Annotated in this window: 44 protein-coding genes (1 of these 44 running past the window's edge); 17 read left to right on the top strand and 27 right to left on the bottom strand. The window is 71.6% G+C overall.

Annotated features, from left to right (window positions below; genetic code table 11):
* From glgB to AB0D53_RS00210, 4 genes are all read right to left on the bottom strand, one after another.
* Positions 1-658: the beginning of a 1,4-alpha-glucan branching enzyme gene (gene glgB, locus AB0D53_RS00225; RefSeq protein ID WP_362437703.1), read on the bottom strand. The gene continues 1676 nt to the left of window position 1, outside the view; only the first 658 of its 2334 coding nucleotides appear in the window; its start codon is at positions 656-658; its stop codon lies off the left edge, out of view.
* A gap of 55 nt (positions 659-713) precedes the next feature.
* Positions 714-2114 carry a maltokinase gene (locus AB0D53_RS00220; RefSeq protein ID WP_362437700.1) on the bottom strand — a complete coding sequence of 467 codons (1401 nt, stop codon included), beginning with the start codon at positions 2112-2114 and terminating at the stop codon, positions 714-716.
* A gap of 228 nt (positions 2115-2342) precedes the next feature.
* Positions 2343-4049, bottom strand: a complete 1707-nt coding sequence (treS, locus tag AB0D53_RS00215; protein ID WP_362437697.1) for a maltose alpha-D-glucosyltransferase — start codon at positions 4047-4049, stop codon at positions 2343-2345.
* Positions 4046-6085 (bottom strand): alpha-1,4-glucan--maltose-1-phosphate maltosyltransferase, encoded by a 2040-nt coding sequence (locus tag AB0D53_RS00210; protein WP_362437694.1) that lies wholly within the window; start codon positions 6083-6085, stop codon positions 4046-4048. The genes treS and AB0D53_RS00210 overlap by 4 nt, the downstream gene beginning before the upstream one ends.
* A gap of 658 nt (positions 6086-6743) precedes the next feature.
* Between AB0D53_RS00210 and glgP the strand changes: the two genes are divergently transcribed.
* On the top strand, positions 6744-9347 hold the full coding sequence (gene glgP / locus AB0D53_RS00205) for an alpha-glucan family phosphorylase (RefSeq protein ID WP_362437691.1): 2604 nt from the start codon (positions 6744-6746) through the stop codon (positions 9345-9347).
* A gap of 78 nt (positions 9348-9425) precedes the next feature.
* Here glgP and AB0D53_RS00200 read toward each other — a convergent pair whose 3' ends face one another.
* From AB0D53_RS00200 to AB0D53_RS00175, 6 genes are all read right to left on the bottom strand, one after another.
* On the bottom strand, positions 9426-11459 hold the full coding sequence (locus tag AB0D53_RS00200; protein ID WP_362437688.1) for a M4 family metallopeptidase: 2034 nt from the start codon (positions 11457-11459) through the stop codon (positions 9426-9428).
* Between the two features lie 686 nt (positions 11460-12145).
* On the bottom strand, positions 12146-13177 hold the full coding sequence (locus AB0D53_RS00195) for an alcohol dehydrogenase (protein ID WP_329815001.1): 1032 nt from the start codon (positions 13175-13177) through the stop codon (positions 12146-12148).
* Positions 13178-13282: 105 nt separating this feature from the next.
* A complete protein-coding gene (locus AB0D53_RS00190; RefSeq protein ID WP_362437684.1) occupies positions 13283-15055 on the bottom strand; it encodes an ABC transporter ATP-binding protein in 1773 nt (590 codons plus the stop codon).
* On the bottom strand, positions 15052-16680 hold the full coding sequence (locus tag AB0D53_RS00185; protein ID WP_362437681.1) for an ABC transporter ATP-binding protein: 1629 nt from the start codon (positions 16678-16680) through the stop codon (positions 15052-15054). Before AB0D53_RS00185 ends, AB0D53_RS00190 begins: the two co-directional genes overlap by 4 nt.
* A gap of 53 nt (positions 16681-16733) precedes the next feature.
* Positions 16734-17198, bottom strand: coding sequence for a hypothetical protein (locus tag AB0D53_RS00180; RefSeq protein WP_362437678.1), 465 nt, complete (start codon positions 17196-17198; stop codon positions 16734-16736).
* Positions 17195-17455: a hypothetical protein gene (locus AB0D53_RS00175; RefSeq protein ID WP_362437675.1), complete on the bottom strand. Its 261-nt coding sequence runs from the start codon at positions 17453-17455 to the stop codon at positions 17195-17197. The genes AB0D53_RS00180 and AB0D53_RS00175 overlap by 4 nt, the downstream gene beginning before the upstream one ends.
* A gap of 107 nt (positions 17456-17562) precedes the next feature.
* On the opposite strand from AB0D53_RS00175, the gene AB0D53_RS00170 reads away from it, so the two are divergent.
* A complete protein-coding gene (locus tag AB0D53_RS00170) occupies positions 17563-18390 on the top strand; it encodes a helix-turn-helix transcriptional regulator (RefSeq protein WP_362437672.1) in 828 nt (275 codons plus the stop codon).
* Positions 18387-18596 (top strand): DUF397 domain-containing protein, encoded by a 210-nt coding sequence (locus AB0D53_RS00165; RefSeq protein WP_362437669.1) that lies wholly within the window; start codon positions 18387-18389, stop codon positions 18594-18596. The genes AB0D53_RS00170 and AB0D53_RS00165 overlap by 4 nt, the downstream gene beginning before the upstream one ends.
* Positions 18597-18678: 82 nt before the next feature.
* On the opposite strand, the gene AB0D53_RS00160 is transcribed toward AB0D53_RS00165, so the two are convergent.
* Together AB0D53_RS00160 and AB0D53_RS00155 are read right to left on the bottom strand one after the other, a co-directional pair.
* Positions 18679-19461 (bottom strand): isoprenyl transferase, encoded by a 783-nt coding sequence (locus AB0D53_RS00160; RefSeq protein ID WP_329815008.1) that lies wholly within the window; start codon positions 19459-19461, stop codon positions 18679-18681.
* A 282-nt stretch (positions 19462-19743) separates the two neighbouring features.
* The gene (locus tag AB0D53_RS00155) at positions 19744-20406 is read right to left on the bottom strand and encodes a helix-turn-helix domain-containing protein (RefSeq protein ID WP_362437665.1); all 663 of its coding nucleotides are present in this window, start codon (positions 20404-20406) and stop codon (positions 19744-19746) included.
* 199 nt (positions 20407-20605) lie between these two features.
* Between AB0D53_RS00155 and AB0D53_RS00150 the strand changes: the two genes are divergently transcribed.
* Positions 20606-21811, top strand: coding sequence for a cytochrome P450 (locus AB0D53_RS00150; protein ID WP_362437662.1), 1206 nt, complete (start codon positions 20606-20608; stop codon positions 21809-21811).
* A gap of 3 nt (positions 21812-21814) precedes the next feature.
* Positions 21815-22042, top strand: coding sequence for a ferredoxin (locus AB0D53_RS00145; RefSeq protein WP_362437659.1), 228 nt, complete (start codon positions 21815-21817; stop codon positions 22040-22042).
* A gap of 177 nt (positions 22043-22219) precedes the next feature.
* Here the strand turns inward: AB0D53_RS00145 and AB0D53_RS00140 are convergent, their stop codons facing one another.
* Together AB0D53_RS00140 and AB0D53_RS00135 are read right to left on the bottom strand one after the other, a co-directional pair.
* Positions 22220-24091, bottom strand: coding sequence for an ABC transporter ATP-binding protein (locus AB0D53_RS00140; protein WP_362437656.1), 1872 nt, complete (start codon positions 24089-24091; stop codon positions 22220-22222).
* Entirely contained in the window at positions 24088-25938 is a 1851-nt protein-coding gene (locus AB0D53_RS00135; RefSeq protein ID WP_362437653.1) for an ABC transporter ATP-binding protein, read from the bottom strand. Before AB0D53_RS00135 ends, AB0D53_RS00140 begins: the two co-directional genes overlap by 4 nt.
* A 172-nt stretch (positions 25939-26110) precedes the next feature.
* Here AB0D53_RS00135 and AB0D53_RS00130 point away from each other — a divergent pair, with 172 nt between their 5' ends.
* Genes AB0D53_RS00130 through AB0D53_RS00115 form a run of 4 tightly spaced genes read left to right on the top strand, consistent with a single transcriptional unit; the run spans position 26111 to position 29794 of the window.
* Positions 26111-27013, top strand: a complete 903-nt coding sequence (locus AB0D53_RS00130) for an ABC transporter ATP-binding protein (protein WP_362437650.1) — start codon at positions 26111-26113, stop codon at positions 27011-27013.
* A 1-nt stretch (position 27014) separates the two neighbouring features.
* The gene (locus AB0D53_RS00125) at positions 27015-27806 is read left to right on the top strand and encodes an ABC transporter permease (RefSeq protein WP_362437647.1); all 792 of its coding nucleotides are present in this window, start codon (positions 27015-27017) and stop codon (positions 27804-27806) included.
* A gap of 31 nt (positions 27807-27837) precedes the next feature.
* The gene (locus AB0D53_RS00120; protein WP_362437644.1) at positions 27838-29127 is read left to right on the top strand and encodes a sensor histidine kinase; all 1290 of its coding nucleotides are present in this window, start codon (positions 27838-27840) and stop codon (positions 29125-29127) included.
* Positions 29128-29146: 19 nt separating this feature from the next.
* Entirely contained in the window at positions 29147-29794 is a 648-nt protein-coding gene (locus tag AB0D53_RS00115) for a response regulator transcription factor (protein ID WP_362437641.1), read from the top strand.
* A gap of 18 nt (positions 29795-29812) precedes the next feature.
* Here AB0D53_RS00115 and glgX read toward each other — a convergent pair whose 3' ends face one another.
* Positions 29813-32017, bottom strand: a complete 2205-nt coding sequence (glgX, locus tag AB0D53_RS00110; protein ID WP_362438773.1) for a glycogen debranching protein GlgX — start codon at positions 32015-32017, stop codon at positions 29813-29815.
* 182 nt (positions 32018-32199) lie between these two features.
* Between glgX and AB0D53_RS00105 the strand changes: the two genes are divergently transcribed.
* The 6 genes from AB0D53_RS00105 (at position 32200) to AB0D53_RS00080 (ending at position 38861) form a co-directional block, all read left to right on the top strand.
* Positions 32200-33423, top strand: coding sequence for an Ig-like domain-containing protein (locus tag AB0D53_RS00105; protein ID WP_362437638.1), 1224 nt, complete (start codon positions 32200-32202; stop codon positions 33421-33423).
* Between the two features lie 213 nt (positions 33424-33636).
* Positions 33637-34881, top strand: a complete 1245-nt coding sequence (locus tag AB0D53_RS00100) for an Ig-like domain-containing protein (RefSeq protein ID WP_329815019.1) — start codon at positions 33637-33639, stop codon at positions 34879-34881.
* 90 nt (positions 34882-34971) lie between these two features.
* Entirely contained in the window at positions 34972-35739 is a 768-nt protein-coding gene (locus tag AB0D53_RS00095; protein ID WP_362437633.1) for an enoyl-CoA hydratase-related protein, read from the top strand.
* Between the two features lie 249 nt (positions 35740-35988).
* Positions 35989-36504: an ATP-binding protein gene (locus AB0D53_RS00090; protein ID WP_362437630.1), complete on the top strand. Its 516-nt coding sequence runs from the start codon at positions 35989-35991 to the stop codon at positions 36502-36504.
* A gap of 360 nt (positions 36505-36864) precedes the next feature.
* Positions 36865-37683 (top strand): polysaccharide deacetylase family protein, encoded by an 819-nt coding sequence (locus AB0D53_RS00085; protein WP_362437627.1) that lies wholly within the window; start codon positions 36865-36867, stop codon positions 37681-37683.
* Entirely contained in the window at positions 37683-38861 is a 1179-nt protein-coding gene (locus AB0D53_RS00080) for a beta-propeller fold lactonase family protein (RefSeq protein WP_362437625.1), read from the top strand. Before AB0D53_RS00085 ends, AB0D53_RS00080 begins: the two co-directional genes overlap by 1 nt.
* Before the next feature lie 37 nt (positions 38862-38898).
* Here AB0D53_RS00080 and AB0D53_RS00075 read toward each other — a convergent pair whose 3' ends face one another.
* Positions 38899-39537, bottom strand: coding sequence for a GNAT family N-acetyltransferase (locus tag AB0D53_RS00075; RefSeq protein ID WP_362437622.1), 639 nt, complete (start codon positions 39535-39537; stop codon positions 38899-38901).
* Positions 39538-39701: 164 nt separating this feature from the next.
* Between AB0D53_RS00075 and AB0D53_RS00070 the strand changes: the two genes are divergently transcribed.
* Positions 39702-39917 carry an EF-hand domain-containing protein gene (locus AB0D53_RS00070; RefSeq protein WP_329815025.1) on the top strand — a complete coding sequence of 72 codons (216 nt, stop codon included), beginning with the start codon at positions 39702-39704 and terminating at the stop codon, positions 39915-39917.
* Positions 39918-39970: 53 nt separating this feature from the next.
* Here AB0D53_RS00070 and AB0D53_RS00065 read toward each other — a convergent pair whose 3' ends face one another.
* Positions 39971-41458 carry a carboxylesterase family protein gene (locus AB0D53_RS00065; protein ID WP_362437620.1) on the bottom strand — a complete coding sequence of 496 codons (1488 nt, stop codon included), beginning with the start codon at positions 41456-41458 and terminating at the stop codon, positions 39971-39973.
* A 107-nt stretch (positions 41459-41565) separates the two neighbouring features.
* Positions 41566-43062 (bottom strand): long-chain fatty acid--CoA ligase, encoded by a 1497-nt coding sequence (locus AB0D53_RS00060; protein ID WP_362437617.1) that lies wholly within the window; start codon positions 43060-43062, stop codon positions 41566-41568.
* Positions 43063-43237: 175 nt separating this feature from the next.
* Here AB0D53_RS00060 and AB0D53_RS00055 point away from each other — a divergent pair, with 175 nt between their 5' ends.
* A complete protein-coding gene (locus AB0D53_RS00055) occupies positions 43238-44569 on the top strand; it encodes a helix-turn-helix domain-containing protein (RefSeq protein ID WP_362437615.1) in 1332 nt (443 codons plus the stop codon).
* A gap of 77 nt (positions 44570-44646) precedes the next feature.
* Here AB0D53_RS00055 and AB0D53_RS00050 read toward each other — a convergent pair whose 3' ends face one another.
* The 9 genes from AB0D53_RS00050 to AB0D53_RS00010 form a co-directional block, all read right to left on the bottom strand.
* Positions 44647-45624: a terpene synthase family protein gene (locus AB0D53_RS00050; RefSeq protein WP_362437614.1), complete on the bottom strand. Its 978-nt coding sequence runs from the start codon at positions 45622-45624 to the stop codon at positions 44647-44649.
* Between the two features lie 537 nt (positions 45625-46161).
* Positions 46162-47580 (bottom strand): DUF6177 family protein, encoded by a 1419-nt coding sequence (locus tag AB0D53_RS00045; protein WP_362437611.1) that lies wholly within the window; start codon positions 47578-47580, stop codon positions 46162-46164.
* A 67-nt stretch (positions 47581-47647) separates the two neighbouring features.
* A complete protein-coding gene (gene eccCa / locus AB0D53_RS00040) occupies positions 47648-51619 on the bottom strand; it encodes a type VII secretion protein EccCa (protein ID WP_362437609.1) in 3972 nt (1323 codons plus the stop codon).
* Positions 51620-51683: 64 nt separating this feature from the next.
* Positions 51684-53174 (bottom strand): MinD/ParA family protein, encoded by a 1491-nt coding sequence (locus AB0D53_RS00035; protein WP_362437606.1) that lies wholly within the window; start codon positions 53172-53174, stop codon positions 51684-51686.
* Positions 53175-53227: 53 nt separating this feature from the next.
* Complete coding sequence (gene eccD, locus AB0D53_RS00030) at positions 53228-54601, bottom strand: type VII secretion integral membrane protein EccD (RefSeq protein ID WP_362437603.1); 1374 nt, start codon at positions 54599-54601, stop codon at positions 53228-53230.
* 103 nt (positions 54602-54704) lie between these two features.
* Positions 54705-55016 (bottom strand): hypothetical protein, encoded by a 312-nt coding sequence (locus AB0D53_RS00025; RefSeq protein ID WP_362437600.1) that lies wholly within the window; start codon positions 55014-55016, stop codon positions 54705-54707.
* Positions 55017-55270: 254 nt separating this feature from the next.
* Positions 55271-56065, bottom strand: a complete 795-nt coding sequence (locus tag AB0D53_RS00020; RefSeq protein WP_362437597.1) for a DUF6508 domain-containing protein — start codon at positions 56063-56065, stop codon at positions 55271-55273.
* A 33-nt stretch (positions 56066-56098) separates the two neighbouring features.
* A complete protein-coding gene (locus AB0D53_RS00015; RefSeq protein ID WP_362437594.1) occupies positions 56099-56497 on the bottom strand; it encodes a hypothetical protein in 399 nt (132 codons plus the stop codon).
* A gap of 14 nt (positions 56498-56511) precedes the next feature.
* The coding region (locus tag AB0D53_RS00010; protein ID WP_362437591.1) for an ADP-ribosyltransferase at positions 56512-57671 on the bottom strand (1160 nt) is incomplete at its 5' end.

Raw genomic sequence — 57671 nt, 5'->3', positions numbered from 1 at the left:
GGAACAGCTCCCACACCCCGGAGGAGCCCAGCGAACGCATCGGGAAGCCGGTGCCGTCCCAGTAGTTGAAGTCCCCGACGACCCGCACCCCGCGGGCGTTGGGCGCCCAGAGCGTGAACCGGGTGCCCGCCACCCCCTGGTGCTCCATGGGCTGCGCGCCGAGGGCGGTCCACAGCTCCTCGTGCCGTCCCTCGCCGATCAGATGCAGATCGAGATCGCCGAGCGCGGGCAGGAAGCAGTACGGGTCCCGGACCTCGATCTCGTTGTCCGCGTACGCGACCAGCAGCCGGTGGTCGGGCAGTGCGGGCATCGGCAGCAGCCCGGAGAAGAAGCCGTCGCCGTCGTCGTGGAGCCGCGCCCGCAGCCCCTTGGCGAGCACGGTCACCGACCGGGCGTACGGGCGCAGCACCCGGAAGGCCACACCGCCCCGGACCGGGTGGGCGCCGAGCAGGTCGTGCGGGGCGTGGTGCTCGCCGGCGAGCAGCCGGCCCCGGTCGCCGTCGTCGAGGGGACGCGCCCGGCGCACGCCCTGGCCGGCGGCGCTCCGGCGGGGGCGCCGCGCGGGCGCGGCGGCTTTCGCCGTCCCGGGTGCCGGTGGTTCGGCTCGGGGGGCCTCGGCGGGGGCGGGTGTTTCGCGGGACGGCTTGCGGGCGGTCACGGGGACAGCCTCCTCGGAGGGTGTTGGGGGAGAGAGGGGAGCGCGTGCCTGGCCGTCAGTCGTCGGCGGCGGCCAGGCGGTGGATCGCGGCCATCGGGACCGGCAGCCAGTCGGGCCGGTGCCGTGCCTCGTACAGCACCTCGTACACCGCCTTGTCGGTCTCGTGGGCGCGCAGCAGCTCCGGTTCGCTGCGCGGGTCGAAGCCCGCTGCGCGGGCGTACCCCTCGCAGTAGGCGGTCCGGCAGCGGGCCGCCCAGTCGGCGTTCCACGGCCGGTGCGAGCGGGCCGCGTAGTCGAAGGAGCGGAGCATCCCGGCGATGTCGCGCACCGGGAGCTGCGGGCGGCGGCGTTCACGCAGCGGCCGGGCCGGTTCGCCCTCGAAGTCGATCAGTGACCAGAAACCGTCGGCCGCGCGCAGGGTCTGGCCGAGATGCAGATCGCCGTGCACCCGCTGGGCCGCCCAGTCGCGTCCCCGGTCACCGAGTGCGGCCACCGCGTCGAAGGCGGTACGCAGTCCGGGGACGTACGGCACGAGTTCCGGCACCGACTGGGCGGCGGCCTCCAGCCGGCGCACCATCGAGGCGGCGAGGCGCTCGGTCTGGGCGCGGTGCAGGGCGGGCGTCGGCAGGGCGGCGGCGAGCGCGTTGTGCACCTCGGCGGTGGCCCGGCCCAGCGCGTGGGCCTCGTCGGTGAAGTCCCGGCCCCCGGCCAGGGCGCGCAGGGCGAGCTGCCAGCCGTCCTCGGCGCCGCTCAGGAACGGCTGGAGGACGCCGAGGGTGAGCGGCCGGGAGGTGGTGGTCTCGAACCAGGCGACGGGGGCGGGCACCCGTCCGCATCCCTCCTGCGCGAGCGCCAGCGGGAGCTCCAGATCGGGGTTGGTGCCCGGGAAGATCCGGCGGAAGATCTTGAGGATGTAGGCGTCGCCGTAGACGAGCGAGGTGTTGGACTGCTCGGTGTCGAGGAGCCGCGGTGCGAGTCCGGCGGCGATGGCCGGTCCGCTCCGGGCGAAGAGCAGGGAACCCAGGGTGCCGGGGGTACGGAACCGTTCCAGCAGCAGTTCGGCGAGGCGTGGGTCGTGCAGCCCCTCGTAGACGGTGCGGCCGGCCAGCGGCCCCTCGGTCACCTGGCCGATGAGCGCCGGCGCCAGCCGGGGCGGCAGCGCGGCCCTTACGCCGAGCAGCAGTTGGTAGCAGTCGTCCGGCGGCTGCGCGGGCGTGGCCGGCTGGTGGACCCGGACCAGCAGGTGGAGCAGCCCGGTTCCGGTTCCGGCGGCGACGGATTCGGTGCCCACCGGCAGTATTTCGGTCGCCGACACCAGCGAGAACGCGGTGACCGGCCGCCCCTTGCCCGCGAACCACCGCTGCCTGGGCAGCCATTGGTGCAGCAGGGGTGCGAGAGACGGGAGCAGGGTTGTGCTGTCGGTCAGGGCGACCCGAGTGGATGCAGCCTCCGACATGGCATCGCGTCCTTTCCCCGGGCACACCACAGGATGCGAAGAGTGTCCCGGATTGCGGCAATAGCTGTCCGGCTGTGCGGGACGTGTCGGGTCAGGATGGTCCGTACGGACTCGACTCGATGGGATCGAAACGCCAGATGGGACCCGGAAGGGGCCGTACGTGTGCGGTGTGGGGGAAGGTGCCCCGTGCGGGGCGGCGGAAACCGCCCCGCGATGGATGGTGTCCGGTCAGCTCGGCGGCGCGTCCTTGCGCAGCCGGAACCAGTAGAAGCCGTGTCCCGCGAGCGTCAGCAGATAGGGCCACCGGCCCACGGCGGGGAAGCGCACCCCACCGATCAGCTCCACCGGATGACGTCCGTCGAAGGAGCGCAGATCGAGCTCCGTGGGCTGCGCGAACCGCGAGAAGTTGTGCACGCACAGCACGAGATCGTCCCCGTGCTCACGGGTGAAGGCGAGCACGGCCGGGTTCGACGACGGCAGTTCGTTGTACGAGCCGAGACCGAAGGCCGGGTTCTGCTTGCGGATCTCGATCATCCGCCGCGTCCAGTGCAGCAGCGACGACGGGGACGCCATCGACGCCTCGACATTGGTGACTTGGTAGCCGTAGACCGGATCCATGATGGTGGGGAGGTAGAGCCGCCCCGGATCGCTGGAGGAGAAGCCGGCGTTGCGGTCGGGCGTCCACTGCATCGGGGTGCGCACGGCGTCCCGGTCACCGAGCCAGATGTTGTCGCCCATCCCGATCTCGTCCCCGTAGTAGAGGATCGGGGAGCCGGGCAGTGACAGCAGCAGCGCGGTGAACAGCTCGATCTGGTTGCGGTCGTTGTCCAGCAGCGGTGCCAGCCGCCGCCGGATGCCGATGTTGGCCCGCATGCGCGGGTCCTTGGCGTACTCCGCGTACATGTAGTCGCGTTCTTCGTCCGTGACCATTTCGAGGGTGAGCTCGTCGTGGTTGCGCAGGAAGATGCCCCACTGGCAGTTCTCCGGGATCGCCGGTGTCTTCGCCAGGATTTCGGAGACCGGGTAGCGGCTCTCGCGCCGCACGGCCATGAAGATCCGGGGCATCACGGGGAAGTGGAACGCCATGTGGCACTCGTCGCCGCCGGCCTGGTAGTCGCCGAAGTAGTCGACGACGTCCTCCGGCCACTGGTTGGCCTCGGCGAGCAGCACGGTGTCCGGGTAGTGCGCGTCGATCTCCTTGCGGACCCGCTTGAGGAAGTCGTGCGTCTCCGGGAGGTTCTCGCAGTTGGTGCCCTCCCGCTGGTACAGGTACGGCACGGCGTCCACCCGGAAGCCGTCGATGCCGAGGTCCAGCCAGAAGCGGAGCGCGGAGATGATCTCCTCCTGGACCGCCGGGTTCTCGTAGTTGAGATCCGGCTGGTGGGAGAAGAACCGGTGCCAGTAGTACTGCTTGCGCACCGGGTCGAAGGTCCAGTTGGACGTCTCGGTGTCCACGAAGATGATCCGGGCGTCCGGGAACTGCTTGTCGTCGTCGGCCCAGACGTAGTAGTCGCCGTACGGACCCTCCGGGTCGGTGCGGGACTGCTGGAACCAGTCGTGCTGATCGCTCGTGTGGTTCATGACGAAGTCGATGATCACGCGCATCCCGCGCTGGTGCGCGGCGTCGACGAACTCCACGAAGTCGGCCAGGTCGCCGAACTCCGGCAGTACGGCGGTGTAGTCGGATACGTCGTATCCGCCGTCGCGCAGCGGCGACTTGAAGAACGGCGGCAGCCAGAGGCAGTCGACGCCCAGCCACTGCAGATAGTCCAGTTTGGCGGTGATCCCCTTGAGGTCGCCGATGCCGTCGCCGTTGGAGTCCTGGAAGGACCTGACGAGGACCTCGTAGAAGACGGCGCGCTTGAACCAGTCGGGATCGCGGTCCTTGGCCGGGGTGTCCTCGAACGTGTCGTGGACAGGCTCATTGACGATCATGGTGTGGGTGACCCTCCGGTCGGCGGGGACGGTCGCAGGACGACGATGTGCGCGGGCGTGACGCCCGGCTCCAGACGCACATAGAAGGTCCTGCCCCAGTGATAGGTGTCGCCGGTGAGCTCGTCGCGCACCGGCACGCGCTCGTGCCGGTCGAGGCCGAGTCGCGGCATGTCCAACGAGACCGTGGCCTCGTGGGTGTGGTGCGGGTCGAGGTTGGCGACCACCAGAACGATGTTCGAACCCGAACGCTTGCTGTACGCGATCAACGCGTCGTTGTCGGTGGAGTGGAAGTGCACGTCGCGCAGCTGCTGCAGAGCCGGGTTGCGGCGTCTGACGCGGTTGAGCGTGGTGATGAGCGGGGCCAGCGAACGGCCCTCGCGCTCCGCCGACTCCCAGTCCCTGGGCCGGATCTGGTACTTCTCCGAGTTGAGGTACTCCTCACTGCCGGGCCCGACCGGGGTGTTCTCGCACAGCTCGTAGCCCGCGTACACACCCCAGGAGGGGGAGAGCGTCGCGGCGAGCACGGCCCGCACCTCGAAGGCCGGGCGGCCTCCGTCCTGGAGATAGCCGGACAGGATGTCCGGGGTGTTCACGAAGAAGTTGGGACGCATGCAGGAAGCGGTCTCGCCCGACAACTCCGTGACGTATTCGGTGATTTCCTGGCCGGTATTGCGCCAGGTGAAATATGTGTAGGACTGCTGGAAGCCGATGGCCGCGAGCGTCTTCATCATCGCCGGCCGGGTGAATGCCTCGGCCAGGAAGATCACGTCCGGGTCGGTCCGGTTGATGTCCGCGATCACCTTCTCCCAGAAGACCACCGGTTTGGTGTGCGGATTGTCGACGCGGAAGATCCGTACCCCGTGATCCATCCAGAACCGCAGAATGCGCACGCTCTCGGCGACCAGTCCAGGCATATCCCTGTCGAAGGCGATCGGATAGATGTCCTGGTATTTCTTCGGCGGGTTCTCGGCATAGGCGATCGTGCCGTCCGCGCGGTGGTGGAACCACTCCGGGTGTTTCTCCACCCAGGGGTGGTCGGGAGAACACTGGAGCGCGAAATCGAGTGCGATCTCCATGCGCAGACCGCGGGCGGTCGCCACGAAATGATCGAAGTCGTCGAGGGTGCCGAGTTCGGGATGGACGGCGTCGTGACCGCCCTCGGCCGAGCCGATCGCCCAGGGCACGCCCACGTCGTGCGGGGCGGGGGAGAGCGAGTTGTCGGGGCCCTTGCGATGGGTGGTCCCGATGGGGTGGACGGGCGGGAGATAGACCACGTCGAAGCCCATCGCGGCGACCGCGGGAAGCCGCTCGGCGGCCGTGCGGAAGGTGCCGCTGACGATCCTCGGCGCCGCCTCGGCCGCCTTCCCCGTCCTGCCCCTCCGCTTCGCGGGCGGACCGGCCTTCTCGACCCTGGCACCCTCGGAGCGGGGGAACAGCTCGTACCAGGAGCCGAACAGGGCCCGCCGGCGCTCCACCACCAGCGGCAGCGGCGGGGAGGCGCTGAGCAGTTCGCGCAGCGGATGACGGGCGAGCGCGGCCTGCGCCTCGGGGGTGAGCGCCGCGGCCAGCCGGGCCGCGGCCGGGCGGGACGCGTCGCGCAGCGCGTCGACGGCGGCCAGCACCGCCTCGCGGCCGTCCCGCTTGGGCACCCCCTCGGCGGCCCGTTCGTACAGGTCGGCGCCCTCCGCCAGGACGAGCGCGGTGTCGATACCCGCCGGGATCTTGATCCGGGCGTGCTGCCGCCAGGTGCTGACCGGATCGCTCCAGGCCTCGACCGTATACGTCCAGCGGCCCTCGGAGGCCGGGGTGACATCGGCTCCCCAGCGGTCGGTGCCCGGAGCGAGCTCGCGCATCGGCGTCCAGGGACCGGGGTGCCCGTTCGGGTCCGTCAGCACCACATTGGCGGCGACGGCCTCGTGGCCCTCGCGGAAGACGGTCGCGGTGACCTGGAAGGTCTCACCGGCAACCGCCTTGGCGGGCCTTCTGCCGCAGTCGACGAGGGGACGGACGTCGAGGACGGGAATGCGACCGATCATGGAATCACCTGGGGACTGGGGTTCGGGCTGAACCGGGCGCGGCACAGTGGCGGAGGGCGAAATGCGCGCACCGCGACCGATCGGGTCCGTCCTTTCTAGCTGCTCCGTCGACGGCTGGTGGGGTGTGGGCATGGCCGCTCCTGTCCGCGTTCACTCGAATGGCAGTCGAATGACCTGGGCACGGGGATGTTTCGCGGAAGTAAACCGGATGAACTCCGGATCCGCGGACGCCTCGCATTCGTGCTGCATTCGGGCGGCATTCATCTGAAGCCCGAGGCGCACCCGGGCTGTGTACCGGAGAAGCCTTCCCCTGATTCCCGGTGGGCCAATCCGGTGGTTCTGTTAATTACTCGGGCGTATACGTGACGACCGGTTCGTACCCGGTTCCGCCCCGTCCGCACGGGCTCGCCGGAGAACGTCCGGACGCCACTGCGCAGCCTTCCCTCTGGTGTGGAGGGCCACAAGAGCGAATGGGGGAATGGAATCGGCCATTACCTGTGGGGCCGATGTGTACGGACGGGCCGCGAGTGGATCCGGATGCGGATGGGGCGACGGATGCCGCCTCCGGAGGGGGCCGCCGCCACCGGCGAGGGTGACGGAGCGCCGCACCCCGTGGTGCGTCCCCTCGGATCCGTGGGTCCCCTGTCAAGGTGGTCATGTGAAGGCCATCCGTCGATTCACCGTGCGTCCCGTCCTCCCCGACCCCCTTCGACCGCTCAGCGACCTCGCCCTCAATCTGCGCTGGTCCTGGCACACCGAGACCCGTGAGCTGTTCCAGGCCGTCGAACCGGAGGTCCGGCGGACGGCGGAATGCGATCCCGTGCGGCTGCTCGGCGCCGTGTCCGCCGGCCGGCTCGCCGAACTGGTCCGGGACGAGCAGTTCCAGCACCGGCTGGCCGAGGCTTCCCAGGACCTCCGGGACTACCTGGAAGGACCCAGGTGGTACCAGGAGCAGCAGGCGCTGGGCGCCGAACTCCCGGCCGCCGTCGCCTACTTCTCGCCCGAGTTCGGAGTGACCGCGGCCCTGCCCCAGTACTCCGGCGGGCTCGGCATCCTCGCCGGTGACCACCTCAAGGCCGCCAGCGACCTCGGCGTCCCCCTCGTCGGGGTCGGCCTGCTCTACCGGCACGGCTACTTCCGCCAGAGCCTGTCGCGCGACGGCTGGCAGCAGGAGCACTACCCGCTGCTCGACCCGAACGAGCTCCCCCTCGCCCTGCTGCGCGAGGCCGACGGCACCCCGAGCCGGGTGGTGCTGGCCCTGCCCGGCGGCCGTTCCCTGCACGCACACATCTGGCAGGCCCGGGTCGGACGCGTACCCCTGCTGATGCTCGACTCCGACGTGGAGGAGAACGCGCCGGGCGAACGCGAGGTGACCGACCGGCTGTACGGCGGCGGCAGCGAGCACCGGCTCCTCCAGGAGATGCTCCTCGGCATCGGCGGCGTACGGGCCGTGCGCACCTACTGCCGTCTCACCGGGCACCCGGAACCCGAGGTGTTCCACACCAACGAGGGGCACGCCGGCTTCCTCGGCCTCGAACGCATCCGTGAACTCTCCGGCAGCGGCCTCGACTTCGACTCCGCGGTGGAGGCCGTACGGGCCGGAACGGTCTTCACCACCCACACCCCCGTGCCCGCCGGGATCGACCGCTTCGACCGCGAGATCGTCGCCCGGCACTTCGGCGACGACGGCGAACTCCCGGGCGTGTCCGCCGAACGCATCCTTCAACTGGGCACGGAGACCTACCCCGGCGGTGAGCCCGGTCTCTTCAACATGGCGGTGATGGGGCTCCGGCTCGCTCAACGGGCCAACGGGGTCTCGACCCTCCACGGCGCGGTCAGCCGGGAGATGTTCGCCGGGCTGTGGCCCGGCTTCGACCCCGCCGAGGTGCCGATCACCTCGGTGACCAACGGGGTCCACGCGCCCACCTGGGTGGCGCCCGAGGTCTTCCGGCTGCGCAATCGCTACGGCGGCACGCCCGGCCGCTGGGACTCCGCCGCCGGGGTCCCCGACCGGGAGCTGTGGGACCTGCGGCGCTCCCTGCGCGGACAGCTGGTCACCGAGGTCCGCGAGCGGCTGCACGTGTCGTGGCGGGCCCGGGGCGCGGAGCCGGCCGAACTCGGCTGGATCGACTCCGTGCTGGACCCGGACGTGCTGACGATCGGCTTCGCCCGGCGCGTCCCCTCCTACAAGCGGCTGACGCTGATGCTGCGCGACCGCGAGCGGCTGACGGAGCTGCTGCTCCACCCGACGCGTCCGGTCCAGATCGTCGTGGCGGGCAAGGCCCACCCCGCCGACGACGGCGGGAAGCGGCTGGTCCGGGAGCTGGTGCGGTTCTCCGACGACCCGCGGGTGCGCCACCGCATCGTGTTCCTCCCGGACTACGGGATGGCCATGGCGCAGAAGCTCTACCCGGGCTGCGACGTATGGCTGAACAATCCGCTGCGCCCGCTGGAGGCCTGCGGTACGAGCGGGATGAAGGCGGCGCTCAACGGCTGCCTCAACCTCTCGGTGCTCGACGGCTGGTGGGACGAGTGGTTCGAGCCGGACTTCGGCTGGGCGATCCCGACCGCCGACGGTCTGGCCCAGGACGAGGACCGCCGGGACGATCTGGAGGCGGCCGCCCTCTACGAGCTGATCGAGGACCGGGTCGCGCCGCGCTTCTACGACCGGGGCGGCGAGGGGATTCCGGAGCGCTGGACCGAGATGGTCCGTCGCACGCTGGGCACGCTCGGTCCCAAGGTGCTGGCCGACCGGATGGTCCGCGAGTACGTGGAGCGGCTGTACGCGCCCGCCGCGCACGCCCGGCGTGCGCTGGACCCGGGGACGGCTCGCCGGCTCGCCGACTGGAAGGCCAGGGTCCGTGCCGCCTGGCCGCGGGTGGCCGTCGACCATGTGGAGGCCGTGGCGCCCACCGCGGCGGACGGTTCGGCCGAGCTGGGGGCGACGCTGCTGCTCCGGGTCAGGGTCGCCCTCGGCGTGCTGGAGCCGGGCGACGTGGAGGTGCAGGCGGTGGCCGGCCGGGTGGACGCCGCCGACGGGATCTCGGACGCCCAGCTCTTCCCGCTGAAACCGGCCGGGGGCCAGGACCTGGAGGGCCGCTGGCTCTACGAGGGCCCGCTCGCGCTCGACCGCACGGGACCGTACGGCTACACGGTGCGGGTGCTCCCGGCCCATCCGCTGCTGGCGTCCGGGGCGGAACTCGGCCTGGTGGCGCTGCCCGCGGAGGCGGCGGGGGACGGTGCGGGCCTGCTGATGCGCTGAGGCGCGGAGACGGAACCGCCCGGCAGGGGCGTGAGCTCCTGCCGGGCGGTGGTCACCGGGTCATGACCGGTGCGGGGTTCAGAAGGTGAGCTTGAAGCTGTTGATCTTGCCCGTGTCACCCGAGTAGACGTCCTGGACCTTGAGCTTCCAGGTGCCGTTGGCGACCTCGGACGACGCGTCGACCGTGTAGGTGCCGCGGACGTCGTCCGCCGGGTCGCCGGCCGAGGAGTTCTTCAGCCGGTAGGCCGTGCCGTCCGGGGCGACGAGGTCGACGACCAGGTCACCGCGGTAGGTGTGGGTGATGTCCACGTCGACCTTGAGGGCGCTGGGCGCGTTGCCGGTGATACCGGTGACGTTGACCGAGCTGGTGACGGCCGCACCGCGGTCCGGGATGGCCACCGAGGTCGTGCTCTCGAAGACCTTGCCGCCCGGGTTCGGGTTGCCGCCGTCACGGGTGCCGACGTTGATGGCCGCCCAGGCGTCGCCCACGGCCTTGTACTCGGCGCTGGTCGTGCCGTACAGCTCACCGGCCACGGCGAGGGTGCCGGTGCGCGCCGCCGCGTAGTTGGTGGTGGAGGTGAACTTGGTGGAGAGCGCCTTGAACCAGATCTGCTCGGCCTTGGCACGGCCGATGCCGGTCACCGGCAGGCCGTCGGAGGTCGGGGAGTCGTAGGAGACCCCGTTGATGACCTTGGCGCCGCTGCCCTCGGAGAGCAGGTAGAAGAAGTGGTTCGCCGGGCCCGAGGAGTAGTGGACGTCGATGTTGCCGATGCCGGAGTACCAGGCGTCCTTGGACGCGCCGTCCTTGCTCGGCTTGTCCTGGTAACGCAGCGGGGTGCCGTCACCGTTGATGTCGATCTTCTCGCCGATGAGGTAGTCGCCCGGGTCGCTGGCGTTGTTGGCGTAGAACTCGACCGCGGTGGCGAAGATGTCACTGGTCGCCTCGTTGAGGCCACCGGACTCACCGCTGTACACCAGGGCCGCGGTGGCGGCGGTGACACCGTGCGACATCTCGTGCGCGGCGACGTCGAGCGAGGTCAGCGGGGCGTTGTTGCCCGAGCCGTCGCCGTACGTCATGCAGAAGCAGCTGTCCTGCCAGAAGGCGTTGACGTAGTTGTTGCCGTAGTGGACGCGGGAGTACGCGCCGACACCGTCACCGCGGATACCGGTGCGGCCGTGCACGTTCTTGTAGTAGTCCCAGGTCTCGGCCGCGCCGTAGTGGGCGTCCGCGGCAGCGGTCTCGGCGTTCGACGGGTTGCCGTTGCCCCACACGTCGGTGGAGTTGGTGAACAGCGTCCCGGTGCCGGAGGTGCCGTGGTTCAGGTTGTACGTCTTGTGGTTGCCGCGGCCCGTGTCCGTCAGCGTGTACGACGGGGCGGTGCCGAGGGTGACCTGGCCGCTGAACTGCGTGTTGCCGGTGCCGTTCTCGATGCCCTGCCACTCGTACAGCTTCGCCCCGGTGGCCGCGTCCGTGATGACGTGCAGCTCGTTGGGGGTGCCGTCGTGCTGGAGGCCGCCGACGACGGTCTCGTAGGCGAGCTGCGGCTTGCCCTGCGCCATCCAGACCACCTTGCGGGGCGCCCGGTCGGCCTCGGTCTTCTTCGAACCGTCGGCCTTGGCGAGGCCGAGGGCCTGCGTCTCGGCCTTGGCGGGCGCGATGTCCGCCTTCAGGTCCACGGCCTTCAGCTGACCGCTGGTCACCTTGGAGGCCTTGGTGACGCCCTGGGTCGTCCCGGACTTGGACTCCTGGACGATCAGGTCGCCGCCGAGCACCGGGAGTCCGGCGAAGGTGCGCTCGTAACGCGTGTGCGTGGTGCCGTCGTTGTCCTGGATGACGTCCTTGACGACGAGCTTCTCCTGCGAGCCGAGACCGAGGTCCTTGGCCGTGGCCGCCTTGCCCGCGTCGGCCTGGCGGATCAGCTCCGCGCGCTGGGACGGGGAGAGCTGCTTGGACAGGGCACCGTGGTCGGCGCCGGCCGTCGCCGGGGTCGCCGCTGGGGCGCTGCTGGGAGTGGCAGTGGCCGTACCGGTCTGGACTCCTACGGCGAGGAGGGCTGCTGCGGCTATCAGAGCGCCGGTCGCGGTGGCACGACGGCTGGGCGTGGATCTCACGCGAACTCCTTCTGCGAGGGGGGTACCGGCGGCTCGGTGAGCCGTCCGGGGTGAGCGAGAAGTGCGCAGAACGGGGTGAAGAGTGTCAGCCGGGAGCCGTTCCTGTCAGGACCGCGTCAACAACTTGGCCGGATCTCGTTCGTTGCCGGAAAGGTCATGTTCGTTAAGCGGACGTTTCGCGGATCATCACCGCGATGCCGTAAGGCGTCCGTCGCGCCCGGAATTCGAAGAGAGTGCCGAGGTCCGTCCCGAAGCCTTCGTGTTCGAACAACGGTCGGGAGGGCGGGTGTTCGGTGCTGGCCGAGATGATGTCGACATGTGGCTGATTTCTTGCCGTCAGCCTCTCGCTGCGGGGCCGGGTGTCCTGAAGCGACCACGGCTCCGCGCGGACGGCCGGGGCGGCCGCGGCCGTTTTCGCCGCGTTCGCCCCACGGCCCGGCCGGAGGTACGCCAGAGGTGGAGGGGGCGGTCGTCCGCGGCGCGCGCTCTCCCTCGCCCACCCGTACCGGATGGCCCGTCGCTCCGGACCACACCCACCGGACCCCTCGTCCACGGCGGGCACGCGGGCACTACGGCACCCGTCGTAGCCGGCACCGTGCGGACAGCACGGGGCGACACCGGGCGATGCGCTCGCGGTGTCGCCTCGACTCCCGCACCACCTGCGGGAACCGGTCCTCTCCCGGGCGTCAGGCGGTGGTGAGCACCATCCGGAAGCGGGCCGCGCCGGACATCATCTTCTGGTACGCGGCCTCCGCGTCGTCCAGCGGCACGGTCTCGGTCATCGGGCGGATCCCGTGCAGGGCGCTGAACGCCAGGGTGTCCTGCACGTCCTGCGCGGTGCCGGACGGGTGGCCCCGGACGACCTTGCCCGACATCAGCAACTGGTTCGGGCTGATCCCCAGCGGCTCCGGGTCCGCGCCGATGACCACCAGCTCACCGCGCGGCGCCAGCCCCTCCACGGTCGCCGTGATGGCCGCGGAGTTGGCGGCGGTGGCCAGCACGACCCGGGCGCCGCCCAGGGCCTGCAGCGCGTCCGCGACGCCGGTGTCCGCGGTGCTGTCGATGTAGTGGTGCGCGCCGAGCTCCCTCGCGAAGTCGGCCTTGGCGGCGCCGCGGGCGATCGCCACCGTCTCGAAGCCCATCGCCGCCGCGTACTGCACGCCCAGGTGTCCGAGGCCGCCGATGCCGAGCACGGCGACCAGGTCCCCGGGCCGGGCGGCACTGCGCCGCAGCCCGTTGAACGTGGTCACCCCCGCGCAGCCGATCGGCGCCGCGTCGGTCGCCGCCAGCGCCTCGGGGATCCGTGCCAGGGCGTCCGCCGGGACGGTCACGCTCTCGGCGTAGCCACCGTCGTACGCCCACCCGGGCACCTTCAGGTTCACACAGACCACGAAGTCGCCCCGCCTGCACGGCGTGCAGTGGCCGCAGCTGCCGCCGAACCAGCCCACCGCCACCCGGTCACCCACCTGCCAGGCGCTCTGCGTCCCCTCGCCGAGCTCCGCGATCCGGCCCGCGATCTCGTGCCCGGGGACCACCGGGAACCGTACGCCCGGCAGCATGGCCTCCACGAAGAGCGCGTCGCTGTGACAGACCCCGCAGGCGTCCACGGCCACCCGCACATGCCCCGGGCCCGGCTGCGCCACCGCGCGCTCGACGATCTCGAAAGGACCGCCTGCGGCGGTGGCCTGCGCGGCTCGGTAGACGCTGGGGACGCTCATCTGGATCTCTCCGCGGGTACGGGGTGGACGCCCCCCGCAACCAGCAGAGCAGCTCCGGCCCGGTCACGCGCGCCGGGCGGCGCGTACGGGGGGCGGGCCCCGGGCTCAGGAGGCGGGCGGCCGTTCGCCGTGCCAGGAGCGCCAGAGCGCGGCGTACGCGCCCTCGGCGGCCACGAGCTCGTCATGGGTGCCCAGTTCGGTGATCCGGCCGTCCTCCATCACGGCCACCCGGTCGGCGTCGTGCGCCGTCTGCAGGCGATGCGCGACGGCGACGACGGTCCGGCCTTCGAGCACGGCGGCCAGCGCCCGCTCCGTGTGCCGGGCCGTCCCCGGGTCCAGGAGCGCGGTGGCCTCGTCGAGTATCAGCGTGTGCGGATCGGCCAGCACCACGCGCGCCAGGGCGAGCTGCTGCGCCCGGGCGCCGTCCGGCCGGTGTGCCCCGTGGCCCAGATCGGTGTCCAGGCCGTCCGGCAGCTCGTCGGCCCAGTCGGCGCCGACCGCGGCGAGCGCCGCTCGCAGTTCGGTGTCGGTGGCGCCGGCCGAGGCGATCCTCAGGTTGTCCCGGACCGTGCCGAGGAACACGTGGTGCTCCTGGGTGACCAGTACGACGTGCCTGCGCAGCCGCTCGGGGTCCAGCCCGTGGACCGGAACCCGCCCCACCGTCACCGAGCCGGTGCGCGGCGCGTCCATGCCCGCCAGCAGCCTGCCCAGGGTGGTCTTGCCCGCACCGGAGGGACCGACGACCGCGAGCCGCTCGCCGGGACGGACCGTCAGGTCGACACCGTGCAGGACATCGCCCCCGCCGTCGTACGCGTACCGCACCCCCGTCACCTCGATCCGGTCGTCGGCCGGTGCGGGGGAGGCGGCCGGCGGTACGTGCGCCGCCAGGGCGAGGCCCTCGACCCTGGCGAAGGAGGCGCTGCTGCTCTGGAGCTGTTCCAGCCGCTGGAGGATGGTGTCGAGGGGCTGGGAGAGCTGCCGCAGATACAGGGCCGAGGCGACCACCGTGCCGAGGCTCACCGCGCCGTGGTCGTGCAGTACGCCGCCGATCAGCAGGACACCGGCCACCGGAATGACGTACGAGACGTCCACGGCCGGGAAGAGCACACTGCGCAGGAACAGCGTCCGGGTCCGGGTCCGCAGGCACTCCTCGACGGCCTCCTCGCAGACCGCGACTCGACGCTGCTGAAGCCCGAGCGCCTCGACCGTACGGGCCCCGGCGGCGGTGGCCGCGAGCTGCTCCGCCAGCACCGAGTTGGCGGCCCCCTCGGCCAGGTACGCGGTGAGCGCCCGGCGCAGGTACCAGCGGGCCGCGAACCAGATCCCGAGCAGACCCACCACCCCGCACGCGCCGAGCAGCGGGTCGAGCGCGAACACCGCACCGAGGACGAACAGCGCCTGGACCGCGGAGATGAGGAGCTCCGGACCGGCGTCCCGGAGGGTGGCACCGACCACGGCGACATCCGTGGTGCCGCGGGCCATCAGATCGCCCGTGCCGGCCCGCTCGACCACCCGGGCGGGCAGCGCGAGCGCCCGGTCGGCGAACTCCTCGCGGATGCGCGCCAGGGTCCGCTCGCCGAAGCGGTGTCCCACGTATCCCGCGCAGCGGACCAGGAGGAACTGCGCCACGGCGAAGACCAGGATGGTGAGCGCCAGACGGTCCACCGCGGCCACCCCGGCACCCGCCCCGACCTCGTCGACGATGCGGCCGAGCAGCCACGGGCCGACGAGCCCGGCGCCGGCGGCCAGCGCGTTGAGGCCGATCACGGCGGCGAAGGCGCGGCCGTCCAGCCGGATCAGCCGGAGCGCCGCGCGGAGTGTTCTGGAGGGCCCGGCGATGGGCAGGGCCTGGGCCGCGGATCCGGATCCGGTGGTCATCGCACGGCCTCCTCGGACGGCGGGACGTTTCCTCCGCCGGCGGGTTCCCCGTCCGTACCGCGTGACACCAGGAGGCGGTAGCCGGGCTCCCGGTCCAGGAGTTCACGGTGGCTGCCGACGGCCGCTACACGACCGTCGACCAGGTAGTGCACGGTGTCCGCCCGGTCCAGCACGAGCGGCGAGGTGCTGGTGACGACCGTGGTGCGGCCGGAGCGCGCGGCGCGCAGCCGGGACGCCATGGCCGCCTCGGTGTGCGCGTCGACCGCCGAGGTGGGCTCCACCGCCAGCAGCACCTCGGGATCGGCCAGCAGGGCCCGGACCAGCCGGACGCGCTGGCGCTGGCCCCCGGAGAGGTTGCGGCCCCGCGCGTCGACGTGCGAGTCGAGCCCGTCCGGCAGCCCGCGCACGATGTCCTGCGCCACGGCCGCGTACAAGGCCCGGCCGATGGACTCCTCGTCCCGGTCCCGGGCGCCGCCGATCACCTCGCGCAGCGGACCGGCGAACAGATCGGCCTCGTTGTCCGCGACCAGGATCCGCCGGCGCACCTGCGCCAGGTCGATCTCGTCGAGGCGTATCGCGCCCCAGGTCGCGGCCGATCCGGTGAACCGGCCGAGCCGCTCGACCACCGCCGCGGACTCCGCGGGCCGGGCACCCGCCAGCGCGGTCAGCCTCCCGGGCACCACCTCCACACCGGACTCCGGATCGCGGAGCACGGACGGCGAGTCCGGCCCCTCCGCAGCCGCCTCGCCACCTGTGGAATCCGGCTCCAGGTCCAGGAAGCGGATGACCCGGCGGGCGGCGACCAGCCCGCGGCTGAGGCCGTAGCCGCCCTCGATGAAGAACTCGACCGGCACCACGAGCACCGCGGCGTACCCGTAGACCGCGACCAGTTCGCCGACGCTGATGGTTCCCTGAGCCGCCATCCGGGCCGCCAGCCAGGTCACGGTCCCGAGGAACAGGGTGGGCAGGCCGACGCCGAGGGCCTGGATCCAGCTGGTCACCGCGCCGACGCGGTACCCCTCCGCCAGCAACTCCTGCGAGCCGCGCCGGTAGCGCCCGGCGTACACCTCCTTGCCGCCGATGCCGTTGAGGACGCGCAGCCCCCCGACCATGTCCTCGAAGCGCCCGGCGAGCCCGCCCTGCCGCTCCCGGTACGTCGCCTCGACGCCTTGCAACCGCCCCAGCAACGGACCGACCAGCACCGCGAGCAACGGCACCCCGAGCAGCACCACGGCGGCGAGCAGGGGCTCCACGGCCAGCAGCAGCCCGGCCACGACGACGTAGGCGAGGACCGCGCCGACGCCGGGGCCGGTGATGGTCAGCGTGTTGGCGATCACGCTGACGTCGCCGAACCCGATCGTGACGACCTCCCCCGCCGTGACCCGGCGCGGCAGCGCCCCGCCCAGCCGGGTCGCCTGCGCGACCACGGCCCGCACGGACCGGAAGGCGGCGTCCAGCCGCACCCTGGTCATCGTGCGGTGCCGCATGATGGCCAGCCAGGCGTTCAGCACTCCCACACCCAGCAGGGCCGCGACCCAGCCGGCCAGCACGGACCACCGCCCCGGTTGCAGCCCGTCGTCGATGGCGCGGGACAGCAGGTACGGCGGCAGTGTCAGGCACACCATCCAGGCACTGCCGAGCAGCGAACCGGCCGCGATCCGCCGACGCTGACAGACGATCAGCCACCACAGGTATCGCGGGGCGCTGCGATGGTCGGGGGGCCGTACGGGGTGCGTCGGGCGGTTCCTGATCTCGATCCCTCCCCGGGCTCGCAGCTGACCGCGGTCGCGGATGCCTGCTCCACGGATCGTACGGACAGGGTGTACGTGCAGTCCGTGTCGGGGACGACGACGAGGAGCGGGGCGCCGCTCCTGATGTGCGCCTGGGCGGCGCGCTGGCTCTCACGGTCCTGGTACCAGGCGCGGAGTTCCGAGAGGTGGCCGAGGCGCGGGTCGAGGCCGAGCCGGTCCACGATCCACAGCGCCTGTCCGCCGATCCATCGCAGTGCGAGGACGGGGGAGATCGTCCGAAAGGCGCCCAGGACGTACCGTGCCGTCCTCCCGGTCCCGTGCACGAGCCCTTCGGCGATGGCAGCGCACTGGTAACTCGTCGGCTCGGGCGGTGTGTTCACGTCGCCGGTCACAGGATCCGTCCCTCGCTGCGGGCGTTGCACCGCGTGATCTCGGCCCGCAGCCGCTCCATGGGGCTCGGCGGCCGCACGCTCGCGGGCTCCGCCTCCCACTCCGTACCGCCGCAGACCGGTCGCAACGACCAGTACGGGCCGGCCGTTCCCCGGAACTCGCCCACCCGGCCGCGGCGGCTGGTGTCCACCAACAGCGTGCCCGTGGGCGGGACTTGTGGGGGCTTCCGGTCGCTCGGGGGGCTGTCTTCCGCACACATGAGCCACTCCTCTCCGTAACGGTTCCGCTGCCAAGGGGGATCAGCGTGGCTTAGGGTCGGTGGGTCTTCAACTTGCGCAAGTTGTTCGGGGAATGAGGCGGTGGCCGGTGAATCGGAAAGAGCTGGATCCTGAGGCATCACCGAGCGCGCAGTTCGGGCAACGCCTGCGCATGCTGAGGGATGAACGAGGCTGGACGCAGGACGAGCTGGCGGAGCGCATCGGATGCTCGGGAACGCATATTTCCGCCGTAGAAACTGGGCGCCGTCCTCCAACTCGCCGTTTTGCTGCAAGCGTTGACAGGGTGTTCGGAACTGGAGACAGGTTCGAGCGTCAGAGCCTCGCCGTTCGTCACACAGCGCTCATCGAAGGGTTCCCGGAGTATGTCGCCCACGAAGCGCGAGCCTCGGAGATCAGGCTGTACGAGGTGGGCGTCATTCCTGGACTGCTTCAGACACGTGAGTACGCGGCGGCGCTCGAAGCGGACGCAGTGCGGCGGGAATCGATCACCCCGGAGCAAGCCGACGAACGCGTAGGGCTGGTGGCAAGGCGCCAAGCCTTCCTTACGCGCTCGCCATCGCCCCTGATTCTCGCGGTACTTGACGAAGGGTGCATCCGCCGGCCCATGGGGCCTCCCGCTGTCACGGACGCCCAGCTCGTGCGCTTGATCGAGTTCGCCGAGCTGCCGAACACGGTGTTGCAGATCGCACCGTTCTCCATGGGAGAGCGCAGACCGTTCAGCCTGCCCATTACCGTGCTCACCCTGCCGGACCGCTCGCTCATGTCCTACGCCGAGTCCACTCACCGGGGCCATCTCGAACGGGAAAGTACGTTCGTGCTACCGATGCTGACGGCCTACCATCAGCTACAGGCCGAGGCTCTCTCCCAGGCGGCATCCGTGGCCATGATCGAGCAGGTACGAAAGGGCACCCCGTGACTACCGAATCCCCCCGTTGGTTCACGTCCTCCTACAGCGGCAACGGCGGCCAGTGCATCGAGGTCGCCGCCAACCTCGCCGGCTCGCTCGGCGTGGTCCCCGTCCGCGACTCCAAGAACCCGGGCGGCCCGGTGCTGAGCACCTCCGCGGCCTCGTTCGCCTCCTTCGTGGCGGGCGTCAAGGGCGGCGGGTTCGGCACCGTCTGACCGCCCGGTTTCGCGCGTACTGATCCCGGACGCGACGACAGCCGCCGTCCACACCCCCGCAATCCGCCGGGGGTGTGACGGGTCATTTGCCGAATCGCCGTTCACGATGCGCGTACGAGCGCAGCGCGCGCAGGAAGTCCACGCGGCGGAACGCCGGCCAGTAGCAGTCCACCCAGTGCATCTCGGCGTACGCGGACTGCCAGAGGAGGAAGCCGGACAGCCGCTGTTCCCCGGAGGTCCGGATGATGAAGTCGGTGTGGTCGGCCGTCGGCGAGTACAGATGCCGGGAGATGTCCTCGATGTCGAAGCGCTCGACCAGTTCGGCAGGGTCGCCGCCTGCGGCGATGTGTTCCTCGAAGGCCCGTTTCACCGCATCGACGATCTCCCGTCGGCCGCCGTAGCCGACCGCGACGTCCACCTTGAGCCCGCCGCGCCCGGCGGTCCCGGCGGCGGCCTCCTTGAGTACCTGGGCACTGGTACCGGGCAGCATGTCGAGCGAGCCGATCACCTGGACCTCCCAGGGGCGGCCTGCGGCCGTGATGTCCCGGACGGTCTCCTCGATGATCTCGATCAGCGGGCCGAGCTGCTCGGCGGGGCGCCCGAGGTTGTCGTCGGAGAGCATGAAGAGGGTCACGTGCTCGATTCCGTCGGCAGTGCACCAGCCCAGGAACTCGGTCGTCTTGGCGCCGCCCGCCCGGTACCCCTCCCGGACGTCCGTGTGACCGGCCTGCCGAGCCCAGCGCCGATTGCCGTCGAGCATGATCCCGACGTGCCGCGGGCGTGGCAGCCCCGCCAGGGTGGCGGCCAGCCGGCGCTCGTACACCGCCTCGATCGGACGTCGGAGAAACAGCGGGAGCAGCCTCATGAAACATCTCCATCGGGTTGTGGATGCTCTTCGCGGGCCCTGCCAAGGGCGCTTCGGCGAGCATTCCGAATGGCCGTGCCGTGCGATCTCCTCGGCCGGGAGCGCACGCCACGGTGGGTGTGCTCGGCGAGGGTGTGCATCGACGAACGCTGCCGCCCGCACCGGTGCAGCCGACGTGGTCCACCTCAACGGTACTTTCCACGACCGCCGGCGGCGCTCGCGGGCGCAGCTCGTCGGCCTCGGGAACCGGTCGGCCGGGTCACCGGGTTCGTCCGGGGCGCCTCACGCCAGGAGTCCGCGCCAGCGGTCGGCCGACTCCAGCAGGTCCACGCTGACCCGCTCCAGGAACAGCCCCGTCCTGGCCATCCGTCGCCCCACGGGGTCGTCGGGCCCCGTCGCCTCGGCCGAGGCCAGTGCGGCCCGTGCCGAATCGAGCGTCTGCCGTGCGCTGATCACGACGGAGCGGTACCAGGCCTCGTCGTCGATCACGTAGACGTCGCGACGCTGCCGCGGATCTCGCTCGCGCCGCACATAGCCGTGCCGGACGAGGTAGTTCACGGAGACGGAGACGGAGGCGGGGCTGACCTTCAGTCTGCGGGTCAGCTCGGCCGCGGTGCGTCTGCCGTCCTCGGACTGCAGCAGGTCGAGGTGCACGCGCGCCGTCATCCTCGGCAGCCCGGCCCGGACCGCCATCTCGATCATCATCCCCTCCTCCGCCCCGCCGCCCGACGTCCCGGCCGCGCGCGGTGGCGCCGGTGTGCCGCGCCGTGCCCTCCGGGCCGTCGCCCGCTGCGCCCGCCGGGGCCGGTAGCCGCCGGGGCCGCCGTTGCGCTGGATCTCCCGGCTGATCGTCGAGGTCGGCCGGCCGAGCCGCCTCGCGATCTCGGCGTAGGTGAGCCCGTCGGCGATCCCGGCTGCGATGCGCTGGCGGTCCTGCTGGGTCAACCGTCCTCCTGGCATGTCGTCAGTATTGCTTTAGCTGTCATTCATTGCAACGCGATATTGCGTTCGAGCGCAGCGTCATTGCATCAATTTTCCGTGACCTACCTGCGGAAATGCATTTCTGCTGATTGACGTTCATCTTCGATGCAACGTAGCTTTCGGATATCGCAAAACGCGTACTATCGCGAAACGGGGAATGGTCATGGGCGAATCGCTGCACACTGTCCCGACGTTGCCGACGGCACGTCCGTCCGGCTGTCCGTTCGACCCGCCGGCGGAGCTGGTGGACGCCCGTCGGCACAGCCCCATCAGCCGCTACACCTTCCCCGGCGGACGGCCCGGCTGGCTGATCACCGGATTCGACCTGGTCAGGGCGGTTCTGGCCGACTCGCGGTTCAGCTCACTCAAGGAGCTCATGCTCCACCCGACCATCGACTACGGCGACATGGTGGCACCCCCGGCCCCGCCCGGCGAATTCCTCCTCATGGACGAGCCGAGGCACAGCCGCTATCGGAAACCGCTGATGGGCAAGTTCACCGTGCGGCGGATGCGACTGCTGACCGAACGCGTGGAGCAGATCACCGCCGAGCACCTGGACGCCATGGCGGAGGCCGGGTCGTCGGCGGATCTGGTGACCGCGTTCGCCAAGCCCGTCCCCGCCGTCGTGATCTGTGAACTGCTGGGGGTGCCCTACGAGGACCGCGGGTCGTTCCAGGAACAGGTCTACTCGTTCATGGACGGGGAGACGAACGACGAGGACCTGATCGCGGCCTACACCGCGACCCAGACCTACCTCGCGGAGCTGGTGGCCGCCAAACGCGCGAACCCCACCGACGACGTGCTCAGCGACCTCACCGACACCGACCTGACCGATGAGGAACTGCGGGGGATGGCCCTGCTCCTGCTGGCCGCCGGGCTCGACACCACCGCGAACATGCTGGCCCTCGGTACCTTCGCGCTGCTGCGCAACCCGGAGCAGCTGGCCGCGTTGCGTGCCGATCCCGCGCTCGCCGACCGGGCCGTGGAGGAGCTGTTGCGGTACCTCAGTGTCGCCAAGACGTTCATGCGGACGGCGCTGGAGGACGTCGAGGTGGGCGGCCGGACGATCGAGGCCGGCGAGCGGGTGATCCTTTCGTACAACACCGCCAACCGCGACCCCGAGCGCTTCACCGATCCCCATGTCCTCGACCTGGACAGGCAGGAAGGCGGGCACCTGGCCTTCGGCCATGGCATCCACCAGTGCCTGGGGCAGCAGCTGGCCCGTGTGGAGATGAAGGTCGCGTTCCCCGCGCTGTTCGACCGCTTTCCGACGCTGCGCCTGGCCGTACCGCCCGAGGAGGTCGCCCTGCGTCCGGAGACCGCGGACGTGTACGGGGTGAAGAGCCTCCCGGTCGCCTGGGACGTGTGACCGATGAGGATCACCGTGGACGCCGAGCGCTGCGTCGGCTCGGGGATGTGCGTGCTGACGGCCGGCGAGGTGTTCGACCAGGGCGAGGGCGACGGCAAGGCGATCGTGCTGCGACCCGAACCGCCCGCCGAAACGCGGGACTCGGTGCGTGAGGCCGTGGATCTGTGCCCTGCCGCAGCGATCGTCCTTTCGGTCCCCGGTACTCCCGCCTCGCGAAAGGGCACCCCGTGACGGCCGAGTCCCCCGTTCCGGGCCGAGGTGGTGGGTCTTGGTGGTTGGGTGGTCAACGAGCGGTGGTCAGTCTTGGGAGCCCGGTCTCGCGGGGGAGCACACGGAGGCTGCGCGTCTGCCGGCCGGGGTTGCGGCCGACCGGGCACGTGTCCTGGCTCGGTGAGTCGTCGTCCGCCCTCACGTCAGGCTCTCCCGCCACGCCCGGTGCAGCCCCGCGAAGCGACCCGTACCGGCGATGAGCCGGGCCGGGGCGCCGTCCTCCACGATGCGGCCGTGCTCCATCACCAGGACCCGGTCCGCGATCTCCACCGTGGACAGGCGGTGGGCGATGACCACCGCGGTGCGGCCGTGCAGCACCGTGTCCATGGCCCGTTGCACGGCCCGTTCGCCGGGGATGTCCAGTGAGCTCGTCGCCTCGTCGAGGATCAGCACCGCCGGGTTGGCGAGCAGGGCGCGTGCGAAGCCGACCAGCTGGCGCTGACCGGCCGAGATCCGGCCGCCCCGCTTGCGCACGTCCGTGTCGTAGCCGTCGGGCAGTGCGCTGATGAAATCGTGCGCGCCGATCGCCTTGGCGGCCTGCTCGATCTCCGCGCGGGTCGCGTCGGGGTTGCCGATCGCGATGTTCTCGGCGACCGTCCCGGAGAACAGGAACGCCTCCTGCGTCACCATCACCACACCCCGCCGCAGCTCCGGCACGGCCAGGTCCCGCAGATCCGTGCCGTCGAGCAGCACCCGGCCGTCCGTCGGGTCGTAGAACCGGGCCAGCAGCTTGGCCAGCGTCGACTTGCCCGCCCCCGTCGACCCGACCACGGCGACGGTCTGTCCGGCCGGGACCGTCAGATCGAAGCGGGGCAGCACCTCGCCGCCCGTGCGGTAGGCGAAGCGCACCTGCTCGAAGACGACTTCGCGGCCCGGGTGTTCGCCCGTCAGGGCGGGCAGCTCGCGCGGGTCGGACGACTCGGGGACGGACGGGGTCTGGGCCAGCAGACCCGCGATCTTCGCCAGCGAGGCCGCGGCCGACTGGTAGGAGTTCAGGAACATGCCGAGCCGGTCGATCGGGTCGTACAACCGGCGCAGATAGAGCACGGCAGCGGCCAGCACCCCGAGCGCCAGGGTGCCCGAGGCCACCCGGTACGCGCCCCACAGCACGATTCCGGCGACCGCCGTGTTGGCGACCAGCCGGGAACCGACGACATAGCGGGCCATCTCCAGCATCGCGCTGCCGTTGGTCCACCGGTGCGTGTTGTTGAGGCCCTCGAAGTGCGCGTCGTTGACGGGCTCGCGGCGGAAGGCCTGGACGGGGCGGATGCCGTTCATCGTCTCCGCGAACTTCACGATGACCGCGGCGATCGCCGAGGACCGCTCGGCGTACAGCACACCCGCCCGCCGCCGGAAGCGCCGCACCAGCAGATAGAGCGGGACGAAGGAGAGCACGGCCACCGAGCCCAGACCGAAGTCCAGCCAGAGCAGCATCAGCGAGATGGAGACGAACGACAGCACGACGCCGATCAGCTCCTGGAGCCCCTCGCTGAGCAGCTCGCGCAGCGACTCCACGTCCGTGGTGGAACGGGAGATCAGCCGGCCCGAGGTGTAGCGCTCGTGGAAGTCCACGCTCAGCGCCTGCGCATGACGGAAGATCCGCCCGCGCAGATCGAGCAGCGCGCCCTGGTTGACCAGGGAGGAGATGCGTACGAACGCGTACTGCATGCCCCCGGCCACCGCCGAGCACAGCGCGTACCCGACGGCCACCGCGATCAGCGGCCCGTAGTCCGCGTCCCGGAACGCGGGCACCCCGCTGTCGATGGCGTACGCGACGAGCAGCGGACCGGCCTGGACCGAGAGCTGCTGGACCAGCAGCACCAGCGCGATCAGCGCCACCCGGGCCTTCATCGGCCGCAGCAGCGATCTCAGCAGGGCCCCGGTCGCGCCGGGCGGGGTGGGCAGGTCGTCCCGGTCGAAGCGGTCCCCGGTGCTCACGGCATCCTCGGCATCCTCGGCGGGCTCGGCGGGCTCGGCGGGGGTGGTGTCCGTGGTCGTCGTACTGGTCATCGGGTGCCCTTCTCGGCGAGGAGGTCCTCGGCGGACAGGTCGGGGAAGGCGTCCTCGGCGGGCGCGTCCGGCGCGCCCTCGGCGCCCGACATCAGCCAGGCGTACTCGGGGCTGCTGCGCAGCAGTTCCTGATGGGTGCCGACGGCGGCGATCCGGCCCTCCGAGAGCAGCGCCACCCGGTCCGCGAGCATCACGGTGGACGGCCGGTGCGCGACCACGATCGCCGTGGTCTCCGCCAGGACCTGCCGCAGCGCGGCCTCCACCAGCGCCTCCGTGTGCACGTCCAGCGCGGAGAGCGGATCGTCCAGGACGAGGAAGCGCGGCCGGCCGACCACGGCGCGGGCCAGCGCCAGCCGTTGCCGCTGGCCGCCGGAGAGGCTGAGGCCCTGCTCGCCGACCTGGGTGCCGACGCCCTCGGGCAGATCGTGCGCGAAGTCGGCCTGGGCGATGGCCAGTGCCCTGCGCAACTCTTCGTCCCCGGCACCCTCGGCGCCCATCAGCACGTTCTCCCCGACGCCCGCCGAGAAGAGCGTCGGCTCCTCGAAGGCCACCGACACCAGCTCGCGCAGCCGCTCCCGGGACATGGTGGTGATGTCCGTACCGTCCAGCGTGATCCGCCCCGCGGTGGCCTCGTGCAGCCGCGGCACGAGCGCGGTGAGCGTCGTCTTGCCGGAGCCCGTGGCCCCGACCAGGGCCATCGTCTCGCCGGGACGGATGCGCAGATCGATCCGGGACAGCACGGGCACGGAGCCGGGCTCCGCGTCGGGATAGCGGAACTCCACGCCCTCGAAGACCATTTCGCCGCGGGCCGAGTCGCTGCCCCGAACGGGCCCGTCCACGGCGGGCGCGTCCGCCTCCTCGGCCACGTCCATCACCTCGAAGAACCGCTCGGTCGCCGTCGCCGACTCCTGGCTTATTGCCAGCAGGAAGCCGATCGACTCGACCGGCCAGCGCAGCGCGAGCGCGGTGGAGAGGAATGCGACCAGGGTGCCCGCGGAGAGACCGCCGTCCGCGACCTGGACCGTGCCGAGCACCAGCGCCGCACCGATGGCCAGCTCCGGGATCAGGGTGATGGAGGACCAGATGGCCGCGAGGAGACGGGCCTTGCCCAGCTCCGTGGTGCGCAGCCGCTCCGAGAGGGCACGGAAGGAGAGGGCCTGGCTGCGGTGCCGGCCGAAGCCCTTGATGATGCGGATGCCGAGCACGCTCTCCTCGACGACCGTCGTCAGATCGCCGACCTGGTCCTGGGCCCGGCGCGCCACCGCCGAGAACTTCGTCTCGAAGACCTGGCAGATGATCACCATCGGCACCACCGGAGTCAGCAGCACCAGCCCCAGCGTCCACTGCTGCATCAGCAGGATGACGAAGCCGATCAGGATCGTCGCCCCGTTGACCAGCAGGAAGGTCAGCGGGAAGGCCAGGAACTGACGCAGCAGCATCAGGTCCGTGGTCGCGCGCGAGAGCAACTGCCCCGATGGCCAGCGGTCGTGGAACGCCACGGGCAGCCGCTGGAGATGCCGGTACAGATCGGCCCGCATCGCCGCCTCGATCCCGGCCAGCGGACGCGACACCATCCACCGCCGCACCCCGAACAGCACGGCCTCGGCGATGCCCAGCAGCAGCAGATACAGCGCGCCGAGCCAGACCCCGCCGGGGTCGCGGTCCGCCACCGGGCCGTCGACGATCCACTTCAGGACGAGGGGGATCACCAGGCCGACGCAGGACGCGACGATCGCGACCAGCGCGGCGCCGAACAGCCGCTCGCGCACCGGCTTCACATAAGGCCACAACCGCAACAGGGTCTGAACGGTGGACCGATCCTTGGTCTCTACATGTTTTTCGGGCATCACAGTCGAGCCTACGGTTCACCCCTGACATCGCTCATGTGGTTTTCCGGCCGACGGGTGACGGCCGGGCCAGGGGAGCGCAGGTCGTAGCCCGTATCAACCGATCGGCTGATGCCCCTTCGAGCGCGATGGACGATGGTGCGCCGGCCCCCGCCGCACGATGCTCGAAGGCATGGCAATCATCGAAGTGAACGGGGTGCGGAAGGCGTACGCCGGGCGCACCGTGGTCGACGGAGTGAGCTTCGCCGTCGACGAGGGGGAGATCTTCGGGATCCTCGGCCCCAACGGCGCGGGCAAGACCACCACAGTCGAGTGCGTCGGGGGACTGAGGGTCCCCGACGCCGGCACCGTCCGCGTCGCCGGACTCGACCCCGTCGCCGACCACGACCGGGTCACCCGGCTGCTCGGCGCCCAGCTCCAGGAGAGCGAACTCCAGCCCAAACTCACCGTGGCCGAGGCGCTGGAGCTCTACAGCGCCTTCTACCCGGACCCCGCCGACTGGCGGGAGCTCGCCGAACGGCTGGGCCTGCACACCGCGTACGGCACCCGCTTCGCCAAGCTGTCCGGCGGTCAGAAGCAGCGGCTGTCCATCGCGCTCGCCCTGGTCGGCAACCCGCGGGTGGTGGTGCTCGACGAGCTGACCACCGGCCTGGACCCACGGGCCCGCCGGGACACCTGGAAACTCATCGAGGACGTACGCGACAGCGGCGTCACCGTCCTGCTGGTCACCCACTTCATGGAGGAGGCCAGCCAGCTCTGCGACCGGATCGCCGTCATCGACAAGGGGAAGGTCGTCGCCCTCGACACCCCCTCCGGCCTGATCGGCAGCGCGGACAGCTCCACGGTCATCTCCTTCACCCCGTCGAGGCCGCTCACCGATGCCGAGCTGGAGCAGCTGCCCGGCGCGGCCTCCGTGGAGCGCAAGGACGACCGGATCGAGATCAGCGGCACCGACGAGACGGTCAACGCCGTGATCTCCCTGCTGGCCCGGCACAGCATCACCGCACACCGGCTCCGCGTCTCGGAGGCGACGCTCGACGACGCCTTCCTCGACCTCACAGAACAGGCGGCCTGAGATGACCACGGCGAACCCGGCCACGGCGACGGCCACCGCGACACCCGCACCGGCATCCGCGCGCAAGGCGGTGCTCAGGTCCGAGACCCGGCTCTTCCTGCGCGAACCCGGTGCCCTGTTCTGGATCGTCGTCTTCCCGACCGCGCTCCTGACGATCCTCGGCCTCATCCCCTCCTTCCGGGAGCACACCGACGATCTCGGCGGCCGGCGCGTCATCGACCTGTACGTGCCGGTGGCGGTCCTGCTCGCCATGATCATGTCCGGGCTGCAGGCCATGCCGCCCGTCCTCACCGGCTACCGCGAACGCGGCATCCTGCGCCGGATGTCCACCACTCCGGTGCGCCCCTCCGCGCTGCTCACCGCGCAGATCGCCCTGCACGGCACCGCCGCCCTCGGCTCCGCCGCACTGGCGATGGCCGTCGGCCGGGTCGCCTTCGGCGTCGGACTGCCCGGACAGCCCGTCGCCTACGTCCTGGCGCTGCTCCTGTCGACGGCGAGCGTGCTGACCCTCGGCGCGCTGCTCTGCGCCCTCTCCCGTACGACCAAGGCGGCCGCCGCCATCAGCTCGGTCGTGAACCTCCTGATGATGTTCACCGCCGGCGTCTGGATCCCGGTGCAGAGCATGCCCGACACCCTGAGGAACATCGTCCGGTTCACCCCGTTCGGAGCGGCGTCCGAGGCGCTGGACCGGGCGGCGTCCGGCAGCTGGCCCGGCTTCACCCAGCTCGGTGTGATGGCGCTGTGGACGGCGCTGGTGACGCTGCTCGCGACCCGTCTCTTCCGCTGGGAGTGACCGGCGTGCCGGGGACGGGGAGACTGCACCCATGAAGGCGTGGGACATGGCGACGGCGCACCGGAACGACACGACGAGCGCCGAGCTCGGGTGGGAACGGTTCTTCAGGTACGGGCCCTACGGGCTCCTCGGTCTGAGCACGTTCGTCTCGGCCGTGAGCGCCCCGCTCCTCATGGACCGCGCGGAGGTGCACGGCGTCATGGTGCTGGTGCCCGTCGCCCTGGTCCTCCAGCTCTGGTGGGGACGGATCGGGCCGGGCGTCGTCCCCAAGTCGCGGGCGTCGCAGTTCTACTACGTCGCCCGCACCTTGGTCGGCTTCGCACTGACCTGGTGCAACCCCTTCTACTCGGTGTTCGCGATCCTCGGATACTTCGACACCGGCCGGCTGCTCCCGCAGCGGGCCGTCCGTCCCGCGCTGCTGGTCACGGCCGCCATCATGGCGGGCGCGCAGTGCGGCAGCGGCCTGCCGCCGGTCTCCGTGATGAACTGGATCGCCTTCGCCGCCCTGTTCTGTCTGCACGCGACCCTCACCATGGTCTTCGCCAGGATCGGCGACCGCGAGGCCGACCACGCCCGCACCCAGGTCGACACCATCGCCGAACTGGAGTCGGCCAACGCCCGCCTCGAACAGGCCCTGGCGGAGAACGCGGGGCTGCACGCCCAGCTCCTGGTCCAGGCCCGCGAGGCGGGCGTCGCCGACGAACGCCGACGGCTCGCCGCCGAGATCCACGACACCCTGGCCCAGGGCCTGACCGGCATCATCGCCCAGCTCCAGGTGGTGGACTCGATCGGCGACACCGACCCGGCGCTGGCCCGGGTGCACCTGGACCGCGCCGCCGCCCTCGCCCGGCACAGCCTCGGCGAGGCGCGCCGCTCGGTCCACGACCTGGTCCCCGTCGCACTGGAACACGACGACCTGCCGGGCGCGCTGAAGCGCACGGTCACCGACTGGGCGGAACGCCACGGGGTCCGGGCCGAGTTCACCGTCACCGGCACCGTCGAGCCGGTCCACGACGAGATCGCCGCCACCCTCCTGCGGATCGCCGAGGAGGCCCTCGCCAATGTCGGCCGCCACGCCGGGGCCTCCCGGGCCGGTGTCACGCTGTCGTTCATGGAGGACGAACTCACCCTGGACGTGCGGGACGACGGCTGCGGCTTCGACCCGGCCGCCCTGCCGCCGGCCGGCGGTGCGGGCGGCTTCGGGCTCGGCGGCATGCGGGCCCGCGCCGAGCGCATCGCGGGCACGGTCGAGGTGGAGACCGAGCCGGGCCGGGGCACGGCGGTCAGCGCCCGGGTGCCCCTGGTCCGGCACAGCCGATGACCAGTACGGTTGTCCTGCCATGGCTCAGGATTCCGCACGCGTCATCACACTCGTCGTCGTCGACGACCACCCCGTCGTACGGGACGGTCTGCGCGGCATGTTCGACTCGGCCCCGGACTTCGAGGTCCTCGGGGAGGCGTCGAACGGGGTGGAGGGGGTGGACCTGGCGGTCCGGCTGGACCCCGATGTCGTCCTGACGGACCTTCGGATGCCGGGCGGCGGCGGAGTCGCCGCCATCGCCGAACTGACGCGGCGCGGCGCCCGGTCCAAGGTGCTGGTCCTGACCACGTACGACACCGACTCCGACACCCTGCCCGCGATCGAGGCCGGGGCGACCGGCTATCTGCTCAAGGACGCGCCCCGCGAGGAGCTGTTCACCGCCGTCCGGGCCGCCGCCGACGGCCGCACCGTGCTCTCGCCCGCCGTCGCCTCCCGGCTCATCTCACGGGTGCGCACCCCGGCGGCGGGCAGCGAGGCGCTGTCGGCGCGCGAGCGCGAGGTGCTCGAACTCGTCGCGAAGGGCACGTCGAACCGGGAGATCGCCGCCGAGCTGTTCATCAGCGAGGCCACCGTGAAGACCCATCTCACCCATGTCTTCGCCAAGCTGGGCGCCAAGGACCGGGCCGCCGCCGTCGCGATCGGCTACGACCGGGGCATCCTCGGCTGACCCGGCCGCACACCCCGTTCACTCCACGACGCGCAGCAGCTGCACCGACCTGGCCGGCAGGGTCAGCGGTTCGTCGCCCGGGTGGATGGTGCCGGGGGCCGCGGCCTGCTCCTCCCGCGCGGTGTCCAGGACCAGCTCGTAGCTCCGCGCCCACGGCGGGCCGGGGAGCCGGAAGCCGGCCGGCCGGTGACCGGCGTGCAGGACCGCCAGGAAGCTGTCGTCCGTGACCGGCTCGCCGCGCGCGTCCCGGCCGGGGATGTCGCGCCCGGAGAGATACAGCCCGACCGTGGCGGCCGGTGCGTACCAGTCCGCCTCCGTCATCTCCGTACCCGCCGCAGTGAACCACGCCAGGTCCCGCAGCCCGTCCGGCGCCTGCGGCAGCCCGGAGAAGAACGCCCGGCGGCGCAGCACCGGATGGGTGCGGCGCAGCCGCAGCACCCGGGCCGTCAGCTCGGTCAGCGCCCGCCAGCCGGGCTGTTCGAGCAGCGACCAGTCCAGCCAGCCGATCTCGTTGTCCTGGCAGTACGCGTTGTTGTTGCCGCCCTGCGTACGGCCCATCTCGTCGCCCGCGACCAGCATCGGCACGCCCGTCGACAGCAGCAGGGTGGTCAGCAGATTGCGCAGCTGACGGCGGCGCAGCGCGTTGATCCCGGGGTCCTCGCTCTCGCCCTCGGCGCCGCAGTTCCAGGCCCGGTTGTCCGAGGTGCCGTCCCGGTTGCCCTCGCCGTTGGCCTCGTTGTGCTTCTGTTCGTAGCTGACGAGGTCGCGCAGGGTGAAGCCGTCGTGCGCGGTGACGAAGTTGACCGAGGCGTACGGGCGCCGGCCGCCCCACGCGTAGAGGTCGCTGGATCCGGTCAGCCGGTAGCCGAGGTCGCGCACGTCGGGCAGGGCGCCGCGCCAGAAGTCCCGCACGGCGTCCCGGTAGCGGTCGTTCCACTCGGTCCACAGCGGCGGGAAGGCCCCCACCTGGTAGCCGCCGTTGCCGACGTCCCACGGCTCGGCGATCAGCTTCACCCGGCGCAGCACCGGGTCCTGGGCGATCACCGCGAGGAACGGCGAGAGCATGTCGACGTCGTGCATGGAGCGGGCCAGCGCGGCCGCCAGGTCGAAGCGGAAGCCGTCGACGCCCATCTCCGTCACCCAGTACCGCAGCGAGTCCGTGATCAGCCGCAGCACCTGCGGCTGGACCACGTGCAGGGTGTTGCCGCAGCCGGTGTAGTCCGCGTATCTGCGGGCGTCGGACTGGAGGCGGTAGTAGCCGCGGTTGTCGATGCCGCGCAGCGACAGCATCGGCCCGAGCTCGCCCGCCTCCGCCGTGTGGTTGTAGACCACGTCGAGGATCACCTCGATCCCGGCGTCGTGCAGGGCCCGCACCATCCGCTTGAACTCGCCGACCTGCTGGCCCGCGGTGCCGCTCGCGCAGTAGCCGGCGTGCGGGGCGAAGTAGCCGATGGAGTTGTAGCCCCAGTAGTTGCGCAGCCCGCGCCTCAGCAGATGGTCCTCGTGGGCGAACTGATGGACCGGCAGCAGCTCCACCGCCGTCACCCCGAGCCGCTGGAGATGTCCGACGGCCGCCGGATGGGCGAGACCGGCGTACGTGCCCCGCACCTCCTCGGGGACCCCGGGGTGCAGCTTGGTGAAGCCGCGCACATGGAGTTCGTAGATGACCGAGTCCGCCCACGGGGTCTTGGGCCGGCGGTCCTCGGCCCAGTCGTCGTCGTCATGGACCACGACACCCTTGGGGACGTGCCGGGCGGAGTCCCGTTCGTCGCGGACGGTGTCGGCGACCTGCTGCTCGGGCCAGTCCCTCACATGGCCGTACACCTCGGGCGGAAGGGTGAACGAGCCGTCCACCGCCCGTGCGTACGGATCGAGGAGCAGCTTCGCCGGGTTCCAGCGCGCCCCGGTCCAGGGATCCCAGCGGCCGTGCACCCGGTAGCCGTAGCGCTGCCCCGGCCGTACGCCCGGCACGAAGCCGTGCCGGATCTCATGGGTCAGCTCGGTCAGCGCGAGGCGCCGCTCGGTGCCGTCCTCGTCGAAGAGGCAGAGCTCGACCCCCTCCGAACCACCCGCCCAGAGGGCGAAGTTGGTGCCCGCCACCCCGTCGGGGCCCACCCGGAAACGGGCCCCGAGCGGTGTCGGGGCGCCGGGCCACACGGCCGGGGGCGGCCCCGGAACGGCCCCTCGCCGCTGCCGTCCGGCCGCCGCCCCCGGCTCCCGCACTGCCTCCTGCTCGGCTGCGCTCGACACCTGCTCGCCTCCCGCGGCTCGTGGGATTCCGGCACCTTCGAGGAGCGCGCGGCGTCCCGGCCGCGGCTCCCCGAGTGTCGTCCTCCCCCCTGTATCTGCCCACCACGGCGCCCGCACTCACGTTTCCCCCGACCGGCCCCCGTCGTTGGGGGGACGTGAACCACGTAGCGAATAAGAAGGTGGCGAACCCGGCCGCCGTGCTGACATGGGCAGGACTGCTCGCCGTGCTGGCCGTACTGACCGGCTGCTCCGGCGCAGGATCGATCTTCAGCGGGAAGGCGGGCCCGCCGCAGGAGGCGATCCAGGTCACCCCTCGGGACGGGGCGAAGGACATCGGCCCGGACGAACGGATCGCGGTGAAGGTCCCCGACGGCCGGCTGGAGAGCGTCGAGGTGGCACGGGTCGAGGACGCGCAGCGCCAGGAGGTGCCGGGCCGGATCGCGGACGACGGCCGGTCCTGGGTGCCCCGGAGCGGGGCGGGACAGCTCGGGCTCGCCGCCAAGTACAGCGTGGACGTCGTGGCCGTGGACGGCTCGGGGAAGCGCGCAGCCCGCCACACCACCTTCACCACGGCCGTGCCCCGGCACCGCTTCATCGGCTACTTCCGACCGGAGAACCGGTCCACCGTCGGCACCGGAATGATCGTCTCCTTCCACTTCAACCGGCCGGTCACCCACCGCGCGGCGGTGCAGAAGGCCATCCGGGTGACGGCCGTACCGGCGGTCGACGTGGTCGGGCACTGGTTCGGCGGCGACCGCCTGGACTTCCGTCCCGCCGCCTACTGGAAGCCGGGCACCGAGGTGACCGTCGACATGGCGCTGCGCGACGTGGAAGGGGCGCCGCACGTCTACGGCACCCAGGACAAGAAGGTCGCCTTCACGGTGGGCCGCTCCCAGACGTCCCTGGTGGACGCGGCCGCGCACACCATGGAGGTGCGCCGCGACGGCAAGGTGGTCACGACCTTCCCGATCACGGCGGGCTCCGCGCAGACGGCCACGTACAACGGGAAGATGGTGGTCAGCGAGATGTACGAAGAGACCCGGATGAACGGTGACACCGTCGGTTTCGGCGGCGAGTACGACATCAAGGACGTCCCGCACGCCCTCCGGCTCACCGATTCCGGCACCTTCGTGCACGGCAACTACTGGTCGGACGAGGACGTCTTCGGCTCGGACAACGTCAGCCACGGCTGTGTGGGGCTGGAGGACGTACAGGGCGGCAGCGGCGACACCCCGGCCGGCCAGTTCTTCGACCGGACGCTGATCGGCGATGTGATCGAGGTCGTCAACTCCAAGGACAAACAGGTCGCACCGAACAACGGACTCGGGGGCTGGAACCTGGACTGGACCCGGTGGAAGGCGGGTTCCGCCCTCCGCTGAGCCCCCGTCGGCCGCCTCGGCCGGCCGCGTCCCGCACCCCCCTGGTGAAGCCCTGGGACAACTTGGGACTGAACGGTGACATCCGGGGGGCCATTTCCCCAAGTCCGGTGTGATTATCTTTCGCTGAGCGCGCATATGCAGCGCGTGGGGGAGGGAGCCTTCGGGCTCCCGGGGCCATGGCGGGGCCAGGCCGTGTGAGGGGAGACGACCACATTGAACGGGCTGCCGATATCGGGGACATCGGCCGGGGCGAACGGCGTACGGGGCGGGCGAGGCTCCACCGGACTGCTGGCTCTGGTTCTGGGTGCGCTGCTGTTGCTGGTGACGGCGTGCGGCGGGGGAGACGACGCGGGCGGCAAGGGCGGCGGTGCGGGGAAGGCCGAGGACAACTCCGCCTCGCAGGCCGTGGTGACCGTCGCGCCCAAGGACGGCGCCGACTCCGTCGCGACCAGCGGTGCGCTGAAGATCTCGGCCGAGCAGGGGAAGCTGACCACGGTCAAGGTCTCCGACCCCAAGGGCACCGCGGTCGAGGGGAAGATCGCGGCCGACGGCGCCAGCTGGTCGCCCGACCAGCACCTGGCCGCCGCGACCAAGTACAAGGTCCACGCGATCGCCAAGGACTCGGAGGGCCGTGAGTCGGCGAAGGACACCAGCTTCACCACGCTGGTCCCGCAGAACACCTTCATCGGGCAGTACACCCCGGAGGACGGTTCCACGGTCGGCGTCGGGATGCCGGTCTCGATCCACTTCACCCGCGGCATCACCGACCCGGCCGCGGTCGAGAACGCGATCAAGGTGACGGCCGAGCCGTCCGTCCCGGTCGAGGGCCACTGGTTCGGCAACGACCGCCTGGACTTCCGCCCCGAGGAGTACTGGGCCGCGGGCACCAAGGTGACCGTCAAGCTCAACCTCGACGGCGTCGAGGGACGCCCCGGTGTCTACGGCAAGCAGGCCAAGACGATCTCCTTCACCATCGGCCGCAAGCAGGTCAGCACGGTCGACGCGAGCACGCACCGGATGAAGGTCGTCCGCGACGGTCAGCAGATCAAGGACATCCCGATCTCGGCGGGCGCCCCGGCGACCACCACGTACAACGGCGAGATGGTCATCAGCGAGAAGCTCAAGGTGACCCGGATGAACGGTGACACCGTCGGCTTCGGCGGCGAGTACGACATCAAGGACGTGCCGCACGCGATGCGTCTGTCCAACTCGGGCACCTTCATCCACGGCAACTACTGGGGCGCCTCCAGCATCTTCGGCTCGACCAACACCAGCCACGGCTGCGTCGGTCTGCAGGACGTGCGCGGCGCCTGGAGCAAGACGACCTCGGCGGGCTGGTTCTTCGACAACTCGCTCATCGGTGACGTCGTGGTCGTGAAGAACTCCCACGACAAGACGATCCAGCCGGACAACGGCCTCAACGGCTGGAACATGTCCTGGTCGGAGTGGACCAAGTAGTCCTCCGAAGCGAGCGACACGCCGTCGGGCCCGGTGCTGTGACCAACAGCACCGGGCCCGACGGCGTTAACCGCAGTTAACCTGCCTTCCATGACCGCACATCTCGAAGTACGCGACGGCGTCGGCACGATCCGGCTGGACCGCCCGCCCATGAACGCCCTGGACGTCGCCACCCAGGACCGGCTGCGTGAGCTCGCCGAGGAGGCGACCCGGCGCGACGACGTGCGCGTCGTGGTCCTCTACGGCAGCGAGAAGGTGTTCGCGGCGGGCGCGGACATCAAGGAGATGCAGGCGATGGACCATACGGCGATGGTCGTACGGTCCAAGGCGCTGCAGGACTCGTTCACCGCGGTGGCCCGGATCCCCAAGCCGGTCGTCGCCGCCGTCACCGGCTACGCGCTGGGCGGCGGCTGCGAGCTGGCGCTCTGCGCCGACTTCCGCATCGCCGCCGACAACGCCAAGCTCGGCCAGCCCGAGATCCTGCTCGGGCTGATCCCGGGCGCGGGCGGCACCCAGCGCCTGGCCCGGCTGATCGGGCCCTCCCGGGCCAAGGACCTGATCTTCACGGGGCGTCACGTCAGGGCCGAGGAGGCCCTGACGATCGGTCTGGTGGACCGTGTGGTGCCCGCCGCCGAGGTGTACGAGCAGGCGCACGCCTGGGCCGCCGGGCTGGCGAAGGGGCCTGCGCTCGCGCTGCGCGCCGCCAAGGAATCCATCGACGCCGGCCTGGAGACGGACATCGACACCGGGCTCACGATCGAGCGGAACTGGTTCGCCGGACTGTTCGCCACCGAGGACCGCGAGCGCGGAATGCGCAGCTTTGTGGAAGAGGGCCCGGGCAAGGCCAAGTTCCTCTGATCAAGCGTCAGTTGAGTACGGGTGACGCGGGTTCATCCGTGCGGGCGGATTGGCCGGGCCTTGAGGGGACCTCGGGGCCCGTCACTCCGCCCGGCCCGCACACCCGGCTCGGAGGGGTGTCCGCGCAGGTCAGAGGGGTTGCAGTGGCTCATGTTCTGCCATGGGCATATGCCTGTCGACCTCCGTGGAGCGGCGTGTTCCGGGGTGCGGATTCCTCAGGAACGGCCACGGCGTGCTGTTTTTGTGGCCATGATGGTGTCCATGGCGGGCCTGGAGGGTGTGGAACAGCCGCGACCGCACGGTGGTGCGACAGCGGCGCGCTGGATGCCGGTCGTCGATGACGAACAGGCGTTCAAGGCACTGGAGTTGTTCGGAAATCCGACGGAGGGTGAAGTCCGGCTGCCCTCCCGTCCGGAGTCCGCGGCCACCGCCCGGCGGCTCACCTCGTGCGTGGTGCTCCGTCAGTGGGCGCTCTCCCCGCAGACCGCCGAGTACGCCGTGCTGCTCGTCTCGGAGCTCGTCGGCAACGCGGTGCGGCACACCGGCGCGCGGGTCTTCGGGCTGCGGATGCTGCGGCGCCGGGGCTGGATCCGGATCGAGGTGCGCGACCCCTCGCGCGGGCTGCCCTGCCTGATGCCCGTTCAGCCGATGGATGTCAGCGGACGCGGCCTCTTCCTCGTCGACAAGCTCTCCGACCGCTGGGGGGTGGATCTGCTGCCGCGCGGCAAGACCACCTGGTTCGAGATGCGGATCTCCGACCGCTGACCCGGCGGGTCCGGGCCGGGTCCGGAACCACAGCAGCCCCCGGTCCGCCGTGGTGAGGCGCTTCGGGGGCTGCTGTGTGGGGGCCGTGAAATGGGGGGTGTGTTCACGGCCGCTTGTGACGACCGGGCTCGGGTCATGCGGTCGTGTCACCGACTATGGCAGACGGGCGACCTCTCCGCCAAAAGTGCATTTGTTGGATTCACCGCCATAGTGGGACATTTTCCATGTGAATCACAGGTGTGATGGGTCACTTGCCTGCAAAAGTGTGAATATTTATGGGATTCGGTGAATGATTCATTCGCGCCGCCCCTATGTCTGAATTGTTATTTTTACCGCTTCTCGTCCCTACTGTGTCTGTACATGAACGCCTCCGACACTCCGGTGCACCGCCGCGGCGCCCTGCGCGCGGGCGCAGGGGCCGCCCTCGCCGGTGCCCTCGCCGCCGGATGCGCGGACCGCGACGCCGCCGGCACCCGGGCCGGGGCCGTCACGGACGCGGTGAGCCCGAAGAACCCCGCCGACGCGACCACCCGGCCCCCGTCCCCCCGGCCCGCGCCCGGACCGCACCGCTTCCCCGGGCAGCCGGTCCAGATCGACCACGGCCCCCGCGACCGCGCCCGCGTCGCCCTCACCTTCCACGGCCAGGGCGACCCCGTCATCGCCCGCACCGTGCTCGCCGAGGCCGAACGGGCCCACGTCCGGGTCACCGTCCTCGCCGTCGGCAGCTGGCTCGACGAACACCCCGACATGGCCCGGCGCATCCTCGACGGCGGCCACGAACTCGGCAACCACACCCAGCACCACACCGACATCTCCTCGATGGGCGAGGCCGAGGCGTACGCGGAGATCGACGACTGCGCCCGGCGGCTGCGCCGGCTCACCGGCTCCATCGGCACCTGGTTCCGCCCCTCGCGCACCCGCTACGCCACCCCGCTCGTCCAGCGGCTGGCCGCCAGGGCCGGCTACCCGCACGTCCTCTCGTACGACGTGGACTCCCTCGACTTCACCTCTCCCGGCGCCGCGGCCGTCACCCGCAAGGTGGCCGGGGAGATCCGCAACGGATCGGTGGTGAGCCTGCACTTCGGCTACGCGGACACGGCCGCCGCGCTGCCCCTCCTCCTCACCGAAATCGACCGCCGCCGACTGCGCGCGGTGACGACCACGGAGCTGCTGACCTGATGTCTCCCTTCACCAAGCACACCGCGGCCCTGCTCGGGGGCGTCCTGCTGGCCGCACTCACCGGCTGCGGCACCTCCGCCGAGAAGGCCGACGTCCAGGCCGTCGGCACCGGGGCCGCCCGGACCGCCGAACCCGACCGCGCCGCACCGCCGGGGCTCCCCGGGATGCCCCCGGTACTCGACGCCAAGGACGTCTACGCGGCCGACCGGGGCGAACTCTCCCCGGTCGTCAAGGACTTCCCCTCCCGGGTGTACGTCCCCAACACCAACTCCGACACCGTGACCGTGATCGACCCCGCGACGTACAAGGTCATCAAGACCATGCGCGTCGGCCGCCAGCCGCAGCACGTCGTCCCCTCCTGGGACCTGAAGACCCTCTGGGTCAACAACGACATCGGCGACAGCCTCACCGCCATCGACCCGGCCACCGGGAAGACCGGCCGCACGGTTCCGGTCTCCGACCCGTACAACCTCTACTTCACCCCGGACGGCAAATACGCCGTGGTGATGGCCTCGATGGACCGCCAGCTGGTCTTCCGCGACGCCCACACCATGAAGACGGCCAAGACCGTCCCGGTCGACTGCTCCGGCGTCAACCACGCCGACTTCTCCGCCGACGGCCGCTACTTCATCGTCTCCTGCGAGTTCTCCGGCGAGCTCCTCAAGGTCGACACGGCGAAGATGAAGATCGTCGGCCAGCAGAAACTGCCGTTCGCCGGAGCGATGCCGCAGGACGTGAAACTCTCGCCGGACGGCGGGACGTTCTACATCGCGGACATGATCGCCGACGGGATCTGGGTGCTGGACGGGAAGAAGTTCACCACCCCGAAGCTGCTGCACACCGGCCGTGGCGCCCACGGCCTCTACGTCAGCCGCGACTCCAAGGAGATGTACATCTCCAACCGGGGCGAGGGCTCCATCTCCGTCTTCGACTTCGCGAAGCGCGAGCTGGCGAAGAAGTGGCAGCTGCCCGGCGGCGGCAGCCCCGACATGGGCGGGGTCTCGACGGACGGCAAGGTCCTCTGGCTGAGCGGGCGTTACAACGCCGAGGTGTACGCGATCGACACCACCAACGGCAAGCTGCTCGCCCGTATCCCGGTGGGCAGCGGCCCGCACGGGCTGGCCGTCTACCCGCAGCCGGGCCGCTACTCGCTCGGCCACACCGGCGTCTTCCGCTGACGTCCGGCCGCTTCCCGGGCACGGCCCTGCCGACCGCTCACCCCGCGATCAGCAGGGCCTCCGAGCCCACCGGCCGGTAGCCCGCCGCCTGGAACGTCCGCACACTGCGGGCGTTCCCCGGCGACTGCTGGGCCCACACCACCGCGTCCGGCACCAGATGCCGGGCCGCCCGCGCCAGCCGCTCGCCGAGCCCCCGGCCGCGCGCCTCCTCGGCCACCTCGATCGCGGTCTCCCAGCGGCCCGCGACACCCCGGCCGAGGATCACCACACCGCCGTCCGCGGACCAGACCCGTACCTCGTCGCGGTACTTCATCGCCCGGGCCACCCGGGGGTGCTCGGGGTCCTCGATCTCCCGCAGCCCGATCTCCGGTCCGCCGGGCAGGGCCTTCGCGACCGTCAGCAGATCGATGGTGTTCACATGGCGGCCGCTCCGGGCCGTCAGCGCGCTCAGGAAGTGCGGATTCATCGTCGCGGCGAGCTCGTCGCCGGGGGTGCCGGCCAGCACGGACCGCACCCAGTCGGGGTCCTCGTCGGTGAAGACCACCGAGTGCGCGGTGAACGCCAGCACTCCCGCGTCCCGGGCACTGGGCTGCCCCACCACGGTCGTCGAACCGTCCGGCGGGGGAAACCGCCCGTGCGCCGCCGCCGTCAGAATCCGTGCCAGCGCGTCATCCATGCGCGTTCCGCTCCCCGGTCCGGTCCGTGGTCCGCCGCCCGGCGGGCCCCCGTCCATGATCGACCACCGGCCGCCGCGAACGCCATCGCTCGCGACCGTTAATCTGACCACCGTCAGTCGGGCATGGGCCGGGCATCGATCAGGTATCACGAAGGGGCGGAACTGTGGCGGACATAGAGTCGGCGCGCAAGGCATTCGAGCGGTTCGATCTGAACGGCGACGGGCTGATCTCGGCCGCCGAGTACAAGAGCGTGATGGCTCAGCTCGGCGACCCCTACGTCACCGAGCCGGTGGCCCAGGCCGTCATCAACTCGCACGACGCCAACGGCGACGGGCTGCTGACGTTCGACGAGTTCTGGGCGGCGCAGAACAAGGACTGACCCCCCGGGAGGACCCCCGGCCCGCGGGCCGGGGGCCGCCGTCGGCGCCGCGGTCAGACGCTCGTGCGGTACGGGGCCCAGCCGCGCAGCTCCTCGTCGCGCGGGGCCCGCAGCACGGCCGGTTCCCCGGGGCCGAAGCCCATCACCGGGCGCGAGGCGTCCCAGGCCGGCCAGCCGGGGTCGCCGGACCCGGCGAACGCCACCCACGCCGCGTGCATCGCGTCGGCCAGCTCCTGCGGGGCGTCCGCCCCGGCCAGCGCCACCGCGTCCGGCACCTCCAGGGTGTCGAAGACGAAGCCGATCTCCAGCGCGTGACAGGCACCCAGCCGCAGCACCGGGGACGGCCAGCCGAACTCGTAGAGATGGGTACGCGCCCCGGCCTCCGCGCGGGCGTCCGCCACCCGGTTCAGCGGGACCCGCAGCAGCAGATCGGTGGCGAGCGCCCCGAGCAGCTCCCCCGGAGTGGCGCCCGGACGGTTCGCCCGGTACGTACGCGTCGTGGCGCCCGGCACCCTGAACTTCAGCAGGGCCAGCCTGAGCTTGAACGCGGACAGCCGCTCCGTCAGACCGCTGGGCACGAACCAGAGCCGGTACTCCTCGCTGTTCGAGCCCATCAGCAGATCGACGCCGGACGCGGCACCGTCCAGCAGCGCTTGGAGCGGATCACGGGGCAGCACATCGCCGTCCACCACGATCTGGAAGGAGTTCCCGCCGGTCAGCGGGGAGCCGCCGGACGTCACCTCGGTCTGCGCGGCCAGCAGCGCGGCCGGATCCACCGCCGCCAGCGCCCCGGCGGTCGCCTCGACCCCGAGCCGCTCGGCGATCAGCTCCGTGGTGCGGCGGGCGGCCGCGCCCAGGGGCAGCGCGGTCGGCGCACCGCTCTGCAGCACCGCCCGCCGGAACAGGCCCTGCGCCCGCGGGGCGGCCAGCAGGGCGCCGATGCTGATGGCCCCGGCCGACTCGCCGCACACCGTCACCAGGTCCGGATCACCGCCGAACGCCGCGATGTTCTCCCGCACCCAGGTCAGCGCCGCGATCTGGTCGAGCAGCCCCCGGTTGGCGGGCGCGTCCGGGAACACCCCGAACCCCTCGATACCGAGCCGGTAGTTGACCGACACCAGGACCACACCGTCACGGGCGAACGCGGTTCCGTCGTACAGCGCGACGGCCGACGAGCCGTGCAGCAGCGAGCCGCCGTGGATCCAGACGAGCACCGGCAGTCCGGTGCGGGCCGGGGACGGGGTCCACACATTCAGGTTGAGACAGCCGTCGCCCGCCACGTCGGGGTCGGGCAGCAGCCGGTCCAGCGGCGGGGAGTACGGCCGTTTGGGCGCGGTCGGCCCGAACGCCAGCGCGTCCCGCACCCCTTCCCAGGGCTCGGGCGGCGCGGGTGCGCGGAAGCGCAGGTCGCCGACCGGCGGGGCGGCGTACGGGATGCCGCGGAAGACGGCGACACCCTTCTCCACCGTGCCGCGCACCGTCCCGTGGACCGTGCTGACCCGGGGCGACGTCCCGGATATCGGAGGGGGTACGGCAGACATGAGGTTCAGCCCTTCTGCGGTGCGAACGCGTACCGGTGACCCGGTATGTACCCGGTCCGGGGCCCCGTCGACCCGGACCGGCCGGTGCCGGGCGACGGGGCGGGGGGTCAGGAGGAGGACGGTGCCGTCAGGGCCCGCTTGAGCACCTTGCCGGTCGGGCCCAGCGGCAGCGAGTCGGTGAACCGCACGATCCGCGGATACTTGTGCCGCCCGAGCCGCTCCCGGGACCAGTCGACCAGCTCGGCCCCGGTCACCGCATCCGCTCCGGCGCGCAGGACGACGACCGCGCAGATCTCCTCGCCCCGGGCCTCGTCGGGCACGCCGATCACCGCGACCTCGGAGACCGCCGGATGGCGGACCAGCACCTCCTCGACCTCCCGCGGATAGATGTTGAAGCCGCCCCGGATGACCAGGTCCTTCTTCCGGTCGACGATGCTCAGGAAGCCGTCCTCGTCCCGGACCCCGAGATCCCCGGTGCGGAACCAGCCGTCGACCACCGCCGCGGCCGTCGCCGCCGGGTCGTCGAGATATCCGGCGAACACGTTGTGGCCGCGCACCACCACCTCGCCGACCTCACCGTCCGGGAGCAGCACCACCGCGTCCTCCACCGCCGCGTCCGCCACACCGGTCTCCACGCCCCAGATCGGGTGGCCGACCGTGCCGGGGCGGCGGCCGAGCTCCGGCTGGTTGAAGGTGGCGACCGGGGAGGTCTCGGTCAGCCCGTAGCCCTCCAGGACCTGCGTCGAGAAGGTGTCCTCGAAGCGTTCGAGCACGGCGACGGGGAGGGCCGCGCCGCCCGAGACAGCCGCGCGCAGCCTCGTCCGGTCCTGCGTCCCGGCCTCCTGCGCCGCTTCGACCAGGGCGTGGTACATCGTCGGTACGCCCATGAAGACGCTCACCCCTTCGGCGGACAGCAGCTCCAGCGCGCCCGCACCGCTGAAGCGCGGCATGAGGACGAGCGTCGCCCCGGCCCGGAGCGTCGAGTTCATCGCACAGGTCTGCCCGTAGGTGTGGAAGAGCGGCAGACAGCCGAGGACCACGTCGTCCACACCGAGCCCCAGCAGGTCGTGGGCGATCACGGAGGCGTTCATCACGATGTTGAGGTGGGTGAGCAGCGCACCCTTGGGCCGCCCGGTCGTGCCGCTGGTGTACAGGATCACCGCGGTGTCCTCCGGGGCGGCCGGCTCCGGTGCGGGCAGCGGGTCGCCGCCCGTCGGCACCCCGTGCACCGCCCGTACCCCGGCGGCGCGCGCCGCCTCCTCGGCGACCGGCCACATCGGACCGTCGGCGATCAGCGCGACGGACCCGCTGTGCCGCAGCACGTACGCCACCTCCTCGGCCACCAGCAGCCCGTGCACCGGGACCACCGCCGCCCCGGCGGCCAGCGCGCCGTAGTACGCGTACAGGAAGTCCGCCGAATTGGGCAGCAGCACCGCGACCCGGTCGCCCGGCCGCACCCCGGACGCCCGCAGCGCGCCCGCACAGCGCAGGGCCCCCGCCCACAGCTCGCGGTAGTCGGTCCGGGTGCCCGAATCGACCACGGCGACGCGGCCGGGGTGCTTGCGGGCCGACTCGCCCAGGATGGTTGCGACGCTGAGAAACATGACACGCTCCAGGAAACATGACGTTCACACGGCTGCTCCTGCTCAGAATCGGCCGTGCCCCCGGTTTCGCACAATGTGCGGTTGCCCACCATGCGCACCGCCCACCTGGGCAGCAGCCACGCGGAGCGGCCCCAGGCAAGGCATTCGCCTAACGTGCGGGCGTTAGCCTTCGGTCATGGCGCAGAACCCGGCCACCCGAGCCCCTCGCTCCGAACCGCCTCGTCCCGAAGGACCCCGCTCCGAAGGAACCGGCTCCGAAGGACCCCGCGACGGCGAGCTGCGCCGCGCCCTGGCCGTCGCCCTTCTGCCGGGGATCGACGAGCTGACCCGGCGGGTCGTCGACGACATCCACGCGCACAGCGATACGTACGCCTCCGGCTCGCCCGTCAGCCGGGACGACCTGCGGGAGATCTGCCGCGACAACCTGCTGCGCGCCCTGGAGGACTTCGGCGGGCTGCCGCCCAGCGGGGCGGGCTTCGAGCACGCGGCGCGCGAGACGGGGCGGCGGCGTGCGGAGCAGGACGTACCGCTGGACACGGTGCTCCAGGCCTACCGGCGCGGGGGCCGGGTGATGTGGCAGGTGATGGCCGAGCACCTGCGGGCGACGCGCGGCACACCTCAGGCCGTGGTCCCGGTCGCGGGCGACCGGGACACCGAGCTGGACATGGCCGGCGCCGTGTGGGAGACCATCGACCGCTACTCACTGGTGATGGCGGAGTCGTACCGGCTGACCCAGCTGGAGATGCAGGGCCGGCAGGACACCCGCCGCGTCGCCCTCTTCGAGGCCCTGCTCGACGGGCGCGGCGACGACCCGGCGGTCGCGGCGGCGGCCTCCGCGGCGCTGGGCGTGCCGGTCCACGACCGGTACGTCATCGTGGTCGCCGCCCAGGACCCGGCCGCACCGCCCAACCCGGCCCCCGTCCTCGACGCCCACGGCATCTGGTCCTTCTGGCGGCCCCGGTCGGGCCGGTACGCGGGAATCGTGCGGCTGGCCGCGGGGGAGTCCGGCGTCCTGCTCGGCCTGCTGCGGCACCGCACCGGCGCCACCGCGGGCGTGTCACCGGAGTTCGACCGGCTCGCCCAGGCGGGCAGGGCCCTGCGCCTGGCCGAGCAGGCGCTGCGCACGCTGCCCGCGGGGAGCGGCGAGGCGGCGGCCTTCGACGACCGGCTCGCGGAGGTGCTCCTGACCGGGCGGCCGGAGATCGCCGAGCGCATCGTCACCACACAGCTGGGCGGCGTCCTGGACACGGCGGCCGAACGCGAGGTGCTGCTCACCACCCTGCGGGTCTGGCTCGACCACGGCTGCTCGGCGGTGCGGGCGGCCGAACTGCTCTACTGCCACCGCAACACGGTCCTCAACCGGATCGGCCGGATCGCCGAACTCACCGGCCGTTCCGCCGAGTCGGGCGAGGTGCGGCTGGGGTGGGCACTGGCCCTGCGGGCGCTGCCGCTGATCGGCGCCGAGGGCGAACGGGCGCCGGCGGAAGGCGACGTCGGCCGGGCCTGATCGTGCGGGCCGCCGCGCGGGACCGGAGGCCGCTGCCGGGCCTCCGGTCGCCGGCTCCCGCGCGTCCTGCCGGTGTGTCAGGCCGCGAAGTGCTCGGAGAGGGACTCCCGTTCGTCGACCTCGACCAGATCGGGACGGGTGTAGCGCTCCGCGCGGGCGTGGTAGTCGAAGTCGCCCCGGACCAGCCCGCGGTAGTCCCGCACGCACCGCTCCAGCGCGACCCGGGTGGGGCCGTGGATGCCGGCCGCCTCGATCTCCTCGACCAGTTCCTTCTCGGCGCGCTGCACCCGCTGCGCGATCTCCGCGAGCTGCGCCCCGGCCTCGTCGACGGCCTCCTGGAGCGTGCATCCGCGATCACGCTGGATGAGGCGTACCGCGTTGTGCTCGTACCCGAGCAGCGCCTCCTTCTCGAAGGAACAGATGTCGTTGCAGAGCCCCGAGTGATCGGTCACGGCATTGCGCAGCGCGATGTACGCGGGAAGGCTCCGCGCCGATTCCGGCAGGTCGATCCCGGCAGTGATCTCGTGGAGATCGAGAAAGGGCTGCATGGCCACCGAATCCCTGCGGTGCTTCACGAATTCGGTCCGGGTCGGCGCCTGGCCGGCGGCCCGCTCCACGGCCTCCGCGTAGTAGGTCCACAGCCATGCGACCGTGTCCCGCCGGAACTGCCGGATCCAGCGCGCCGAGCGGTCCCGGTACGTCCGGGTCCGCAGCCCCACGAGCGCCCGCTCCATGGCGCCGCGCGGCGGGCCGCCGTCGAGCACGGTGACCAGCCGGTCGATCGCCGCCTCGCACATGCGCGGATCACGTCCGGCGGGCCCGTCGTCGAACTCGTCGTCCACGAGGAAGGCCCAGAACAGCCATTGGCAGAAGAGATCGAGATGCTGTTGCGAGGCGGTCGGGAAGATCAGGGAGATCCAGAGTTCGGGCCTGGTCCGGATCATCTTCTTCCGGGCCACCTGGGAGAGCGTGAGGCCATTGGATTCGGCCCATTCCCATGCTGCCTCCCTGGTCTCCTCGATGCCGGGATTGCATCCGGTGCTCTGGAACGGCATGTGAAACGCTGGCAGCGCAATCTGGCTCATTGGTGCCCCTCGTCGAAACGATTCGGATGAACGATACGAACGGGTATCCGGTCGGACTCGCGTGTCCGTGTCGGGTACGCATCGGGGGACGGGCCGCCCGCACCCGCCGACTCTGGCCAGAGGCTCACCGTGCGAGACGAGGCAGTCATTCCTGCTCACTCTCCTCCGCCGGGGTTCGGGGCATCGGGGCCGGGCCTTCGGGCCCGCGGTGGCAATCGCCCTCGGCGCGGGACGGCGGCATCACCATGCGTGACTCCCAGTCAACCCCGTGTGCGGGGAGGAGGGAAGCCGTTTGTGACCGAAAGTGCTTGATCGTCAGGAACGAGTGAACATCTCTGAGCGGTTGGTGACCTCTTGTGCTGATCGCCTGCGGGCGGCGCACGGGCCTGCCCGGGCATGGCGCGCCGTCGATTTCACGCCGCCGCCTCATCGCTCCCCTCCGCCGCCCCGGACAGGCCGACGGCCCCGGCCCGGTTTCCCGGGACGGGGCCGTACGCCGCGTCTTCCTCAGGCGCCCTTCAGGTGCCGCATCAGCCGTTCGAAGTCCTGCCAGCCCGACAGGTCCGACGGATCGCCCGGCAGCGGGTAGTACAGCGCCGGACGGGACCTCGGGCCGAGCTGGACGGGCGGCTCGGAGAGCGGGGTGCGCCGGGCCCGGTCGCCGGGCATCTCGCGCACCTCCTCCGCGCCGAGCACGAAGGCCAACGGCACACCCGGCCCCTCGAAGCGCGGCGGCACGGCCAGGTCGCGCCGCGCCCTGCGGAGCTGGACCAGCATCGACTGAAGGTGATGACGGGTCGCGAGGACCTCCGCCACCCGGGGCAGGGCGTCCAGCGGGGGCTCCTCGCCGGGACCGTAACCGAACGCCAGCGTGACGTCCTCCTCCACCCCCGCCTTCGTCCGGCTGATGCGGACCGTGGCCAGGCCGGGCCGGTCCGGGCTGCCGACCACCACGAGCCAGGTCGGCTCGGGCGCCCGGTCGAAGGCGACATCGGTCAGCCGGCGCAGCGACCACGGCAGGTTGGCGGGCTCGGCGGTGCCCCACCCCGCCGGGGCCTGCCCGGTCAGCCCCTGCCACACCGCTTCCAGGGCCCCGCCCAGCACCAGCCGGTCGTCCGCCGGGTGGACCGTGCGGAACGAGATCGCCAGCTGCCGCTCACCGGTCTCGGCGACCTCCTGATAGGCGGCGGCCACCGGTGTGCGCGGGTCCTCGGGGGTGGCGTCGGCCGACTCGACCGTCGCGAACATGCCGCTCTGCCAGCGCAGTACGGCACCGGACAGACCGTCGTAGTAGCCGTCCTTCTCGTCCTGCACCACCCACCGCGAGGGCCAGCCGCTCAGGCTGTTGCGCACGGCGGGGGAGAGCGTGGCACCCGGCGAGGTGACGATCTGGAGCCCCAGCTCGGCATTGGCCGCGGCCCGGAACGCGTCCGAGAGCCAGGCCGTCATGGCGACCACCGGACGGTCCTGGATGATGACGGCCACCTTGTCGGTGAGCGCGTCCACGGCGGGCTGCGCGGCGGCGGGCGTGGGCGCGACGCTCACCCCGTCGGTCTTCACCACCGCGAGGGAGCGCGCGGCCTCCGGCGGCCAGGCGGAGCCCCCGGCCAGGGTGGCGATCCGGGCCGCGAAGGTGCCCGCGAGCAGCTCGGCCTCCTCGACACCGGTGGTGGCGCGGGCCTCCGTCCACCAGAAGGGGACCGGCGGCGCCGTGGCACCGAGCAGCCGCTCGGCCTCGCCCGCCACCTGCACCAGCAGCGGCGCCTCGATGGAGACGAGCGGCCGGCCCTGTTCGTCGCAGAGCTGCACGACGGCGTCCTCGCCCGTCGTCCCCACCAGCTTGTCCGGGCCGCCCGCGAGCAGCCCCGCGAGCACGGTCAGCGGGTCGGGCATGCGCGTGGTGAGGGCGATGACGTCCTTGGTCATGTGGTCGGCCGTTCCTTCTTCGTCCGGGTGCGAATGCGCGGTGGGCAGCGGCCCGCTGCCCGGTGCGTCACTCCGCGGTGTACACGGTCTGGATCAGACGGTTGGGCTGGCCCCTGCGGATGAACACCCCGCGTCCCGGCGGCTGCTGGGTCGCGTACACACCGGGGAACAGCTGGCCCTCGCTGCGGTCGCCCGCCATCAGGAGCGCCGAGGCCCCCGACTCGCGCAGCCCCAGCATCAGCGGGTCGTACATACCGCGCGAGGCGCCCGCGACCCGGCGGGTCAGCACGAAATGGAGCCCGATGTCGACGGCGGAGGGGATGTACGGCAGGAACGGGTCGAGCGGCGACTGCCCGGCCGTGGTCAGCACGTCGTAGTCGTCGACGAGGATCACGATCCGCGGACCGCTGCCCCAGCTGCCGGGCTCCAGGTCCTCGGTGTCCGCCCGGTCGTCCGGCAGCCGCTTCTCCAGCTCGGTGGAGATACCGGCGGCCAGCCCCGCGCACATCTTGGGGTTGTACGCGTAGCCGCCGCGGAACTCCTCCGGGATCGCGCCGCGCAGACCGCGCCGCGGGTCCATGACGGCGAAGACCAGCTCGTCCTCGCCGTAGCGCTCGATCAGCCCGCCGGCGATCGTCTTCAGCAGGTTCGTCTTGCCGCACTCGCTGTCGCCCAGGATCAGCAGGTGCTGGTCGTGGTGGAACAGGTCGAGCACGGCGGGAGCCAGCGCCGTCTGGTCCAGGCCGATCGGCACCCGCTTGGGCTCGGCGACCGGGCCCGGCAGCAGATGCGGCTCCAGGACGTGCGGCAGGATCCGCACCGGCTGGGCGACCTCGCCGCTCCAGGTGGCGCGGATCGTACGGGCGGTGTGCTCCAGGACCGCGCCGAGGTCCGAGACCTCCGCGAGCCCGTCCGTGCGCGGCAGCGCGACCTGCGCGAAGAGCTTGCCGTCGGTGAGGATGCGGCCCGGCTCGTCGGGTGACAGGGTCTGCGCCAGCTTCCGGTCGATGCTGGACTCGCTGGGGTCGTTGAGCCGCAGCTCGACCCGGGTGCCGAAGTTCGACTGGGTGGCGATGCGCACGTCGTTCCAGCGGAGCATGCCCGCGACGACGTGGATGCCGTAGCCGCCACCGCGCTTGAGGATGTCGACGACGGCGTCGTCCAGCTCGTCGAAGTCGTCGCGCAGCGCACCGAAACCGTCGATGATCAGCACGATCTCGGCCGAGGCCAGCTGCGGCAGCCGGCCCGCCGCGTGCAGCGAACGCAGCTGCTCCACGGAGTCGATGTTGTGCTCGCGGAAGAGATCCTCCCGGACCGCGAGCATGCCCCGCACCTCCTCCACGGTGCGTCCCGCGCGCTCCCGGTCCGCACGGCCGGCGACACCGCCGACGTGCGGCAGCCCCGACACGGCCTGGAGACCCCCGCCGACCAGGTCGAGGCCGTAGACGCCGACCTCCTGCGGGGTGTGGGTCAGCGAGAGCGCCAGCGCGAGCGTGCGCAGCAGCGTCGTCTTGCCGGCCTGCGGACCACCGATGACCGCGACATGACCGCCCGCCACCGTGAGGTCCAGGTACCACTGGCCCTGCCACTGCTTGGTCGGGTCGTCGAGCAGACCCAGCGGCACCTGGAGCGGACCGCGCCGCGCGGCCAGCTGCATCCCGCGCGGGCCCACGTCCAGCGGCCCCGCGACCTTGTCCAGGGCGACGGCACCGGGCAGCGGCGGCAGCCAGATCCGGCGCACCGGACCGGCCGCCTCCCGCAGCTGGTCGACGATGACACCCATCTCGGTCGGCCCGGTCTCCCGGCGCCGCACCTTCGGCTCCTCGCCCGAGGTCTCCGGCTCGGCCAGGGTGTTGAACGCCTCGTACTCCAGCGCGAGCGGACCGGCGTCCTCCTCCTGCGTGCGCTGCACCGGGCCCCGGTACGCGCCCGAGACATAGCTCGCCTTGAAGCGCTCGTAGTGACTGGTGTCGACCTTGAGATAGCCGAAACCGGGCAGCGGCGGCAGATGGAAGGCGTCCGTGGTGTCCAGGACCGTGCGCGACTCGTCGGCGGAGAAGGTACGCAGACCGAGCCGGTACGAGAGATAGGTGTCCAGGCCCTTGAGCTTGCCGCCCTCGATGCGCTGGCTGGACAGCAGCAGATGCACACCGATGGAGCGGCCGATACGGCCGATGGACAGGAACAGGTCGATGAAGTCCGGCTTCGCGGTGAGGAGTTCACCGAACTCGTCGATCACGACGAACAGGTGCGGCAGCGGATCCAGATCGGGCCGCCGGTCCGCGCGCAGCGCCGCGTAGTCACCGATGTCGGCGACGTTGCCCGCGTCCTTGAGCACCTGCTGACGGCGCTTGACCTCACCCGCGAGCGAGGCGTGCACCCGCTCGACGAGGCCCGCCTGGTTCTCCAGGTTGGTGATGACACCGGCCACGTGCGGCAGCTCCGCGAACGGGGCGAAGGTCGCACCGCCCTTGTAGTCGACCAGGACAAGCGCGAGGTCCTCCGGCGGGTGCGTGGCCACCAGGGCCAGGACCAGGGTCCGCAGCAGCTCCGACTTGCCGGAACCGGTCGCCCCGACACAGAGCCCGTGCGGCCCCATGCCCAGCTCGGAGGACTCCTTCAGGTCCAGGAGCACCGGCTGGTGGGAGTCGCTGATGCCGATCGGCACACGCAGGAAGGCACGTTCACCGCGCGGCGCCCACATGTGCGAGAGGTCGAGCTGCGCCACGTCGTCGATGCCGAGCAGGTCGGCGAAGTCGACGGGCCCGGACAGCGGGGCGTCCACCAGCGATTCGGCGGACAGACGCATCGGCGCCAGCATCCGGGCCAGGCCCTCGGCGAAGGGGATGCTGACCTCGTCCACGGTGCCGTGGGCGCTGATCGGCTCCTGCTCGCGCAGGTCCTCGATGACCACCCCGTCGCCGTCGACGGTGATCCGTACGCTGACGTGTCCCGGCTCCTGGACCCGGTGTTCGAGCAGGTGGAGCACGCTGACGCCCATCTCGCGCAGCCCGACCGCGTCGTCCGGGCGCGGCAGGTCCACGGCGTCCTCGCCGTGCCCGTCGGTGACGACGAGCAGCCGGGAGGTCATGGACAGCGCGTCCTTCCCGGACAGACCGCGCCGCACCTCGGCCGCGTACGAGGCGCGGCGGCGCAGCTCCGGACCGATCTGGCGGGACAGCTGGGGAGCGGACGGGGCGATCCGGCGGGCGGCGACCGGGCCGTCGAACTGCTCGGTGTCGAGCAGGTGCGGCATCCACTTGGCCCACTCCCAGTCGGCCAGCCGGTCACCGGGCACGGCGAGCGCCATCGCGACGTCGTCGGGGGCGTGTGTGGCGGCGGTCTGGACGAGCAGGGCGCGTGCGACGCGCAGACAGTCCTCGCGGGGGCCGATGACACTGATGTTGCCGACCCGGTCGAGCGGGACGGTGAGCGGGAGTTCGGTGCCGGTACGGAAGCGGTCCATCAGCGCGGACGCCTCGTTGAGCATGAAGGTGTCGGGCGGCGAGAGGACGGACGAGCCCTGCTGGGCGACCTTCAGGTCGCGTACCGGCATCTCACCCGTGCCGACGCGGACCCGCAGGAAGTCGCCGTCGAGCCGGCGCCGCTCCCAGACCCGGGCCGGGTCGCGCACGATGTCGTACAGGGCGTGCGGCGGCGGGTTGAGGACATCGGCCCGCTCGGCCCGCCGGCGCTCCTCGACGGAGAGCTCCTCGCGCAGGTCCTCCAGGTAGGCCAGGTAGGCCTCGCGCTGGGTGCGGCGGGTGCGCTGGGCCTTGCCGCGCTGCGAGAAGACGAGCGCCACGGAGCCGATGACGGTGACGACGAGGATGATCGCACCGAGCCCCGCGAACTGACTGTTGCGTACGACCGTCATCATCACGACGGAGGACATCACACCGGCGACGGGCAACAGCGACATCGCGATGTTGCCCGACTTGCCCTCGGGCAGGTTCGGCGGGGCCTCGATGGTGCGCGCCTCGGAGGCGGCCGGCGGCCGGGTGGTCCTGGCCGGGCGGTGGATCAGTCGGGTACTCATCGTCGTCCGTCACTCGGGGTCGGGTCAGGTCGGCATCGGGGCCGGTGGGTGCTGCCGATCGTGATCAGTGGTGTTGCTGGGAGAGCCGGAACACGTCCGCGGCGAGCCGGGTGGCGGCCTCCCGGGTCGCGTGCGCCAGGAGTTCGGTACGGATCTCGCCGCCGGCCGCCAGATGCCGGTCGTACGGCAGCACCTGGACACCGGCGCCGGTGGCCTTCAGCTTCTCCACCGCCTCGTCGAGATCGAGACCGGGGTGCGGCACCAGCTCGCTGAGCACCACGACCGTGCCGTCGATCACCTGACGGGGCAGCGACTGCATCCACGTCAGGACGGCGTACGTGCTGGTGATGCCCTCCAGCGTGGCGGGGGCGGCCAGCACCCGGGCCTGGGCGGCGGAGAGCGCGACCCGGGCGACCTCGGCGGGCAGTGTCTCGCAGTCGACGACGGTGACGCCGAAGTAGCGGCGCAGCGAGACCATGACCCGCTCGTACGCCCTGCTGTCCAGCATCGCGCCGATCTGGCCCTGACTGCCGGGCAGCAGCCAGGCGTTGCCGGGGAGCTGGACGAGATAGCCGGTGATGTCCAGCAGCGACATCTGCGGCTCGATGATGCCCGCCAGGTCACCGGTGGTCCAGCGCAACGACTCGGCGCCGAGCCGCAGCGGCAGCGAGCCGAGCGCCGGGTCGGCCTCGACGAAGAGGACCGGGTCCTGGCGGTAGTGCGCGTACGTGGTGCCGAGCAGCGCGGCGACGGTCGACTTGCCCGCGCCGCCCCGGATGGAGGTGACGGCGATCTGCCGGCCGGTCGTCACCGGCTGCTGGAGCATCTCGGCGGTGGCGGTGGTACGGGCGACCTCGCGCGCGGCCGAGGAGGACACGCTGACCCGCAGGGCGCGCGCGGCCCGCGCGGCGAACGGCTCACCGCGCCGCGCCTTGCGCCCGACGGCGGCCAGCGCCCGGTCCACCACGGGCCGCGAGTCGGGGGCGTTGTGGGGCCGGGTGCCCGGGGTGTACGCGGGCTGCGCCCGGGGCGGCTCCGGTCGCGGCTGCGGCTGTGCGACGGGGGGCGTGACGACGGCCTGGTGTTCCTGGTGGCCGGGGTGCTGCTGCTGGGGCGGCTGGTGCTGCTCCTCGTAACCGGCGTACTGCTGCGGGGCCGTCTGCTGTTCCTCGTAGCCGGGGTACTGCTGCTGGGCCGCTTGCTGCTCCGGGTACCCGGCGTACTGCTGCGGCGGCTGCTGTCCCTGGTACCCGGGGTGCTGCTGGGCCGGCTGCTGTTCCTGATAGCCCGGGTACTGCTGCTGCTCCTGGTAGCCGGCGTACTGCTGGGGCTGTTGGGGCTGCTGGTAGCCGGCGTGCTGCTGGGGCGTCCCGTAGCCGTGGGCGTTCTGCGCGGGCAGGCCGGGACCCGGCGCGGCCCCACCGTACGGCTGACCGTCCTGACCCTGCGCGGGCGCACCGTACCCCTGACCGCCGGGGCCCTGCGCACCCTCCTGGGCGGCGCCGTCCCTCATGGCGCGCAGCACATCGCCCTGCCAGTTGTCTTCGTTCGGCATGTCTGCCCTTCTTTTTCGCCCTGCTGCCCCGCCCGGAGCACCTGCGCGTCGACTCAGAACTTGTTGAGCAGCTGTCCGTACACGCCGAACACACCGACGGCGAGCGGGAAGAGCCCCACCACACCGATGGATTCGACCAGATCGGCCATGCGCCGCAGCCGGACCTGCACATGCTCGGGCGGCTGCACGGCCAGCACGAGCAGCGGCAGCACCGCGGCCACGACCAGCAGGGCGAGCGGTCCGGCGCCCCCGGCGTGCTGCATCCACAGCATGACCAGACGCACGACCAGGACCGCGGCGGCGGCGAAGAGCGCCACGACCTCGGCGACCAGCGGGAAGGCCCGCGCCCGGGAGAGCAGTACGAGGGCCACCAGCGAGGGCAGCGCCACGGTCCACACGGACGGCTTGCCGGCCAGCGTGAGCAGCCAGCCGCCGGCCGCCGCGGAGACCGCGGTGACGACCGTCGCCAGGGCGAGGCCGCGGTGGGTGGCCGCCAGCGCGTTGCCCACCTGGTGCCGGCTGACGGAGGCGCCGCCGGAGCGGCGGTCGTCGAGCGCGGTGAGCCCGGAGGCCGCCAGCGCGAGCCGGGGGAGCAGTCCGAGCAGTACGACGGAGAAGACGGCCATGACCGCGCCGAGCCGTGCCAGGTCGCCCTGGACGGCGGCGACGGCCTCCCACACCAGGGTGATCGCGGTGGTGGCGACGGCGCCGATGAGCCCGCCGCGGCCGAGCGGCGAGAAGTAGCCGAGGAGTACCAGCGTCAGGACCAGCGCGGCGGCGACGGCGGCGAGCCGCGCGGTCCCCGGCCAGTCGTAGGCGTCCGCGGCGGTCCAGGCGGTGAGGATGCCGAGGCTGCCGGACGCGAGCAGGAGCGCGGTCGCCAGACCCCGGTTGCCCTGCCCGATCCTCGCGATGAGCGCACCGGCCCCCAGCAGCACCACCGTGGCGGCGGCGAGGGCCGTGGTCAGCGCGTCCAGGGAGAACTCGCGCCGGGCGAGCAGCGCGGCGACCACCGCGAAGGCCACGGACGCCACACCCGCACTCGTCCGGCGCGCGGCGGGACGCCAGCGCCAGGCCTGCAGATCGAGATCGTCGGCCACCAGATCGGTGACGTCGTGCACGACCGGGGCGGGGGGCGCGGAATGGGTCCGGACGAGCCGGAGCACCGCACCGTCCGCGATCCCCACCGAGGACAGCGTGCTGTCGTGGGGGAGTGCGGAGCCGTCCGACGTGATCAACTGCCGTGTCATCGGGCGTGCTGCCGCCCGGTCGTCCAGCAACTGCAGAATGTCCGGCAGCAGCTGCCCGATCGGTGTGTCGGACGGCAGGACGATGTCGGCCCGGCGTCGCTCACCGACCAGAGTCACCCGGCTGAGCTGCGCTCGGGAAGTCGTTGCTGTGCTCACCACTTTACGGGAACCTATCATCGCGACGTTTTGAGGAGTCGGGCAGCTTGGCGTGCCCATGCTACTAGCGCCTTCTCGGTCCCCTTTGCAGGGAACTCCTTCTGAATTCGCCGGAGTTACCGATTTATTGAGGATTCTTCGTCGAATCCCCGGATTTCTCCGGTTGGGCCGTTTTGGCCGGCTGCTGGTACTGCTGTTCCTGGCGCTGCTGCTTCTGCTGTTCGGCCTTCTGCTTCTCCAGCATGTTCTGGACAAAGGACCAGCCCACGCATCCCGCGCACAGCACGGCGGCGATGGCGATCCCCGCGAACACCTTTCCGAGCCGCTCGTCCGCCGTACGCCGCGCCCGCTGCGCGCCGAACAGCAGCGCGTCACGCATCCTGCGCCTGCGTACCGCCACCGACTCCAGAAGCTGGCTGTCGTAATCCCGTGCCATTCGTCTTGTCGTCCGTTGCCTCAGTCGTACGTTGCGTCGGTCATGGTCGCTGCATCATCACCCGTCGGCGCGAGGAACGGCGGCCGGGGCCGGGTCACTCCCGCGCACTCCGGGGAGCGGCGTATTCCGCATCAGCCGGCGGGCACCGTACGGGAATCCCCCAATTCACTCCTGCAACATAAGGCATGGGCGAGCAGGCCGTACAGCCCAGGCCGCGGCAGGAGCGAGCACGGCGAACGCGCATTCCGCATTCGTCAGGGATCGTCCCGCGAGCCGTCGGCCACGGCCCCGTACCAAGCGCACAACGACTCGGCCACGGCGTCGAGAAGGCCGCTCCTTGCCGCCTGCGCGACCGTCCCGTCGCAGAACCGCTCCCCGCGCACCACGGCGGTGGCCGCGCGCACCGCGTCGGCCGGACCCAGCCGCCCTTCGGCGGGCAGGGCCGGCGGCGGGTTGTCCCGCCACAGGTACGCGGGCGTCACCGCGCCGACGGCGGCCAGCGCACCCACCAGGCGGCGGAGCCGCTCGCTGTGGAGCGGGTAGCTCATCCGCCAGGTGCCGTCGGGCTGCTGCCCGCCCTCGGACCACCGCACGGCGCGGTCCTCGTCCGTGAGCGCGGCCGACGCCTCCTTCAGCTCACGCCACGCGTCGGCGTTCTCGCGGTCGAGCCGCGCCAGCAGACGGCGGTCGTCGGCCTCGGTGACGACCCGGGCCGGCGCGGTGAGCGCTTCCAGGGACGGGGCCGTGGCCAGGGAGCCCGGAACCACATGGCCGACACCCCTCGGATCCGAGCCCCGGGCCAGCCCGGCGAGCGCGGCGGTGGGCGCGAGCCCCCGTGCCTTGGCGGCGTCGAGCTTCCCGGACCACTCGAGACCTTCACCGAAACCGGCCCCGTCGCCGGCGGGCCGCAGACACCAACCGGCCGCGTCGTCCTCGTCGTTGGCCCACAGGTAGCCCATCGCCTCGCCGCGCGCGTTGGCGACGGTGAGGTGATGGACCGGGCCGTCGGTCTCGGTGCGGTAGCGCGGTGCGTCGGGTTCGTGCGTCATGGTCCGCTCTTGTCGTGGCCGTCGTGCAGGACCTCAGCCCCCGCCCACCAGTTCCTTGAGTTCGGCGAGTGACGGAGCCTCGGTGAGCGAGCCGGGCACGACACCGCTGCCCTTGATGTCGCTCGTGTCCCGGACCAGCTCGGCGAGCAGAGCAGTGGGAGCGATCCCGCGGGACCTCGCGTCCCGCAACTTCCTGAGCCATGCGGCTCCGGCGTTGATGGCGGCGGCCCCCAGCCCCTGCGGAGTGACCCAGCCTGCGGCGTCACCTTCGTCATTGGCCCATACGCAGCCGATCACCACGCCGTCGCTGTCGGCGACCCGCACGTACTGCACGGGCCCCTGCGCGACGCGGTTGTAGCGGGGCGGCCCGGCGACCCGCTTGAGCTGCATGTCTTCCTCGAAGCGCGGATTGGGGCGGTTTTCGCTGGTCATGCACTCTTCCTCTGTCACTTCGGCAGGACTTCGCCGTACACCTGGGCCTGTCCGGCCTCGTCCACGAAGACTCGGGTCACCCGGTACTCCGAGCCGCGCCCGAGAAGGATCTCACGCTCGGTCACGCCGTAATGGCTGACCTTCTCCAGCCAGAGCGCGGGTGTCCCCTTCGGGACCCGCAGATGGAGGATGGCGTCCTTGCCCGCGAAGCTGGGCACCGGGTGGTTGCCGAGCGATGTGGACAGATAGCCCTCGTCGCCGAACGTGCCGCCCATCATTTCGAGAGGCGAATCGAGGTCGAGGTGCCCGATGCCCGTGCCGCGCACCACCATGACGTCCTCGGGCACGGGGCGGGTCGACATCACCCGGTCCATCTCGCTGATGTCGTGCAGAACCTCGGGCCTGGGACCGTAGTAGGGGTCGTTCCGCAGATAGCCGTTCATGTCCTTGTACGAGGGGAACGAGTCGCCCGTGTAGTCCCGGAGCGCCTGCTGGGCGGACGGGTCCAGGTTGTCCACGTAGTCGTTCCAGTAGTCCCGGCCGTACTGGACCGCATCGAAGTCGTCCGCGAACGGCACGGTGCCGTCGGTGAGCTCGGCAGCGGCGACCCGGTGCTTCTCGGCGGTGGAGAGTGCGTCGAAATCGGCTTCCGACACGTGAGGCGTGTACTTGAAGTCGTCCGCCGCGGCGCCCGCACCCGGTACGTCCGTACCGTGATGACCGGCCGAGGGCGCGTTGTCGGCGCCGTGCGTGAGGTCGTCGGCGGCGCCGTGCGGGTCGACGTGGCTGCCGTGGTCACCGGCGTGCGCCGCGTCGTCGGCGTGCGCGGCCGCGTCGTCCGCGTGCCCACCGTGCGAGGCGTCGTGGCCGGGGGTACCCGGTCCGTCGTGGCCCGGGGTGTGCGGGGTGGTGGGATCCGGGGTGTGCGGAGGGTGCGGGGTGCTGGGATCCGGGGTGTGCGGAGGGTGCGGATTGCTGCCCGGGGCGTGGCTTGCCGGGTCGAAGTGTGCGGGGGCGGGGCCGAAGGTTCCGTTGGGTACGTGGTTGGGTGTGCTGCCCGGGGCGTGGCTTGCCGCGTCGAAGTGTGCGGGGGCGGGGCCGAAGGTTCCGTTGGGTACGTGGTTGGGTGTGCTGCCCGGGGCGTGGCTTGCCGCGTCGAAGTGTGCGGGGGCGG

It is taken from the genome of Streptomyces sp. NPDC048295 (assembly GCF_040652135.1).
Classification (GTDB): domain Bacteria; phylum Actinomycetota; class Actinomycetes; order Streptomycetales; family Streptomycetaceae; genus Streptomyces.
The sequence above is the reverse complement of the archived record's forward strand: the minus strand, read 5'-3'. Positions and strand labels throughout refer to the sequence as shown.

What these genes read in the sequence shown, in the direction of transcription:
- AB0D53_RS00190 (WP_362437684.1), bottom strand. Translation starts at nt 15,055, where the DNA reads ATGACCACCGGATCCGGATCCGCGGCCCAGGCCCTGCCCATCGCCGGG.
- AB0D53_RS00135 (WP_362437653.1), bottom strand. Translation starts at nt 25,938, where the DNA reads ATGCCCGAAAAACATGTAGAGACCAAGGATCGGTCCACCGTTCAGACC.
- AB0D53_RS00150 (WP_362437662.1), top strand. Translation starts at nt 20,606, where the DNA reads ATGGGCGAATCGCTGCACACTGTCCCGACGTTGCCGACGGCACGTCCG.
- AB0D53_RS00025 (WP_362437600.1), bottom strand. Translation starts at nt 55,016, where the DNA reads ATGGCACGGGATTACGACAGCCAGCTTCTGGAGTCGGTGGCGGTACGC.
- AB0D53_RS00130 (WP_362437650.1), top strand. Translation starts at nt 26,111, where the DNA reads ATGGCAATCATCGAAGTGAACGGGGTGCGGAAGGCGTACGCCGGGCGC.
- AB0D53_RS00145 (WP_362437659.1), top strand. Translation starts at nt 21,815, where the DNA reads ATGAGGATCACCGTGGACGCCGAGCGCTGCGTCGGCTCGGGGATGTGC.
- eccD (WP_362437603.1), bottom strand. Translation starts at nt 54,601, where the DNA reads ATGATAGGTTCCCGTAAAGTGGTGAGCACAGCAACGACTTCCCGAGCG.
- AB0D53_RS00050 (WP_362437614.1), bottom strand. Translation starts at nt 45,624, where the DNA reads ATGCCGTTCCAGAGCACCGGATGCAATCCCGGCATCGAGGAGACCAGG.
- AB0D53_RS00065 (WP_362437620.1), bottom strand. Translation starts at nt 41,458, where the DNA reads ATGTCTGCCGTACCCCCTCCGATATCCGGGACGTCGCCCCGGGTCAGC.
- treS (WP_362437697.1), bottom strand. Translation starts at nt 4,049, where the DNA reads ATGATCGTCAATGAGCCTGTCCACGACACGTTCGAGGACACCCCGGCC.
- AB0D53_RS00075 (WP_362437622.1), bottom strand. Translation starts at nt 39,537, where the DNA reads ATGGATGACGCGCTGGCACGGATTCTGACGGCGGCGGCGCACGGGCGG.
- AB0D53_RS00195 (WP_329815001.1), bottom strand. Translation starts at nt 13,177, where the DNA reads ATGAGCGTCCCCAGCGTCTACCGAGCCGCGCAGGCCACCGCCGCAGGC.
- AB0D53_RS00020 (WP_362437597.1), bottom strand. Translation starts at nt 56,065, where the DNA reads ATGACGCACGAACCCGACGCACCGCGCTACCGCACCGAGACCGACGGC.
- AB0D53_RS00055 (WP_362437615.1), top strand. Translation starts at nt 43,238, where the DNA reads ATGGCGCAGAACCCGGCCACCCGAGCCCCTCGCTCCGAACCGCCTCGT.
- AB0D53_RS00160 (WP_329815008.1), bottom strand. Translation starts at nt 19,461, where the DNA reads ATGAGGCTGCTCCCGCTGTTTCTCCGACGTCCGATCGAGGCGGTGTAC.
- AB0D53_RS00090 (WP_362437630.1), top strand. Translation starts at nt 35,989, where the DNA reads ATGATGGTGTCCATGGCGGGCCTGGAGGGTGTGGAACAGCCGCGACCG.
- AB0D53_RS00015 (WP_362437594.1), bottom strand. Translation starts at nt 56,497, where the DNA reads ATGACCAGCGAAAACCGCCCCAATCCGCGCTTCGAGGAAGACATGCAG.
- eccCa (WP_362437609.1), bottom strand. Translation starts at nt 51,619, where the DNA reads ATGAGTACCCGACTGATCCACCGCCCGGCCAGGACCACCCGGCCGCCG.
- AB0D53_RS00080 (WP_362437625.1), top strand. Translation starts at nt 37,683, where the DNA reads ATGTCTCCCTTCACCAAGCACACCGCGGCCCTGCTCGGGGGCGTCCTG.
- AB0D53_RS00115 (WP_362437641.1), top strand. Translation starts at nt 29,147, where the DNA reads ATGGCTCAGGATTCCGCACGCGTCATCACACTCGTCGTCGTCGACGAC.
- AB0D53_RS00220 (WP_362437700.1), bottom strand. Translation starts at nt 2,114, where the DNA reads ATGTCGGAGGCTGCATCCACTCGGGTCGCCCTGACCGACAGCACAACC.
- AB0D53_RS00035 (WP_362437606.1), bottom strand. Translation starts at nt 53,174, where the DNA reads ATGCCGAACGAAGACAACTGGCAGGGCGATGTGCTGCGCGCCATGAGG.
- AB0D53_RS00185 (WP_362437681.1), bottom strand. Translation starts at nt 16,680, where the DNA reads ATGGTGTGCCTGACACTGCCGCCGTACCTGCTGTCCCGCGCCATCGAC.
- AB0D53_RS00060 (WP_362437617.1), bottom strand. Translation starts at nt 43,062, where the DNA reads ATGTTTCTCAGCGTCGCAACCATCCTGGGCGAGTCGGCCCGCAAGCAC.
- AB0D53_RS00120 (WP_362437644.1), top strand. Translation starts at nt 27,838, where the DNA reads ATGAAGGCGTGGGACATGGCGACGGCGCACCGGAACGACACGACGAGC.
- AB0D53_RS00085 (WP_362437627.1), top strand. Translation starts at nt 36,865, where the DNA reads ATGAACGCCTCCGACACTCCGGTGCACCGCCGCGGCGCCCTGCGCGCG.
- AB0D53_RS00095 (WP_362437633.1), top strand. Translation starts at nt 34,972, where the DNA reads ATGACCGCACATCTCGAAGTACGCGACGGCGTCGGCACGATCCGGCTG.
- AB0D53_RS00140 (WP_362437656.1), bottom strand. Translation starts at nt 24,091, where the DNA reads ATGACCAGTACGACGACCACGGACACCACCCCCGCCGAGCCCGCCGAG.
- AB0D53_RS00125 (WP_362437647.1), top strand. Translation starts at nt 27,015, where the DNA reads ATGACCACGGCGAACCCGGCCACGGCGACGGCCACCGCGACACCCGCA.
- AB0D53_RS00175 (WP_362437675.1), bottom strand. Translation starts at nt 17,455, where the DNA reads ATGTGTGCGGAAGACAGCCCCCCGAGCGACCGGAAGCCCCCACAAGTC.
- AB0D53_RS00045 (WP_362437611.1), bottom strand. Translation starts at nt 47,580, where the DNA reads ATGACCAAGGACGTCATCGCCCTCACCACGCGCATGCCCGACCCGCTG.
- AB0D53_RS00210 (WP_362437694.1), bottom strand. Translation starts at nt 6,085, where the DNA reads ATGATCGGTCGCATTCCCGTCCTCGACGTCCGTCCCCTCGTCGACTGC.